The organism is Tenacibaculum sp. 190524A05c (genome assembly GCF_964036595.1).
GTDB classification, from domain to species: domain Bacteria; phylum Bacteroidota; class Bacteroidia; order Flavobacteriales; family Flavobacteriaceae; genus Polaribacter; species Polaribacter platacis.
Map to the genome: position 1 here is coordinate 1,075,244 of NZ_OZ038523.1, position 57,671 is coordinate 1,132,914.

35 protein-coding genes (2 of these 35 running past the window's edge) are annotated in these 57,671 nt (G+C 31.7%); 7 read left to right on the forward strand and 28 right to left on the reverse strand.

The window, feature by feature from the left end:
- A protein-coding gene (locus tag ABNT61_RS04710) for a response regulator (protein WP_348745043.1) crosses the window boundary here: on the reverse strand, window positions 1-384 show its 5' portion. Its footprint begins 816 nt before the window's first position; 384 of the gene's 1,200 nt are visible here — the first part of the coding sequence; its start codon is at window positions 382-384; its stop codon lies off the left edge, out of view.
- 186 nt (window positions 385-570) lie between these two features.
- On the opposite strand from ABNT61_RS04710, the gene ABNT61_RS04715 reads away from it, so the two are divergent.
- The 3 genes from ABNT61_RS04715 to ABNT61_RS04725 are packed head-to-tail and all read left to right on the forward strand — an operon-like array spanning window position 571 to window position 6,388.
- Window positions 571-3,660: a hypothetical protein gene (locus ABNT61_RS04715; RefSeq protein ID WP_348745044.1), complete on the forward strand. Its 3,090-nt coding sequence runs from the start codon at window positions 571-573 to the stop codon at window positions 3,658-3,660.
- Window positions 3,660-4,859 (forward strand): hypothetical protein, encoded by a 1,200-nt coding sequence (locus tag ABNT61_RS04720; protein ID WP_348745045.1) that lies wholly within the window; start codon window positions 3,660-3,662, stop codon window positions 4,857-4,859. Before ABNT61_RS04715 ends, ABNT61_RS04720 begins: the two co-directional genes overlap by 1 nt.
- Window positions 4,853-6,388, forward strand: a complete 1,536-nt coding sequence (locus ABNT61_RS04725) for a glycoside hydrolase family 2 TIM barrel-domain containing protein (protein ID WP_348745046.1) — start codon at window positions 4,853-4,855, stop codon at window positions 6,386-6,388. Before ABNT61_RS04720 ends, ABNT61_RS04725 begins: the two co-directional genes overlap by 7 nt.
- Here the strand turns inward: ABNT61_RS04725 and ABNT61_RS04730 are convergent.
- The 3 genes from ABNT61_RS04730 to ABNT61_RS04740 form a co-directional block, all read right to left on the reverse strand.
- Window positions 6,381-7,598 carry a glycosyltransferase gene (locus ABNT61_RS04730; protein ID WP_348745047.1) on the reverse strand — a complete coding sequence of 406 codons (1,218 nt, stop codon included), beginning with the start codon at window positions 7,596-7,598 and terminating at the stop codon, window positions 6,381-6,383. The two genes, ABNT61_RS04725 and ABNT61_RS04730, sit on opposite strands and share 8 nt — an antisense overlap.
- Window positions 7,599-7,896: 298 nt before the next feature.
- On the reverse strand, window positions 7,897-8,175 hold the full coding sequence (locus tag ABNT61_RS04735; protein WP_348725790.1) for a hypothetical protein: 279 nt from the start codon (window positions 8,173-8,175) through the stop codon (window positions 7,897-7,899).
- Window positions 8,176-8,210: 35 nt separating this feature from the next.
- Window positions 8,211-8,489, reverse strand: a complete 279-nt coding sequence (locus ABNT61_RS04740; RefSeq protein WP_348725791.1) for a hypothetical protein — start codon at window positions 8,487-8,489, stop codon at window positions 8,211-8,213.
- A gap of 140 nt (window positions 8,490-8,629) precedes the next feature.
- Between ABNT61_RS04740 and ABNT61_RS04745 the strand changes: the two genes are divergently transcribed.
- Window positions 8,630-10,705, forward strand: a complete 2,076-nt coding sequence (locus tag ABNT61_RS04745) for a tetratricopeptide repeat protein (protein ID WP_348745048.1) — start codon at window positions 8,630-8,632, stop codon at window positions 10,703-10,705.
- Between the two features lie 8 nt (window positions 10,706-10,713).
- On the opposite strand, the gene ABNT61_RS04750 is transcribed toward ABNT61_RS04745, so the two are convergent.
- From ABNT61_RS04750 to ABNT61_RS04775, 6 genes are read right to left on the reverse strand one after another with little or no spacing between them, the layout of a single operon-like run.
- On the reverse strand, window positions 10,714-11,445 hold the full coding sequence (locus ABNT61_RS04750; RefSeq protein WP_348745049.1) for a LytTR family DNA-binding domain-containing protein: 732 nt from the start codon (window positions 11,443-11,445) through the stop codon (window positions 10,714-10,716).
- 6 nt (window positions 11,446-11,451) lie between these two features.
- The gene (locus ABNT61_RS04755; protein ID WP_348713687.1) at window positions 11,452-11,769 is read right to left on the reverse strand and encodes an Hpt domain-containing protein; all 318 of its coding nucleotides are present in this window, start codon (window positions 11,767-11,769) and stop codon (window positions 11,452-11,454) included.
- 2 nt (window positions 11,770-11,771) lie between these two features.
- Window positions 11,772-12,815 carry a sensor histidine kinase gene (locus ABNT61_RS04760; protein WP_348745050.1) on the reverse strand — a complete coding sequence of 348 codons (1,044 nt, stop codon included), beginning with the start codon at window positions 12,813-12,815 and terminating at the stop codon, window positions 11,772-11,774.
- A gap of 16 nt (window positions 12,816-12,831) precedes the next feature.
- Window positions 12,832-14,043: a sensor histidine kinase gene (locus ABNT61_RS04765; RefSeq protein ID WP_348745051.1), complete on the reverse strand. Its 1,212-nt coding sequence runs from the start codon at window positions 14,041-14,043 to the stop codon at window positions 12,832-12,834.
- Window positions 14,043-14,582, reverse strand: a complete 540-nt coding sequence (locus ABNT61_RS04770; RefSeq protein WP_348713690.1) for a heme NO-binding domain-containing protein — start codon at window positions 14,580-14,582, stop codon at window positions 14,043-14,045. Before ABNT61_RS04770 ends, ABNT61_RS04765 begins: the two co-directional genes overlap by 1 nt.
- Window positions 14,583-14,585: 3 nt before the next feature.
- On the reverse strand, window positions 14,586-15,008 hold the full coding sequence (locus ABNT61_RS04775) for a response regulator (protein WP_348713691.1): 423 nt from the start codon (window positions 15,006-15,008) through the stop codon (window positions 14,586-14,588).
- Window positions 15,009-15,185: 177 nt separating this feature from the next.
- Between ABNT61_RS04775 and ABNT61_RS04780 the strand changes: the two genes are divergently transcribed.
- Complete coding sequence (locus tag ABNT61_RS04780) at window positions 15,186-17,027, forward strand: cystathionine beta-synthase (protein WP_348745674.1); 1,842 nt, start codon at window positions 15,186-15,188, stop codon at window positions 17,025-17,027.
- A gap of 54 nt (window positions 17,028-17,081) precedes the next feature.
- Here ABNT61_RS04780 and ABNT61_RS04785 read toward each other — a convergent pair whose 3' ends face one another.
- From ABNT61_RS04785 to ABNT61_RS04850, 14 genes are all read right to left on the reverse strand, one after another.
- On the reverse strand, window positions 17,082-18,125 hold the full coding sequence (locus ABNT61_RS04785; protein WP_348745052.1) for a sensor histidine kinase: 1,044 nt from the start codon (window positions 18,123-18,125) through the stop codon (window positions 17,082-17,084).
- A complete protein-coding gene (locus ABNT61_RS04790) occupies window positions 18,125-19,258 on the reverse strand; it encodes an FIST signal transduction protein (protein WP_348745053.1) in 1,134 nt (377 codons plus the stop codon). The genes ABNT61_RS04785 and ABNT61_RS04790 overlap by 1 nt, the downstream gene beginning before the upstream one ends.
- Window positions 19,259-19,645: 387 nt before the next feature.
- Entirely contained in the window at window positions 19,646-20,542 is an 897-nt protein-coding gene (locus ABNT61_RS04795) for a glycosyl hydrolase family 17 protein (protein WP_348745054.1), read from the reverse strand.
- Window positions 20,543-20,559: 17 nt separating this feature from the next.
- Entirely contained in the window at window positions 20,560-22,890 is a 2,331-nt protein-coding gene (locus ABNT61_RS04800) for an MFS transporter (protein WP_348745055.1), read from the reverse strand.
- A 12-nt stretch (window positions 22,891-22,902) separates the two neighbouring features.
- Window positions 22,903-24,390, reverse strand: coding sequence for a glycoside hydrolase family 30 protein (locus ABNT61_RS04805; RefSeq protein WP_348745056.1), 1,488 nt, complete (start codon window positions 24,388-24,390; stop codon window positions 22,903-22,905).
- A gap of 10 nt (window positions 24,391-24,400) precedes the next feature.
- Entirely contained in the window at window positions 24,401-25,684 is a 1,284-nt protein-coding gene (locus tag ABNT61_RS04810; RefSeq protein WP_348745057.1) for a glycosyl hydrolase family 17 protein, read from the reverse strand.
- Window positions 25,685-25,690: 6 nt separating this feature from the next.
- The gene (locus ABNT61_RS04815) at window positions 25,691-29,128 is read right to left on the reverse strand and encodes a hypothetical protein (protein ID WP_412766931.1); all 3,438 of its coding nucleotides are present in this window, start codon (window positions 29,126-29,128) and stop codon (window positions 25,691-25,693) included.
- Between the two features lie 111 nt (window positions 29,129-29,239).
- Entirely contained in the window at window positions 29,240-31,330 is a 2,091-nt protein-coding gene (locus ABNT61_RS04820) for an immunoglobulin-like domain-containing protein (protein WP_348745059.1), read from the reverse strand.
- Window positions 31,331-31,352: 22 nt separating this feature from the next.
- Window positions 31,353-32,189: a glycoside hydrolase family 16 protein gene (locus tag ABNT61_RS04825; RefSeq protein WP_348745060.1), complete on the reverse strand. Its 837-nt coding sequence runs from the start codon at window positions 32,187-32,189 to the stop codon at window positions 31,353-31,355.
- Window positions 32,190-32,208: 19 nt separating this feature from the next.
- Window positions 32,209-33,639 carry an Ig-like domain-containing protein gene (locus tag ABNT61_RS04830; protein WP_348745061.1) on the reverse strand — a complete coding sequence of 477 codons (1,431 nt, stop codon included), beginning with the start codon at window positions 33,637-33,639 and terminating at the stop codon, window positions 32,209-32,211.
- Window positions 33,640-33,650: 11 nt separating this feature from the next.
- Window positions 33,651-36,821 carry a glycoside hydrolase family 2 TIM barrel-domain containing protein gene (locus ABNT61_RS04835; protein WP_348745062.1) on the reverse strand — a complete coding sequence of 1,057 codons (3,171 nt, stop codon included), beginning with the start codon at window positions 36,819-36,821 and terminating at the stop codon, window positions 33,651-33,653.
- A 262-nt stretch (window positions 36,822-37,083) separates the two neighbouring features.
- Window positions 37,084-39,882 carry a LuxR family transcriptional regulator gene (locus tag ABNT61_RS04840; protein WP_348745063.1) on the reverse strand — a complete coding sequence of 933 codons (2,799 nt, stop codon included), beginning with the start codon at window positions 39,880-39,882 and terminating at the stop codon, window positions 37,084-37,086.
- The gene (locus tag ABNT61_RS04845) at window positions 39,883-41,541 is read right to left on the reverse strand and encodes a solute:sodium symporter family transporter (protein WP_348745064.1); all 1,659 of its coding nucleotides are present in this window, start codon (window positions 41,539-41,541) and stop codon (window positions 39,883-39,885) included.
- 60 nt (window positions 41,542-41,601) lie between these two features.
- Window positions 41,602-42,603 (reverse strand): AraC family transcriptional regulator, encoded by a 1,002-nt coding sequence (locus tag ABNT61_RS04850; protein ID WP_348745065.1) that lies wholly within the window; start codon window positions 42,601-42,603, stop codon window positions 41,602-41,604.
- A 101-nt stretch (window positions 42,604-42,704) separates the two neighbouring features.
- Here ABNT61_RS04850 and ABNT61_RS04855 point away from each other — a divergent pair, with 101 nt between their 5' ends.
- Entirely contained in the window at window positions 42,705-44,153 is a 1,449-nt protein-coding gene (locus ABNT61_RS04855; RefSeq protein WP_348745066.1) for an NAD(P)/FAD-dependent oxidoreductase, read from the forward strand.
- A gap of 61 nt (window positions 44,154-44,214) precedes the next feature.
- On the opposite strand, the gene ABNT61_RS04860 is transcribed toward ABNT61_RS04855, so the two are convergent.
- Entirely contained in the window at window positions 44,215-44,385 is a 171-nt protein-coding gene (locus tag ABNT61_RS04860; protein ID WP_348745067.1) for a hypothetical protein, read from the reverse strand.
- A gap of 7 nt (window positions 44,386-44,392) precedes the next feature.
- Complete coding sequence (locus ABNT61_RS04865; RefSeq protein WP_348745068.1) at window positions 44,393-50,941, reverse strand: LamG-like jellyroll fold domain-containing protein; 6,549 nt, start codon at window positions 50,939-50,941, stop codon at window positions 44,393-44,395.
- A gap of 210 nt (window positions 50,942-51,151) precedes the next feature.
- Between ABNT61_RS04865 and ABNT61_RS04870 the strand changes: the two genes are divergently transcribed.
- A complete protein-coding gene (locus ABNT61_RS04870; RefSeq protein WP_348745069.1) occupies window positions 51,152-52,813 on the forward strand; it encodes a tetratricopeptide repeat protein in 1,662 nt (553 codons plus the stop codon).
- A 45-nt stretch (window positions 52,814-52,858) separates the two neighbouring features.
- Here the strand turns inward: ABNT61_RS04870 and ABNT61_RS04875 are convergent, their stop codons facing one another.
- Both ABNT61_RS04875 and ABNT61_RS04880 read right to left on the reverse strand, forming a co-directional pair.
- On the reverse strand, window positions 52,859-53,029 hold the full coding sequence (locus tag ABNT61_RS04875; protein WP_348745070.1) for a hypothetical protein: 171 nt from the start codon (window positions 53,027-53,029) through the stop codon (window positions 52,859-52,861).
- Between the two features lie 7 nt (window positions 53,030-53,036).
- A protein-coding gene (locus ABNT61_RS04880) for a T9SS type A sorting domain-containing protein (RefSeq protein WP_348745071.1) crosses the window boundary here: on the reverse strand, window positions 53,037-57,671 show its 3' portion. The gene runs 5,391 nt beyond the window's last position; 4,635 of the gene's 10,026 nt are visible here — the last part of the coding sequence; its start codon lies off the right edge, out of view — the gene reads right to left on this strand; the stop codon is at window positions 53,037-53,039.

Genomic DNA, 57,671 nt, shown 5'->3' on the forward strand with positions numbered 1-57,671 from the left:
ATCTTTAGATTCACCTTGAACTTCTGGAACACCAATTAGTCGTTTAACCCTTGCACAAACTTCAGTTAAACTTAATGGTTTCTTCATGTAATCTTCAATACCAAGTTCAAAACCATCTATAATCATTTGCTTATCGGTATTACCTGATAAAACCATAATTGGTATATCTGATTTCTTTTCAACTTTAATGTACTTAACGACTTCTATACCTGGAAGACTTGGCATATTGATATCGACTATAACTAAATCAGGTTGGATTTTATCGAATAATTCTATTCCTTTATTTCCATCTGTTTCAGTGTATACTTCATACCCTAATTCTTTCAACCTATTCTCTAGAGGAATAAGGACGAGCTTCTGATCGTCTATGGCTAATATTTTCATGATTCGGGGTTTTTCTGATTTAACAACTCTTTAAATTTAGCTAACTATCTAGTGATAAACAAGTTTTCTGAACTAAAAGTTTCTTTCTAATGCTGAAAAGTCATTTCCTAAAGTCGAATAGCTATTTATCGTTGATTAAATAATTTATATTTACATTAGAGAAAAAATTGACCCTCCGTAAACCGAATGAAACAAGTTTCTAACAAATATTTAATAGTAGCTGTATTCCTCTGTGTAGTATTTCATGGAAGCACTATTTTTTTTACTTTAGAAACTACCTATGATGCTTTAATTCATTTGTTTTTTGCAGGACATTATGCAGAAGGATGGTTTGAGCATTGGAGTTATAAATGGTACACAGGGTTCTCCGTAATGGGATATCCACCTTTAGTTCATCAATCCATCGGAGCGTTATCGCTAATCGGAGGATTAAAATTTGGGCTTTTTACAGTAGCCATAATTGCCTCGATTTTATTCGTTACAGGTGTTTACAGATACTCATTATTAATAACTGCGAGCAGAAAAGCCGCTGGTTATGCTTCGGTACTTGCAGTATTCTCCTCATCCTTTGTAGAAACCTTGCATATTTTTGGTCAATTACCAAGTATCATGGGAATTTCAATATTGATGCACGCATTGCCCGAGATTTATTCTTGGTTAAAAACAGGAAATTATAAATACTTTTTCACCTCATTATCCTTAATCTCTGTTACCGTTACTTCTCATCACGTTACACCTATTTTTGGAATGGTATTTTTCATACTTCCATTAGTTGGAATGGTAATTATGGATATTGCAAGAGAACAAGTTGATTCATATAAGGATATTCGATTAAAGCTATTCCTAAAAGTGTTTGGAAAAACATTTAAACGTAATGTAACCTTCGTATTTTTAGTTCTAATTCTTATCGTTAGTTGTATTCTACCTTACTGGATTAACTCAAAAAGAAACCCAATTACCCAAGTACCAATTCCACATGGTTCAAGAGATAACTTTCTTGAAGTATTATCATCGGGATTAGTATTTTTCTTAATTCCTTGGGGAATTTTGCTATTTCTTATTCCTTATTTTACCTATCGATATTTCAGCAAACGCTATCTATTTTTTGGATTGTGTTTTTCTATGCTCGTAATTTTAGGTACCGGAGGAACTACTCCTATTCCGAAAACATTACTTGGAGATAATGCTTTCAATATTCTGACATTAGACCGATTTACACTTTGGGCTTCTATTATGTCCTTGCCGTTGTTTGGAGAATTCGCCTATCGCTTTGTTGAAGGCGACTTAAAGGTGTTAATACAAAGGAAGTTTGGTACCGTATATCATAGATTAATCGCAGGTTTTTTAGCTGCGTTTTTCCTAACGTTTACTATTTTCACTTTAAGTCTCGGTTATTTTAGGCCATCTCAACCACAAAAAATAAACATGCTTCCTATTGTGAATTTCTTAAGTCAAGATCAACACGATCAATGGAGATATTTAACTTTAGGTTTCGGAGATCAAATGGCTTGGTTATCTGCACAAACTAATGCTACAACTGTTGATGGGAATTATCATTCTGCCAGAAGGTTACCTGAGTTAACAACGAGACCAATTGAACGATTGGAAAATTCAAAATTTAAAGGAGTAGCTGGAATTGGTTCTTTACAACAATTTTTAACTGTTCCAGAAAAATACAATCTTAAATATATTTTCTCAAATGATAAATTCTATGATCCTATTTTATATTTCTGTGGATGGCAAAGACTTCCTCAATTAGAAAATGGAATCATGGTTTGGGAACGATTAAACATCCCTCCTCTTTCATCTATATTACCTAGAGATGAAGTCAATAAATGGGAAAATATTTTATGGGGAATCATTCCATTTTTAACAGTTATTGTTGCATTTATTTTCAACATAATTCCGATTTTCAGGAATGGATTACGAATGAAATCTAAAGTTCAGCCTGAATACTTAAAATTTAAAAACGATTACACGAAATTCTCTAACCCAATATTAAGAATAAGTCATATTTGGTCGGCTATTGTAATCATTGTAATGATTTACGGTGTTTATCTTTTTTATATTAAAAACGATTCTCAAAGATCACCTAAAAACGTTATCAATGCTTATTATAATGCATTAGATTTTAAAGAGTTTAAAGCTGCTCATAGTTTATTAGATCCGAGAAGTGAAATGTCTATTGATCAATACATGTTAGAAATTTCTGTGACTGATGGCTTACTAAGCTCATATGCTAAATTAGACGCTTTAGAATCTAAAATTTTAAAGAGGACTGATAGTTTAGCTACTATGGAAGTAAAAACTAATTGGATTACTCCATTAGAAAAGATTAATAAGGTTGAATATAAGACTTTAGTCAAATTAAAAGGAAAATGGTTTTTAGTTCCTGAAGATAAGGAAGCCGATTTACCTCCTGATCAACTGTATTCTAAAAACAAAACTGGTTATTTCAATCAAGGTAGAAAGCGAATTACCACAGAACAAACTCATCATGAAGATGTGTTAAAACAACCTGTAGTTGAAATTGTAACTGCTAAATTGGTTAAGTATAACGAGAGCTATGCGATTATTGGTGAAATCCAAAATATAGATAATACTCCAGCAGATATTATTTTAAAAGGAACTTTATATAATGATGATAACAAACAGTTGGCGACATATAATGCTAAACATCTTGTTAAACATAAATTAATGCCTAAGGAAGTAAGTTCTTTCAGAATAAATTTTGAAGGAATTGCATGGTCAAAAACAAAAGATTCCATTCCTAAAAAGTTCGATCCAGATGCATTTACTCCAATTGAACTTGAAGAACAACCCACAAAATTCAATTTGCAATTAGCTGCAAATGTTTCAAATTCTGATTTATTTAAGGATCATGTGCTTAGTAATCTTAATTTAGAAGAAAATGGATTGAATGGAACTATTTTTAATAGTGGATTACAGGAAATAACTGTACCTCAAATCTTTTTCTCTTACTATGCCAAAAATAAAGAATTGGCTTGGGTAGACCATTTGTACTTAAATCAAGGAATTAGGCAACATCGAAAATTGTACTTTGAATATAAATTCATTGATGATTCTAAAGTTGAAATTATAAATACTGATATGAGTAATTGTTTTGTGAATGGTTTACCGAATAAAGATGTATCTGACAAGATTGTCCCAAATAGAATATTTGGCCACACTAATGAAGTACTCCAAAATATAAGTCATCCACAATATGATTTTGTTAAAATAGAAATGAATAGTTTTATTGGAAATCCGAAATAATGAAAAGAAAGCAACTCCTTTTTTCTATCCTTTCGCTACTGATTTTTACAAAAACGTCAGCTCAGGATTCGTTGTCTCTTCTCACTAAAAAAACTGAATTTACAGCTGGAGAAATTGTGAACTTAGTTTTTAAAGGATCTAAAAACAATGCTCTTAAACTGTTTTGCTCAAATAGTTATGGAAGTACTGTATTATCTCCACAAGAGGAAAATGAACAATTTGTTTTTAAAATTCCTGAATTCATGAGTAATAAAATTGGAATTTTAAATTGGAAAATTTTAGGCGCCAAAACACATATTTCAGGGAAACTATCAATATTAGCTACTCAAAAGCCAGTTTCTTTAGAAACTTACATAGGTCCGCCTACGATTGAAGCCGGTGATATCGATTATGCCATGATTGTAGTTATACCAGCAGACTCTTTGGATAATCCTTTGAAAACAGGATCTGAAGTTGATATTAAAGAACAGTTTTTACAATCAGAAAGAACAAATACAATTCGCACCAAAGATTTAATCTCGTATCGTCTTATTTATGCTCCTAGAAAATCTGGCAGAATGCTTATTTCCTCTGAATCTTACGAATTGAACTCGAAGGAATTTACGTTAGATATTTTACCTGCAATAGGTAGCAATTTTAAAGTTTATCACGATAGAAATCATGGTTACGCCGATGGTAATCAAATCACAACCCTTTATACTTCTATCATAAGAGATAAGAATAATAATATTGTTGCTGATGGGACATTTGTAGAGTTTTTCATAACCAACCAAGATGGTAATATTCTAAAAACTTCTGGTACGACGATTAAGGGAGTAGCAACGGCTTCCATTATTCATCCAGATTGCGAATCCACTTGGAAAATTAAAGCCTTTATTGATGGAATTGCTAATAGTGATGTTTTACAAATAAAGTACTCCCAAGTTATTGATAACATACCTGTGAAATTTACAGATGATAATAGAACCATAACTATTGGACCACTAATAAGTTTTATGGAACAAATGATTCCAGATGGTTTACACGTTGAATTATCTATTTACAAAAAGGGGGAATTTCTAAACAAAATTGTAGAACAATCTAAAGATGGATTTACTACTTTTAAATTGAATCCAAATATCTACAAAGCTGGTGACTACGAAATAGAAATTAAAGCCGCTTGCAATACTCAAAACTATAAATCCATCAAACTATGGTAAGCAGTAGAAAAATTAGAATAAATACGAATAAAAAAATACTAAGAGTAGTATTGATGCTTTCTTATGTACTTATAAGTTCTGTTGTAATTTTTCTACTAAGTTCACTTTATAGTTTTTTTAATGTTGGAGCTAAAAGAGCGGATATATTGCATTTAGAAGTTCGAAAAATTGATCAATACTTACCAAAAATTACGTGGAAAGAAGATGGTAATGAAGGGCGTGAAATGTATGAACAAACTTTAAATAATATAGAAAATGATTATTTAGACGCTTGGTACATTAAACAAATGGCCTACAGAAATAATTCTACCGAAGGAGTTGATGATTATTTTACTGAAAATGCCAGAAAGAATCTATTCAATTTTATTGAATATAATAAGAAAGAAAACATACGGATTGAAAGCACAACACTAGAGCATAATCCAGATATACTCTTTTTTAGTGAAGACGGACAACTAATTGTTTTAGAAGATAAAAATGTTATTCAGTATAAAAAAGTCCTGAAAGACAATAAAACTTTGATGGAGTTGACCGAAAAATCAGACTATAAAATGGTACTGCTAGCTGAAGATGGTTTTTGGAGAGTGCGTCATCTGGTTAAAGAAAATACTGTTGAATTTGATAAAACCATAAACACTCCCTCTTTTGATGTATCAACTATAAAAGGAATTAATTATTATCCACAAGCAACGCCTTGGAAAATGTTTGGTGAAAGCTTCAATATTGAGATTATTGATAACGATTTTAAAATTATTAAAGAAGCTAATTTAAACACCATTAGAATATTCGTGCCTTACGAAGAATTTGGTAAGGCAAAAGTTATAGAAGAAAAACTAGTTAAACTGAAATCAGTTTTAGATACGGCAGAACAGAATGGATTAAAAGTTATAGTTACACTATTCGATTTTTATGGAAACTATGATACTGTTGATTGGACTTTAAATCACAGACACGCGGAAATTATAGTAAACCGCTTTAAAAATCATAAAGCTTTATTCGCTTGGGATATTAAAAATGAACCAAATTTAGATTTTAAATCTAGAGGTAAAGAAAGAGTTACTGCTTGGTTAGAACATCTTCTTATTGCTGTTAAAAAAATGGATCCAAACCACGCTGTTACAATTGGTTGGTCTAACACAGAAAGTGCTGCCATATTAAAGGATAAGGTGGACTTTATCTCGTTTCATTATTATGGCGACTATAAAAACTTTGAAAGTGCTTACGATAAATTAAAAGAAGAAGCTCCAAATATAGGGATCGTATTAGGGGAATTTGGAACCTCTTCTTATTCTGGCCTATGGAAGCCCATACGTAATTCAAAAAAGAAACAAGCTACGTATCACAAGGAAATGCAAAAAATACTTACTTTAAAAAACATTCCCTTTTTATCTTGGACCCTTTACGATTTCGATAAAATTCCTCGTGAAGTGGTTGGTAGACTCCCTTGGAGAACTCAACCACAAAAGAAATTTGGTTTTATCGATAAGAAAGGAAACAAAAAACCTTCTTTTGAACACATATCTAAATAATTGAAGTTGTTGAAACTTCTGCTTTAGACATCATTTTATTATGAATCAGTTTTTCAAACTCATTAATATAAATATCTGTTATTCTTGACATAGGAAATGCAGTAGCAGCCTTATAATTAGCTTTGCCTAGTTCCACTCGATGTGCGTCATTTGAAACTATTCTCTCAATAGCATTTGCTAAGCTATCAACGTTTTTAGGATCAAAGAACTCTCCTTTATACCCCTCTTCGTCAATCAGTGTTGCTAAATCTCCCAAGTTAGGCATAACTACAGCCTTACCATAACTACCTGCCTGATGTAAAACACCTGAACTCCCCGTTGTAGATGTGTAAGGAAAAACTACTACTGCACTCTCTGTAAATAATTGTTCTATTTTATGTTCTTCTACATATCCAGTAAATGTTAGTTCCGGGACATGTTTATACTGTTCCTTTACTTTTGCTAAATATCCAGGAACGTTTGGATTATCCGTTCCCGCAATAACTATTTCTAAATCTAGTTCTGAATTTCTGCGAATTTTCTCCACAGCTTCTATCATCATTTCTACCTTTTTATAGGTCCCGAACTTTCCGAAGGCCATAACCTTTTTAGTACCCGTATGAATATTATACGTTGGTGTTTGATGAACTTCGAAAGTTCCATGTGGGACCACTCTTACCTTACTTCCCTTGTATTTTTGATTTAAAATATCAGCATATTTCTTCATGGTTACAGCAACCAAATCAGCTTTTAAAATGAATTTAGTTAAAACTGTGCCTATGAAATTATATACTTTCTGTATAATTATATTTGAAGCAAAACCTGCTTTACTCAAATTAACTTCTTCTAAAATGTTATGTAATAAAACTATAGTTGGAATGCCTTTAAATTTGCAAAACATCGGCAATAATAAACCCAGAGCTGCTGGGATATTCTTGTCCCCAAACTTCATGAATTGAAGATTGAAAAAAACAACATCTGGATTTATTTGATCTATTGCCTTAACCACAGTCTTAATATTTTTATAGCTATTAAATTCCCAACACTCTTTTATTGTTATTTTACATCCTGGAGTAGAAAACCTAATATCTTTAGCTTCTTTTGTTTTATCCGTTAATAGAACGATCTCTTTAACTTTATCATTTACCCTGAAATTTTTCACTAAATGATATGCATATTCGTTTAATGTGACTTTGCTTGGTGGATATGCTGTTACTATAGCTAATTTCATATTGGGTGTTATTTTTTCTCTTACTTAAATTTCCGATTTATCTAGGGTTTAAATTGACTTCTGTTGCCTAATGACCGTTTTCTGTTGATAAACGGATAAAAGCGTATGACTTAGATTTTTTTATGATTTTAAAATATTTCAGCGTTACTTAAATAGTGTATTTTAGGACTTAGATTTCGTTTCATTAACAAATAGAGTATTCATAAAAAAATTAAAGCGCTGAGCTTTATAACATGCTCAACGCTTATAGGTTGTGTGTACTACTAAGATTTTTATTCATATAAAATCAATATTTAATTTATGCTTTAATGTTTAGACCAAACTGACTGAAAATCTTTGTGTTATTCAAACCAGTTATCTTCAATTTCTTGTTATTTCTTAATGCAATTGACCATACTGTCTTAAAAGCTTCAATTCCATCTCTATCAATCTCGTTTACCTTATTTACATTAATGGTTAAATTTTTCAATTGTTCTACGAAATGCTCTGCTCTAATAATAAATAGTCTTGCAGTTGCTGAATTTATTCTTCCTTCTAAATAAACTGTTCCGTTGGTATGTGTTACTTGTAATGCCATGATTTTGTTATTTTGATGATTATAATGTTTTATGATTATGCAATGAATTGGTTTTCAAAATGATCGTAAATTTCTTTACAACCTAAACCTGTAACTGCAAACTTTTTATTTCTTTTAAGTGCGATTGACCATACAGTTTTAATTGCCTCTATTCCATCTGTATCAATTTCTTTTACTTTATCAATATTGATTTTGATATTCTTTAGCTTATCCACAAAGTGTTCTACATGAATAATAAATAATCTTGCTGTTGTAGAATTAATTCTTCCTTCTAAATAAACAGTTCCTTTGTTTTGTGTTACTTGTAATGCCATGATTTTTTTAATTTAACTTGTTTCTTGATCTTAATTTCTAAATAAGACTAGAAAAAAAAGTAGAACTATTGCCGAAAAACCATTTTCTGAGGTTTAATGATTAAATACTATTGCTTAAATTGTAGTCAAGAAAAAACAATATGAAAACCCAACCAATTAACCTACTATTTTTCCTATTTGTCTTTAATTTTCTTTACGCTCAGGATATGAAACCTGGCTTTTCTTATCTGGAAAAAGGAAATTATGAGCAAGCAGAACATTTTTTTGAAAACGTCTTAAAAACGCATCCAACCAACAAAACTGCCAGATTATGTTATGGTAGAGCTGTTGGGCTTAATGGAAATTCAGAGAAAGCGATTACCTTATTTAAAAGTTTATTAAATGATTATCCCACAGATTATGAAGTAAAGCTAAACTATGCTGAATCTTTACTTTGGAATCGAAACTTTACTTCTGCTGAAGATTACTACATAAAACTTGTAAATGAAAATAGTAAAAGCTTCCCTGCATTATTAGGGTATGCCAATACTCTTTCAAACTTGAAAAACTTCGATAAAGCAATGACTTATGTAGATAAAGCTTTAACAGTTTCTCCTGGAAATCCGAATGCACTGCTTTCTAAGAAGTATATTCGTTTAGGGTTAGCAAACAAAAAAATACAAACTCAAGAATATGAGGAAAGTGAAAGCATATTAAAAGAAAATCTCATTGATTTTAAAAACGATTCGGAAACACTTCAAAACTTAGCCAACTTATACTTGATTTCAGAACAAAATGATAAAGCCGAAAAAGCTTTTGAACAAATCGGAGAAAATCCAAATAATCAGCTCATTTCTCTAAATGGAATTTCTCTTACAAATCATTTAAATGAAAAAGATAAAGAAGCATTACTTATTAGTGAGAAAGCTTTTGGACTTATCAATGATAAAACAGTTAATTCGGTTAAAGAAAGAACTATTGAAAGATACATTCAAGCTTTAATTTGGAATAAAAAATTCTCTAAAGCTCAAAAAGAAATAGATAATCTAATTACACCGAATAAGACTCCTGAAAATTGGATTCTAGCTTTAAGAGCTACTTTAAACATTTATAAAAATGATTTTAAGAAGAGTGTAAATGATTATGATTTAATTTTGAAAAAAGATAGCGCTTCATTTGATGGTAATTTAGGAAAAGCCAACGCGCTAAAAGCAATTGGTGACGCCAAACAGGCCTACACTTATGCTGATAATACATTAATGTTTTATGAAAATCAAAAAGACGCCATTAATTTTATAAAAACTCTAGATAGGACCTTTACTCCATTCGTAAGTTCCAAAGCTTCTTATTCCTTTGATAATGGTAACAATGAAGCATATTCGTTAGTAGTTCGTTCTGAGTTTCCTCTTTCTACAAAGTTTAAATTGTTTGGAAGTTATAATTATAGAACAAATTCAAATTCTGTGAGTAATATTAATGCTAATTCAAATAATTTGGCATTTGGATTCTCTTATCAACTACTAAATAACCTTACTTTTACTGGCGATGCTGGAATATTTGTATCAGAATCTAATGTTAATGATTATAGTCAACTATTAACGAATATGAGTTTTAACTTCAAACCTTTTAAACTCCAAACTTTGGATTTTGGTTACAAGAGAGAAATGCAAAATTTTAATACTGAATTGCAGGATAGAGAAATTGTTATGGATAATTTTTTCGTGAATTATAGTTTAAACACCAATTTTAATCTTGGTTTGTATTCTCAGTATTTTTACACAACCCAAAACGATGGAAACTCTAGAAACTTATTCTTTGCCTCTTTATACTATTCCTTATTAGAAAAACCATCTTTAAAAGCTGGAATTAACTATCAAAATATATCTTTTAAAAATCAAGTACCAACTATTTATTTTAGTCCAGAAAGTTTTAATGCAGTAGAGGCTTTTGTAAATATTATTAAACCAGATTTAACTGTTAAAGGAAAAGGATGGTTTTATGAATTAACCGCTGCAACTGGTTTTCAATATATAGAAAATGATGATAAGCAAAATACCTACAGATTTCAAGGTAAGCTAGGTTATAAGATTTCAGAAAGAAGTTTATTGAAATTATTTGGAACACATAGTAATATAGCATCAACTATTGCTACCGGATTTACGTTTACCGAAATAGGAATTCATTTTAAATACTACTTCCTTAAAAAGCCTGTATTTGAAACGTCGAAGTTATTTTAAAAAGAAATTTACAGCAGATCTAACCTTTTCATTAAATCTGGTCTATTAGATCTACTTACAGGTATTACATCTCTATTAATAAGTACACTGTTATCTTCAATATCAATAATCTTCTTTACGTTTATGATATAAGATCTATGAACTTTTAAAAACAGTGATGGTGGTAACTTTTGCTCAATTTTTTTCAATGATGCATGAACTTCATATTCATTATCATCTGTTTTCACGAAAATATAATCTCCTTTAGCTTGAACAAAACAGATCGTTGGTAAATCTATTTTCACCAATCTTCTATCAATATTTACATAAAAATCGTTCTTCTGCTCCTCTTCTATTTGCGCAGCATTGTTACTTGAAGGAGCTTTTGTAGTTTCTAAATTTTCTAAATAAATTAATTTTCTTGCTTTATCAATCGCTTTTTCAAATCGTTCTCCTGTAACTGGTTTTAATAAATAGTCTACAATAAAACTAAACTCGAAGGCTTCGATAGCAAATTTTGAATCTGTTGTTGTGAAAATTACTTTCGGTGGATCTTTAAGTGTTTTGATAAAATCTAAACCTGTAAAGCCAGGCATATGAATATCCAAAATAATAAGATCTACTTTATTCGTGTGTAAAAACTTAAAAGCCTCCATCGAATTTTCGAACTCTTTTATAACATTAAGATCCTTAATATCCTCGCAAAGAGTTTTAATAATAACTCTTGCCATTTTTTCATCATCAATAACAATACAATCCATAAAAAATTAAATAGTTTTCAGGTAATTTGTGATTGTAACTAAGATTTCCTCAAACTCATTAACCTTATCACTTTTAGCATCTCTTAATTCGTTTTCAAAATCATTAGCCAGTGTATACGCACTCTCAAGACCTAAAATACTAATTTTATGCTTAATTCTATGAACATTCTCAGCGATTAATTTATAATTTTTGGTTTCTAAACTGTTGTAGTAGTCTTCCTTTTCTTCAGGAAATTCTATTTTTAGAACTTCAATTAATTGATCAATTAAGTCTTGATCTCCTCTAGCGAGTTCTTCTAAATAGGATAAATTTGGTTGTTCCATAATTATTTTTTCATTGTGAAATAAAAAGTTGATCCTTTATTTAATTCAGATTCCACCCATATTTTCCCCTCGTATAAATCAATAATTTTTTTAACAATTGCTAATCCCATCCCAGCAGATTTGTATTCGTTTTCTAATTTTGAAAACGCAATAAATATTTTTTCAAAATAAGATTCGTCAATTCCTTTCCCATTATCTTTCACATAAAATTGCCAATGTAGTCCTTTGTCTTCATAACCAATTTCTACTTGTTTATTCTCATTTAGATTGAATTTTAATGCATTATCAATTAAATTTTTAAACAATTCTTTCAAACTAAAAACATCTCCCACAACCACAGGTAATTTCTCCGAAATTAATATCGAAACATCATCTGGAATTCGGGATTCTTTTAAAATTGTATTGATTAAATTATTCAAATCGACCTTATACAACTCTTTTTGAGATCGGTTTATTCTTGAATATTTTCTAATTGAAGCAACTAATGTGTCAATTTTCTCTACATGTTCACTAATTAATTGAATATGGCTTTGTCCTTCTTCATTTAAATCATCTTTATGATCATCTATTAACCATTGTGTTAATGTTTCGATACCTTGAAGTGGAGATACCAAATCATGCGAAATCATGTGCGTATAATCATTCAACTCTTGATTTTGCTGCTCTAAACTAGTCAATAGTTTATCTTTTTGCTCATTAACTTTGATTATTTCTTTCGTTTGTTGATCAATAAAATCAACCAATTTTATGGTACTCGAATGCTCTAAAGAACCAGTATCATCAAGATCAGAGATATTTAATGTTTCTAGTACCTTCTTAAGCTTTTCTATAATTCTTCTTTGCTCGTCAGTTTCCTTTTTAAGTTTGTCACTTGCCTCGGATAATTCCTCAGAACTTATGGCCATAGCTCTTTGCAACATGGAGAACTGATTATCCGAATTCACATATGATTTATTTACGGCATCAAGAAACTCCTTCAGCTGTCCGCTTTCCTGAAGTTCTTTCGATAAATACTTCCTTATTTGTCTTTTTAAAAGAGAATTCATTATCTGTTTATGCCTATTATTTTTTAATTGTAAAATAAAAAGTAGTTCCTAATTGAGGTGTACTTTCTAACCATATTGTTCCTTTATACAAATCAACAATTTTCTTAACTATTGACAAACCAATACCTGTAGAATCTTCTCGCTTAGTAAGAGATTGAAATACTTTAAAAATTTTATCGTGAAATTCTTTTTCAATTCCTATTCCGTTATCTTTTACAGTAAACTGATAAAAAGTGGTTTCCTCTGTAAATTCAATTTCAATTAAACCATTTTCTTTATCATTAAACTTTATAGCATTACTTATTAGGTTTTGAAATAACTGTTGAAATTTTGTTCCATCTCCGTTTACCGTTGGTAAATCAGGCGCAATTTTAAGTTTAATATTCTCAGGAATGAATAAGGTTTTACTAATGTTGTCCAACACTTTATTTAAATCAACTTCTACTTCTTCCGTTGCAGAATCCGCACTTGAATAATTTAAAATGTTGGATATTAATTTATCCATATTTTCAAGAGTTGTTTCTATCAAATCTATATTCTGCAAGGTATCTTCATCAAACTTATCCATATTATCAGATCTAATCCATGAGATTAAAGCATCGATAGTTCTTAATGGTGATTTTAAATCATGAGAAACTACATGGGCATATTCATAAAGTTCCGCATTACTCTTTTCTAATTTCTTTAAAATTTGCTCTTTCTGCTCTTCTAGAAGTTTTACTTGAGTTACATCTCTTACAATACCTTGAGCCGCTACTGGCATATTTTTCCCATCATAAATCAAAGTAGCATTAATTTGCACCCACTTTACTTCTCTGGTTTTGGTGAATACTCTTGCGCTGTAATTCTTAAAATATCCATCTCTCTGTAAATTTCCGAATGAAGCCATTGCATACTCAATATCATCATAGAAAATAAGATCAACAACATTTAGTTTTTCCTTTTCTACATCATATCCAAACATTTTGGTTGCTGCATCATTAAACTTCAGAACATTTCCGAACAAATCAATTACAACATAAGCATCTAAAATACTCTCAAAAACTCCTTTTAATTCGGATGATTTTTCAGATAATAGATTTTCTAATTTGGCATTTGAATCTTTCAATTCATCAGATAAGAAGTATAATTCCCTTGATTTATCTTCAAGAATTTTCTCAGCTGCTTTTCTTGCTGCTTTCTCTCTTTTTAAACTTCTAGTTAATATGTCAATTTTTTCTTTGCTCATTAATTTTTCTTAATCACAAATTTTACTTCAGTACCATCATCTTTAATATTTTCAGTAACAATAGAAGCGGTACTATTAAAGTGTGCGAATGTTTTATTCATTAATCCTAAACCGAAATGATGCATTGCTCTACTTGATTTGTAAACCATAGTCAGAGAATCCTCAGTTTTTTCTTCTATTATAAATTCTGGAAGTTCAGCATCTGGATAGATTTTTCGAACTTCAACATGAATATGATTTTCAACAGAAGAAAGCATTTCAATAGGATCTTTATAACGATCTAATAGTCCTTTATAACTTGTTTCAATAACGTTGAAAAAATGTTCTCCATACGTTAATAACAAATCACTAATTGGTATTCCTGAATTTGCATTTAAGCTTTGTAGAAGTTGTAACATTTCAGAAAATTGATATGTTCCGATTGAAGTGTAAATTCCATCTGAATCTAAATCGGATTCAGAGATAATCTTATCTACCATTTCAATTCCGAACTTTTCTTCAACTAAATCTAAAAACTCTGTAAATACAATACCTTTCATATGCTAATATTTTATTAATTCATTTAAACTCCAATAGGTTAAAACAGCCTCAATTTTCGTTTCATAATCTCTATACTTTAATGGCTTTAATATATATCCAGAAACCCCGATTTTAAAACATTCTTCTAAATCTTTTTGGTTATCTGACGTTGTTAATATTACAGTAGGAATATGCCTTAACTGTGGATCTTTTTTCAATATTGCTAAAAACTCTACTCCGCTCATTTTAGGCATATTTAAATCCAATAAAATTAAGTCTGGTAAATTGTTTTTATCTTCTAAAATTTTAAACGCTTCATCTGCATCTCTTGCTTCGGTAATTGTATGTTTTAATTCTGAATAAGAAACTGTCTTTTTAAATTTTACAACTTCTATCAAATGATCTTCAATCAATAAAATGTTTAAACTTCTTTTTAAAATATTCATAATTATCACTTGTTTTAAAAAATAATTCTAACCTAGAAAATACCATTCCTATTTCAATAATTATCTCTTATTTAGATGAAACACTTTTATGTTTAGATAAAATGTTAAACACATACTTAATTCTATTTTTAACTAATCAAATTGGCGTATCTTGCGGTTGATTTTAAGGTTATGACTATGCAAGACAATACTGTTTTAAATTATATAAAAAACGTAATCAATAATTTACCTAACGATTGGTTAAAATTAACCACACATCGATTAGATATATACAATGAACAACTGGCAAAAACAGAGTTTTTAGATCAGTTTGATCATCTTTTTAAAAATAACAATTATCAAGCTCCCGCATTAAACGAATTACCAACAGCATTTGATTATATTCGACTTGGACATCCTTTATCATGTGTTCTAGAGTGGACTATTGCCAACTTAAATCAAATAAAATCGGATCAGGTAATTAGCTTTTCATCTGAAAGTATTCCAATCTTAGCAATTCTTCGAAAGAATTTATTTGCTAATAAAAATACATTAATTTTATTAAAAAACGAATTTCCTGAGAGTTTTGACATCGAAACAGTAAAAAAAGTTTACGGATATGAGTTCGAAACACAGAAAATAGATAGTAATTCTGAAATTCCTGATTTTGATGGAACAACTATTTTATTTGAGAGTAAACAAGATATTTGTCAATTCGAATACCCATCAAAAGTTGATTTTGTTATTAATACTCGAAAAGATTTAGGAAGTATATTACTAGTAAACGGGAAAGAAAACGAAGAATATATTTCGGAAATTCAACATGTGCGTAGAAGAGAAACTATTGCAATGACTCCTGCAAACACATTACTTGCTCTTCAAAAATTATCAGGAGTTCCTTCAGATGTTCCTCAATTTAATTATGCAGAGGATCAAAAAACAGTTTTAAATGCGATAAAAGATATTACTGGAGTTGGAACAAAAGCTGTAGTTGGATCAAGTGGTCTTTCAATACAATATGCAATTGTTATGGGATTAATTGATCACGCAATTGAAAATCATACAGACCGACCTATAAAAATCGTTGTTCCTCCAAATTGTTATGGTGGAACCAATGATCAAGCTCGAAGAGTTGCAGCTTGTTTAGATAATGTTGAAGTAATGGATTTACCAGTTGATGGTGGAAACGATATGGTAAATAGTGTAAATATTGTTTTAGACAAGATTGCCGAAGAAAATGCTGTGCCTTATATCATTGCTGAAATTCCTACAAATCCGAGAGTGGAAGTTCCAGATTTAGTTAAACTTAAAGAAGTTTTAAGTAAGGAGCGTAAAACAACTTCTGGAGAAAGTGCAATTGCACCAGTATTTATTTTGGATCAAACATTTTGTCCGAACGTGTACTTCTTAGGTGACAATGAAATTTTATCATCTGTACAAACTATTGCTTATGTAAGTGGTTCTAAATTTCCTAGTGGAGGAAGATGTACAGCTGGATATTGTACCGCAAATACGAAAGCCGCGAAGTTAATGGACAAGATTGAATATCATATTCAACTTTGTGATAACGAAGCTACCGCTTTACAAATGGAAATTTTAGCTGAACAAATGCCATCAATGAATCAAAGAATTCAGGATGCTTATGTGAATACTAGAGAATTTGTAAGTTTTATTGAAAAAGAATTACCTAACGCGAAAATAAACTTTGTTTCTGAAGAATTAGCTGAGCAAGGATTTACGCCATCTGTTTTCTCTTTAGATCTTCCTACAAAAGGTAATACGGAAGAGGAAAGAGAAATCTATAAAAGAGCTCTCAACCTTAAGTTGATTAACTTAATGATTTCAGAAATACCAAATGAAAGTAAATATTGTGTGAGTTATGGACAGTTAAAGGGTTGTTATTGGACAATTCCTGCTACTTCAACTCAGGGAACAACCAAAGAAGGTGATAAAGATTATATTGCTCGTGTTGCTCTTTCTGCAAATATGGATTTAGATTTACACAAAAAAGTGTTTTTAGATTTTGTGAAAGAAATTTAAGACTAAGATATTCTATAACAAAAGAGACAAATTCAATTTGAAATTTGTCTCTTTTTATTTTCTTATGGTAAAGTGAAAAGTAGCACCTTCATTTACTTCTGATTCTGCCCAGACTTCCCCTTGATACAAATCAATTACTTTTTTTACTATTGATAATCCCATACCGGCGGAAGTAGGATCATTTTGAAGTTTGAAAAACGCAATAAATACTTTTTTTAAATACGGTTCATCAATCCCTTGTCCATTATCTCTTATATGGAATTTCCAAAATTCATCATGTTCATTACATCCGATTTCTATCTTCTTATTGTCTTTATCATTGAATTTAATTGCATTCTGAATTAAATTTACGAACAGGTGCTTAAAACTGTGTTTCTCTCCTTTTAAACTTGGCAATCTATCCGTAATATTAACCTGGATACTTTTACACAAATTCATTTCATTAATTGTATCATCAACAAGTTGATGTAAATCTAAATCAGAGTTTTCTTTGCTTACTTTTTTTATAGAAGAATAATCGCGAATTGCTCCAACTAACGTAGCAATTCTATGAACATTATCACTAATTAAATTTAGTTTTTTAAGTCCTTTTAAATCAATTAGATCTCCATAATCATCTTCTAATAAATGTGTTAATGTTTCGATATTCGAAAGAGGTGAAACCAAATCATGAGAAACCATATGGGCATAATCATTTAACTCTTGATTTTGTCTTTCCAGGCTTTCCACTAGAATATCTTTTTGCTCATTTATTCGGATGATTTCTTGAGTCTGTGCGTCAATGAAATCAATAAGTCGAAGTGAGTTAGAATTTTCAAGGGTTCTATCTTCTTCTAGTTCATGAACATTTAACGTATGTATTACGCTTTTAAGTTTTTTAATTAAATTTCTTAAAGATTCTGCCTCTTCTTGCAACTTTTGATTTGCTTCAGAAAGTTCATTTGAGCTTAACTCTGTTGCTCTTTTTTGCATGAAAACTTGATCCTCCAAATTTACGTATGAACGATCTACAGCATTCAAGAATTCTTGAAGCTCTTCACTATCTTTAAGATGTTCTGGTAAGTATTTTCTTATTTGTCTTTTTAATAAAGAATTCATCATTCACTTATTAAAGTAACTGTCATTGTTTGATTATGTAATTGACATTTTGTTTCTCCATCAAATGGTGCTATTTCTCCGTAAGAATACATTCCACATACGGTAACATCATCTCCTATTGCTTCAATCACTTCTTCTACCTCTTCCTCTACTCTTTGATCTAACACTAATTTTCTTCCAACACAACTTACTAATAAAGCTAACTCTGCTTTATTTTCTCTTATTTTGGAAGCATTTCTTCCAGCTAATTCTGAAGCATCAACAATATTATCTACATGAGTCATCATTAATTGAACCTTTTCACCTTCTTTTACATTTCCTGCTAAAATCATTGATTGATCACCTTCATCAATATTTAATATCGTTCTCACTATTGAATGGTTCTCGTTACTTGATTTTACTTTTAATGGATATAGCAAGGCTGCACCCGGAAGCTCTTTAGACTTATCACCAAGATATGTCTTATATAAATCTAAAGCTGGTTTATGATCTAATTCGTAAAGAATATTCGCTTCTGATTTTGTAACTATTCGTTCTGGTCCAAACGGCGTCCATCCTCCATTAATAGAAAATGAAACCTCAAGAGAATCTCCATATAATCCAATTGCTATAACTTCTCCCGCTTTTGGCTTATCATTATAAGAAGCAACTGTTTTTTCAAATCTTGCATCGTCACCGCATAATCCACCTGTAATTAGCAAATTATTATCATGGGCAGAATTCATTCCTTGAGTTAGATCACTTCCGTTTACAAAACTTCCTTCTGATACTACAAAAACATGTTTTAATCCATCTTTTGAAAATTGATTAATTAATTGCTTCCCTGTATCAAAACTATTGGTATTCGTTTCTAAAATATTTACACGCTTGATAATGAATTTGCTTTTTTCAAATTCAATTGCAGTAATCGTAACACTTTCTTCTTCTACATTATCGGAAGTTATATCTCCGGATGTAGATCCAAAAACAATATGTCCGTCTTTAAAAATAGATCTTACTTCATCATAAATATTGTCATCATCTAAAAGATATCTATTTCCAAATACTAACACTAAAGGCTCATTAAGCTTGATATTCTCGCTTAAATAATTCCATTCGGAATCTTTTCTTTTTTGTAATTGTACCGTTTTCATTGCTAGATTTAATTATAAATCAATTTTTAGTTTTAATTGACTTTTTTTGGTTGACGCTTATAAAAATAGTCGAATTTTAACATATGTTTATAATTACTATTTAACAAAGTAAGCGTTTACCGACCAAATGCATAAAAGTATAGACGAAGTGTAAAAATAAAGCACAAGTTGAGTCAAATTCTCAACTTGTGCTTGGTAGTACGTATTTATATTCGTTCAAGAACAATCCCCTAAAAAATTCTTGTACAAATAATTAGTGCAATAAAATGCTGGTGTTTTAAATTAATCTCCCTTTTATTATACCAAAAAATGCACCCCCGTACTTACATAATTGTACTATAATTTACAAAAAATATTTTTAACACACTTAACTCAATTGATTACAAATCAAAACTTTAACTCTTCATCTTTATCCCAAATTCCCCAATAGGCTCCAACATCACCTTCTGCTCCAACCTTCCAAGACTCATCAAAAGATGAAAAATAAAACATTGGTATGTTATCTTCTATTGACCATTTTTGAGCATTTATAAAATATTTTAATGCATTTTCATGCGATGGAATTGCACCGTCCAAACCTTCTCCTTTACTTGGCCAACCCGTTTCCGTTATGATAACTGGCTTACCTCCTCCTGCATCTCTTGCTTGATAATACATTTGCTTCATGTACATTAGAGAATAATCAATATTACAACCTTCCCAATATGGATAGCAATTGGTTAATATTACATCACAAGCTTCCGTAATTTTAGGTCGATGAGAAAACTCATAATATGCATCAACATATCCCATTGGAATACTCCCTGGTAATTCTTTCTTTACACGATACATAAATTCTAGAAGTTCCTCTTCTGTTAAGTCTTTCCTATACATTACTTCATTACCCACTGCAGCAATATCTACATAACCTTCTTCTGCTAATTTTAGTAATCCTAAAACTTCATTTTCATTTACTTCTGAATCATCACCTAACCAAGCTCCCACTAAAGTTTTTATTCCCATTTCTTTAGCTATAACAGGAATCAATTCATTACCTTCTGTACAAGAAAAAGTTCGAATCCACTCAATGTGTGGTTTCATTATGGTTAACCTTCTTCTGATTTGTTTTTCTGTAAGTTGATCTCCTGGTTTTTGTCCTTCTTCGTAAAAACTAGAGCATAATCCATGCAGACCAGCGTCTAAAAGGTCTTTAAAAATGTCTTTTAAATCTTCATCAGATTTTCCCTCTACAGAAAATCCAGAATTATGTATTAATGATTTTATTTTGCCTGCTCTATACGACATGATTTAATTCAAATTATTTAATATTTTAATTTTTCATTTTTATCCCAAATTCCCCAACGTGCTCCAACATCTCCTTCTTGGTGTACTTTCCATGATTCATCAAAAGATGAGAAGTAAAAGATTGGTATATTTCTTCTTTGTGACCAATTCATTGCGCTGATAAAATATTTCATCGCATTCATTTCAGATGGATTTGCACTATCGGTATTATCTCCTTTATTTGGCCATCCTGTTTCAGATATAATGACTGGTTTCCCTTCAGCAACTGCCTGAGTAACCGCATACATTTTCTTTAAATAATCTGAAGACTCATCAATGTGACTACCTTCCCAGAATGGATAACAGTTTGCTAAAATTAAATCGTTAACCTCTACTAATTTTGGTCTTTCTACGAATTGGTAATAGGCATCAACGTATCCTACAGGAATATTTGGTAAAGCTTCTTTTACTCTATTGATATAATTAATAAGTTCTTCCTCAGTTAAATCATTTCTAAGTAAAACTTCATTTCCTACCACAGCAATATCTACTAAACCATCATTCGCAAGTGCTATTAAATTCTTTATTTCCTCTTCGTTTTGAACTCTATCATCACTAATCCAAGCACCAACCATTGTTTTTAATCGTCTGCTCTTTGCAACTTTCGGTATAAGTTCATTTCCTTCAGTACAAGAGAAAGATCGAATCCATTCAGTATATGGTGCAACAATATCCATACGTTGTTGAATTTGTTGTTCTGACAATTGATCACCAATATTTTGACCTTCTAAATATGGACTAAAACATATTCCGTGTAGTTGTTTATTTAATACTTCATTAAACAACACTTTTACATCTTCTTTAGATTTGTTTGAGAAATCGATATTTGTTGAACTATCAATATCTAAATCACTTTGCCATAAAGAAGCCAACTTATCAGCTTGGTAATACGAAGATCCAAGAGGTTTCTTACGTCTGTCTAGTTCAGCTCTAATTTCATTTGCTCGTTCTTCAGAGATACTATAATCTCTCATTACATACATTGCAGCAAGCGTTCCTAAAATTGGGAAGAAACAGAAAAATGCATGTAATCCATCAACCGGTCCTTGTTGCGCTGTTGTTGGTACTTCAGATTCAAAACCTACAATCCAGATGATGACTCCACTAAGAGCACCAGCAATAGCAAAACCTACTTTAACCATCCACCAGTATATCGCTCCGAATATACCCTCTCTGCGTTTCCCTGTATTTAGTTCATCAATATCAATCACATCAGCTGTCATAGACATCATAATGGTAAATAAACTTCCTATTCCGAAAGAGAAAAATGGTAATGCAATGATATACATCCAAGGTTTTCCTGGCACAAATAAAAAGTATAACATGATGTATCCGAAAATGGAAATCGTTTGGCTTAACATGAAGGCTTTTTTCTTACCCATTTTCTTCGAAAGCCATGCTACAATTGGAATCACAATAAACGTAGTTCCTAAAGCTCCTAAACATCCGAATAAAGAAACCCAAATACCAGCATCTCCAGCATCTCCATTAAACAACTTGTATACAATAACGAAAAATGTTAGTGAAGAAACTGCCATGAAAGCGTTGTAAATAAAGAATGTAGATAAACACAACTTTCTAAATTCTTTAATCTTAAAAGCCTCAACAAAACTCCTTAAAATAGATTGTAAACTTCCTCCTATATTTGATATGCTTAATGGCTCATAGTCTTTATCTAATGTAGATTCACTTTTTATAAAAAGCGCAGGAACTATGGCACAAATTGCACACGGAATTGCCACCCAAATAGCGAGTTCTCTTGCTGCAACATCAGCAGAAGGAAACCATTCAGGATCATACATGATAATCCAAAATAAGGGAGCAATTACCCAAGCCCATTGTCCTATCCATTGAGCAATGGCCATAATATTAGTTCTTTCATGAAAATCGTCGCTCATTTCATAACCCATTGCTACATATGGAACACTAAAAAGTGTTAATCCAAAGTAAAATATTACAGACCAAAAGAAGAAATACATAAAATTATATTCCACTGTATTTTCCTTGAACAATTGCCACATGAAAACATAGGCGAATCCCATTAAGAGACCTCCCATTAAAACATACTGTCTTCTTCTTCCCCATTTTGATTTTGTATTATCAGAGATAAAACCCATTAATGGATCAGTAATGGCATCAAATAGTCTTGGAAATAAATAAATCATTCCCCACATCAATCCAGTAAATTTTAGATCTTCAACCAAGACGACCATAAAAATTCCAAGTATGGCAGGAAACATTTGATTTGCGAACATACCAATACCAAAAGCTATTTTTTGGCCTAAAGGGACTTTTGCTGAATGTGACATAGTGTGTTTGTTTTAATTAGCTAATACTATAGTTTGTATTGCTTGTGGGTTAATAGTAATGTCTTTAGTAACTCCATTGAGTTCTAAAGAGAATTCTTTCTTATATTCTGTTTGATTAAATATTACAACTGAGATCGTTTTATCTGGGTTAATAGCTGCAGTAACCAATAATTCCTTGTCAGATGTTTGCACATCAATAACTTCTGCATTCGGACGAATATATTTACTGAAATGCGCCATGATATAATACAACGGCGTGTAGTAAACTTCATCAGCTTCTTCGTCCACGATTACTGGAGCCACACACCAATTCTTAAACCAATTAGGCCCTCCTTGTCGATTTAAAACCATGTTCCAATCGACCCAACCATCTACCCAATTATTCAAACAACCAATAATATCTCTTGCATATCTATTTGCAGGGGCATACTTTGGATGCAAATATTTTTGATTTTCTGGTGCCCAGTCCCATCCCCAATCTGTTGCTTCTTTTTTCCAATACCAAGCATCATCCTTCCATTTTGGAACTTCTGCATCAATACATCCTTCTGTTTCGATTAAATATTTATTTGGTGCCTTATTATGTGCATATTGTAATTCTTCTGGAAATACTTCATATGTGCTTTCATACCAATGAATTGCAGTTCCATCGTAGTACTTAGATGAAGCTTCATCTTTATACATAACATCTACCCATTCTTTTAATCCCGCACGATTTTGATCGTAGCCTAAAATGATTTTATCTCCATAACCATCACTTTCTAATTTTGGGCCTAAATGGTGCTGTACAAAATCCGTCATTTCTTGAGGAGTAAAATGCATGCTCTCCCAGTTATTTCCATTTCCGTGAGGTTCATTTTCTACAGTAAATCCCCATATTTCAATTCCTTCGGATTTGTAAGCTTCCAAATACTTTGAAAAGAACAGTGCCCAAGAATCATAATATTCTGGTAATAATTTTCCTCCAACCCAATGGTTATTATCTTTCATCCATGGTGGAGCTGTCCATGGTGAAGCAAAAATTTTGAATCCGTCTTTAGAAGTAGCTAAAGCTGCCTTAATCATTGGAATTAAATCTTCTTTATCTTCTTTTACAGAAAAATCCTTAAGCTCTTTATCTGGTGTTGGTGTGTAAGAATAGTTCGTAAGGGAAAAATCGCACGAATTCATATGTGTTCGAGTTAAAGAATAATTTGCTCCTTCTCTACTGAAATATGCATCGATAATTTCCTTACGATTTTTCTCACTTAACTTGTTTAATAAATATGCTGATGATTCAGTAAAAGCACCTCCAAATCCAGTAATTTTTTGAAATCTCTTACTTGTATCTAAAACAATTTTAGATGAAGTCTCTGTTCTGGAAAACTCACTTATCTTCGATAATTTATTTCCTGAAGCAGAAGTTTCAAAAACCTCAACATTTAATTCTTGTTTTGTAGTACAATTCATCAGTAACGATAGACTTATAATTGTGTAAATAGATTTGGTTATGACTTTCATGATTGATTGTTTATGGTGTTATCACCAATTCTTTTTTAGTTGGTGGCATTGAAACCTCTATTAACAATGCTTCTTTATTTCCGTCATATGTTTTTTTAATTGTATTTCCCCCTCTTGTTAATCCTTTAAAAACACCTTGATCAACTAAATTCCATAATGCATATTTTGCTTTACCATCAATGGTAAATAGTCCAAAATGATTTTCTGATCCTCCAGGATTATTTGCGTCTTTCCATATTTCATCAAAAGCCTCGAAATAAAAACAAGACATTCCTTCTTTGGCCGTCCAATCTCGCATATGTTTATAGAACAACGCCTCTTTATATTCGTCAGTAGCTTTTGAACCAGGATTTCCATAATGTTCGTTAGAATAACTAGCCCAGCCTGTTTCTCCGATATGAATTGGTTTGTCAACACCAATACTCTTCATATATCTTTCTACACCATGATATTGAGACTCTGCATATCTTCTTGATCGCAGCATTGCTTCTTCAATTTTTTCAATGTTTGTTAAACTGTCTTCACTCTGAGCAACTCCCCAAAATCTAGGATTGTAATGTGTATCATGCATTGGATAAGTATGCATAGAAATAAAATCAACAGCAGCGATAAGTTTATTCAAATCTTCAACATGGTATTCATTACTTCCACCTCCCCAAGAGGCAAAATTATCTGAGCTTGTTATCCATAAATCTTTATCAAGTTTACCTTCTTTCTTAAGGTTTTGTAAATGATTTACCCATTTTAAGATTACCCAAGGTTGAACGAAGTAACTTGTCGCCCATTTAACCATGGCTTCATTACCAACTGCTATAATCTTCACAATTTCAGGATACTGGTTTGCTAGAGCAACGGCTCTACCAATTTCTCCTTCATTTTGTTCGCTTTCCACATTATGATCAACTGGATTTCCTGTCCAAGCATTTTTACAATCTATCCAAGCTCCCAACATTACATACATTTCAAATTCTGGATTGTCTTTTCTCAATTCCTGAATTGCTTTTAGTATGTTACTCGCATGTGCTAATTGAACATTATAAGTTCTTAATAATCGAATTCCCATTGCATGTAGAATTTTCATATCTTCTTTTAGCTCTTCTACAGTTGGCTGAATATCTCTAGTTGCTTTTCTATATCCTCCATAGGAAATAGCTAAATAATCTGGATTTCCTAGTATATCTTTCGCTGTCACTCTCTTCTTTTTTGGTAATTGCTTTTCCGTACTATTCTGTTTTTGAGCACACGAAAGCATAAAAATTGATACTAATAAAATTAGGTGCACTCTTATTTTCATGGTTGATTATTTTAAATGATTTTCACGAACATTTACAACAACTACATCTATTTTACCTGTTCGTTTAAAAATGTTTACACTTGAATCCTCATCTAACATCAATCCATTAATTACTATTTCATCTTCTCCCTTTTTTATTTGGATTTGGTTTTGATCTGAGATTTTATAGATAATTGGAATTTGACAATAGGTAAAAGCCAACATATTTTCTTGTAGAGGAATTACTTTTTCATTCCCATTAATATCTCGATAGTTGAAATTTTTAGATGTTGTTAGAAATTCATTTTTACGCAACAAACAAGGATCAAAATATAATTTACCTTCAGTTACAAAAACTCCCAACTCTCCAAAGCGACTAATAATATCCTCTTTTACTTGACCAGTCATTCCTGGTTGTTGAGCTCCTTTTCCTGCTGGTGTATGTGAATAAGGATCTGTTGGAAATGCTCCGTATAAACTTGGAGATTTGTGAACTCCTATTCCTTCATTAATTTCATAATAATGCTCCAATAATCGTCCTACAACTTCAGGTGATTCTTGATCTTTAATTGCTTTTAAACAGCATTCTTGAACAGCCAACTGAAGTTTAGAAACCATATGCCAATAAATTGAACCTAATCCTTCATAACCATAAAATGTTCCTGAACGACCTGTAAAAGCTTTATGGTTGAATATGATTTCAAAAACTTGTAAAGCTTTTTTCTTATCATCTTCTGATACTTCATCTTCCAGTTGATCTATTGCCGCTGATAAGTCATTTGCATTTTTGAAATTTCCGTTGAAATGATATTCTCCTTTTACATCTTTCTCAATTAAAGAAGTAACATTCTGAGAAATATGTTGAGTTAATAAACTCGAGCTTTCAACCAATTCTTTAGGAATATTGTTTCTCTTTAGAAATCCTGCTAAGTTCTTATTTGGATATAATAAGTAACTATATTGATCTTCTCTAAACAATTTACTTTTCTTCATGGCATCGAGTGCCATTAAAGCCTCTTTAGAGCCTAAGTAACCAGAGCTTAATGCAGCAACTTGACCTTCTAACATTTCGTCTAAGTAAGAAATAGAAACCTCTTTCTCCTCGTTCAAGGTCATTAAATTATAGGCGTGATATAAACCATCTGATCTTTTATTTGCACGAATAGAATGGTCTAAATATTTTAAACTTACATCCACAAAATCTTGTAATGCTTGTAAGCTCAATTTCTCTTTTTTACCTGAAAATGAGTTATTATAAACTTGAAGTCTAAATTCACTAGCGGGTTTTCCTAAACCGTCTAGAATAGTTTTTCTATCAGAGTTATTTATACTTACCGTTAGTAGTTCTTGGTGCTTGGTTAACGTTTCTGAAACCTTATTAAAAAAGTGTACCAACTCTTCTGAAACATCAACTGATTCAAGTTCTGTTGTACTAAAAACTGATTTGAAAAAGTTTAAAAATCTTCTTAAATAATACAAAGTAACCATAGACACTCCATTACCAACTAATGCATTATTAGCATCGTTCCACTCTGGACGTTGTGTGTTCATCCAAATTCCAGCTTCTGGAATAAAGTTGGATACTTTAGCTAACGTAGTTGCTAAGATTTTTTCTATGAAGTTCACCTTAATGATGAATCTGTTTTCATCTCTTAATAAAGCTCCATCTGCTCCTAACTCATTACGGCTTTTTCTAATTTCTTTATCAGAGTCTTCATCAAACTCTATAGTATCTTTCGGGTTCTTTAGAATATCTTCATAAGATTTAATTCTATATGGAACATTCGCATATACAAATAAGTCTTTATCAAAGAAACTCTCTAACTTTTTAGGTTGATGATTTTCTATAAATTCTAAGAACTTTTGAAGGTATATTATTTGATGATCTCCCCAATATCCAATGTAACTCCAAGGGTCATCAGGTTCAATAGTTTCCCAATCAAATCCTCCTTTTGTAACTCTATAAGGATTATAACCATCGAAAGTGGTTGCATTAAGAAACTTATGGATCATACTCTCAATAAAATCTGGATATGAATGGGCAAGGGCTTCCCAATTTTGGAAAATATCTCTCCAGTTTCCTTCGTAATCTAAAATTTTAGATCCGTCTTCATTTCTTGTGTTTATCGAAAATTTATTCCAAGGTCTACTTGGATCTCCGTGACGTCTACTAAATTTTAACGGCATGTATTCTAAACATAATCTTCTAAAATTCTTATCTGACACTTGAGAAGAAATCTTTTTAAGTGTAGATAATGAGAATTTCTCCGGAAGATTATCTATTATTTCTGCATTTTTAACTGCTACTTTTCTATTTGCTTTTCCAATGTAATCTTTAAAATCCCATTTTTCAATAGTGTAATTATGATCGAAAATTCCACCACGCATTATGTTGAATAATGTATTTGAAAAATGACGTGTATCTCTTAGTTCATCAGCAGTAAGTTGAAGTGCATCTGAAGACGCATTTAAATCAATAAGATCTTTTGTTCCTTGTTGAATATCTTTATTTACCTTTTCTATTAAATCACCATCATTCAGAATATTTTCTGACAACAGAACAACATCTGAATGGTTTTGATTTACATTGGTAATAAACATCCAGTCTTTCTCAGTATTTGCCTCAAGATCTATGGTTTTGTTTACGAAATAAGCTCCTTTTTCAGCCTTAACATCAACTTCTTGTTGAACTTTATTTTTATTTCTAAACGACTTTAGCTGAGATGATGACAGTAAATACTTAGTATTTTCGAGTCCTAAAGACCAAACTACATTTGCTTTTAATGCTTCACTAGGTTCTGCTTTATCCACAATAATTGCGCTTAGTGCAAAAATTCCTAATCCAGATTCTTCAACTAATTCACTTCTTTTATAAGCATCAACTAAATTACTACTCGCATTCTGTAAATCGCTACCTACACCATATGGTAATATATTTTGAATTCCATCTAAGATCTCAACTTTTACACCAGCCTCATTTTGATTGATTAAATGACTCTTACGAATAAAGCCATAATTATCACTAGAATTCCACTGATACCTAAAGATTAAATTTAGATCATGGTTTACTTCTTCAAATAAGACTTTGTTTCCGTAAGTATTTTTATATAGGTTTCTTGTAATTGTATATTTTCCTTCAAAACGATTTGAAAAAGGCTCCCAAATTTCAACAGTTCCATTAACATGAACTTTAAAAATTGATTTGCTTCCTGTAATATCAGAGCTTTCTGTAATCTTATCATCTGTATAATAAGGGAATAACGAATACTCTGCATTTTGTCTTCCTGCAGATAATCCTCCGTTACTCGAAATAAACATCCAATGATTAGATGCACTTACTATACTCATAAAGAAAGGACGCATTTCGTTAACATTACTTATTTTGAAAAACTCCTCATTTTGAATCGTAACTTTCTCTAAAATTACTCCCTTATCCACCTCTTTTTCTAAAGTTGAATTCATCATTACTTTCTTACTATACCTTAGTTGTTGTTATACCGTTTGATTAAAAAGGTCGAGAAAGTACCCGACCTTTTCATAATTCAAACAAGACTATTTACTATTATTGATTATTTTCTATTCTTGAGTAATATCATCGATGTAATAGATGGCATTACTTCCCACTGGAGCTGTATTGCTTTCATCGTAATCTGGGAAAATTACAATCTTATCATATCCATCAGCAAGATTAATTGCAGTTGAAGAAAAGTCAAAAGTTAACTCTACCCAAGTATTTGCCTGGCTAACTGTTTGATCAATATTATATGTTGGGATTGGTCCTTGATTCCCTTCTTTTTCTAATTGAAAACGAACGTTAATATTTGCTGTTGGAGACCAAATCTTCACCTTAAATGTAGTTCCTTTCGTTGCATCAATATCAGAACCGAAAATATGGAACATACCAGAATACCAAGCTGAACCAGCTACTTTATTAAATTGATACACATTAGCTGATGTATTAATTCCTGATTGATCAGGATTCGTAGCGATTGCTCCGTTTGCTCCTCCATCGAATGCTCCTGTAAAGGCAACACTATCTTCAAAGTTTAATAATGTAGAAGCTGTGGTTCCACCACCTCCTCCACCTCCACTACTTGGAGATTTATAGAAATAAATATTATCTAAGAAAATATCGAATGGAGTTGTTGTATTCGCACTTCCATCTCCGTTAAACTGACCGTCAAACTTCATTTGAATTACTGAATCCCATGTCATTCCTGTAAATGCCGACTTTGGTAAGTCTACACTATTCCAAGAACCTGGTGTTACTGGAACTTCTACTAAAATTTCAACAGTACCTGTAGCTGATCCTCCTGCATTAATTGGACTAACTTTTACCATTCTATCTGTTACTGTAGACGGCACCCAAATATCTACATGTAAATATTCCATTGCAGATGCATCTACTGGACCCGCAGCTCCAAAATCAGTACCTTGATAATTAAAGTTTGGATATGCTAAAACTAAATTTCCGTCTCCTGGATCAAAAGAAGTATTTACTTGTGTATGACCAGACTGTCCCCAGTTTGGATCGTAGTTACCAACAGCAATGTTCGCATATGATTCACCAAATATTGAAATCACATCTCCAGCATCTCTTGCTGGTGGCACAGGTGCAGACATTGTTGGTGTTGTTGGAGGTGCAATAACTTCTAGAGTTCTTGTTACTTCAGCAGCAGCATTTCCTGCAGCGTCACTTACGTTATACGTAATAGTATATGTTCCAATAGTATTTACATCTACTGTATCTCCACCAACAACAATATTTGCAGTAATATCTCCATCTAAATCATCTGTAGCACTTGCTCCTGCATCATTATATGCTGTTCCTTGAGAAATTGTAACCATTGCATCACCATTTAAGGTAATTGTTGGTGCAGTTATATCTACAGTTGGTACTTGCTGAATATCATCAAAATAGAATGTACCAGCAGTATTTCCAGGACCATCAACAAAGAATGTTACTCTATTATACGTAGCACTAGAAATATTGAAAGTAAAAATCATTTCTTCCCAACCTGTTCCTCCGTGTGATCTTACGATTTCAATTGGAGCTGCAGAACCTTCCTCTAATTTTAATAACACATCAACTGGAGTATTTGACCAGAAGTTCATTTTTACGGTTTTATCCGTTGTTAAATCTAAAGGTGCATCAATATCATAGAAGAAACCTTCCCATTGTGCTCCACTGTTTGTTAATGCTCCAACTTTAGATGCTGTTGCATTAGAACCTGAAGGATCTGGATTATCTACAACTTCAAATGCAGTACCATTAAACGTACTTACATCTTGATAACGTACATTTTCACCATCGAATGTGATTGGTAATCGCACTGGAATTGGAATATTAATGTAAACTTTGTCTTCGAACGAAGCTGTTGCTCCTGAAACATTTGTAGCTTTTAATGTTACTGTATATTCACCTGTTGGATAAATTTTGGTTGGATTAATTTCTTTTGAAGTTGTTCCATCACCAAAAGTCCATTCGTAATTATCGGCGTTTTCCGAGATATTGATAAAGGTAACTTTACCTAAATCTTGATTTACTGTATATGTATAACCTGCAGTTACTTCAGGTAAAACAGCATCTTCCTCCTCACAACCTAGAAAAGATATAATCAAAATAAAAATTGATAATAACTTGAAATTTTTAATTAACTGTTTCATCTTTTAATGTCTTTTGAATTAATTATTTTTTATACACTCTTACGTAATCTACAAGCATATTTTGTGGAAAAACTGTTTCACTATTAGGAGATCCCACAAAACTTCCTCCTACAGCTAAATTTATGATGATGTAAAATGGATGATCTAAAACCCATTCTCCTGTAACATCTGCTTTTGTAATTTGATTATATAAAACATCATCTACATAGAAGTTTACATAATCTGGAGCCCACTCAATTCCATACACATGAAAACCAGTATCGAATCTGTCATTTTCTAAAGTGTAACTCTTTGTAATTGCATTACCAGCTGAATACCCTGGACCATGAACACTTCCATGGATTACAGTTGGCTCTTGACCTCTGAATTCCATAATATCTATTTCACCACATTGCGGCCAAGTAAAACCAGGATCATTGCAATTATTTCCTAGTAACCAGAAAGCTGGCCACATTCCTTGTCCGTATGGAACTCTAATTCGTGCTTCAAACCTTCCGTAAGCTTGTTCGAAAAGACCTTCTGTTTTTATTCGTGCAGAAGTATATCCAGAACCATTAAATTGTTCTTGTCTTGCTGTAATAATTAGCACACCATTTTGAACAGTAACATTCTCTGGGCGATCTGTATAATACTGCAATTCATTATTTCCCCAGCCATTTTGACCAGTTCCTATATCGTATGTCCAAACAGAGCTATCTATAACTCCATCAGTATCAAATTCATCTTCTAAAACTAGATTCGAAAACGTAGCTACAGTTTGATCTTCACTATTTTCACATCCTACATAAATTAGAATTAGAAATGTTGACAAACCGATTAGAAATACTTTTTTAATCATTGATTTATTTATATGATTCATATAATTCATTTTTTCTTAATTATTTGTAGAAATAAATATTATCAACAGTGATATTCGAAATTGTACTTGATACAAATGTCACTTGTGCAAGATTTGCAGTATTAGCCAATCCTGAAAAACCAGCTCCTGTACCTCCTGTAAAACTGTTAATTGGAATATCTATACTTAACCATTGATTCTGTACAAAACCTGTTATTGGTGTCGCTGATCCAGCTGAATCATCAGAACCTACTCCACCGAAAACTCCATCTGATCCAAAGTCTCCTAATTCAATAGTAATGGCATCTCCATTAGCAACTGATTCATCCACTTTTATATCAATATGTAATGTTGTCATTTGAGAAACATCCACCGTTGGATTACTAAATTGAACTGTTACAAAATTTAATCCTGTGTATTGAATTACGTTCTCTGCACCTAAATCAACAGCTCCACCTAAAGTTGTTTGTCCTCCAAAGAATCCGTTGTAGAAATCTATATTTATGTTAGCATAAGCATTACTAAATACAGAAACTACATCTTCTGGGTTTCTTGCAGGTGGTGTTGGCGCTGGAGTGAAATCACCTGATGAGTTCAATGTTAAAGAACCTTCCGCTGCTACACCTCCTAAACTTGCAGTTATTACTGTAGATCCTTGAGATAAAACAGTTACTCTTCCTGATTCGTCAACAAATGCCACATCAGGATTTGAAGAAGTAAATTCAAAATAAGCTGGCGCCACATTTGATGTAATATTTTCACCTGTTCCAATATTGAACGTTTGTGTACCATTTATTTGAATAACTGAACCATTGAACGTTTCTTGTGTCATATCCTGACCTCCCATAATTCTTGGTCGTGGTTGAGCTACTGTTCCTAGTTTTTCAAATTGTAATTCATCAATCCAAAATGTATATCCTCCTTCATCAAATTCATTTTCTGCTCCTTCAGCATACCAAAACATTCCTCTTTCTTGATTTAGTTTAGAAGCATCTGGAATTGGAATTACGTATTTTTTCCACGCTGTAGATAATTGTAAATTTTGAAGTGTAACTTGAAACTTATTTCCAGTATCACCATCAATACCAAAACCAATTTCATTAATATCAGCTCCTTGTGATGCCTTTGCCCAAAAGGTAAGCGCATCAAAACCAGATAAGTCTCTAGGTCCTAAACTTTGGAATGTTGCTCCACCAAATCCAACTCCGAAACTTGGAATATCGAAACGCATTGAAGCGGTTCCCATATACGTTTCTGTTTGATCAACTGAAAAGGCCTCTGCAAAAGATCCTCCAAAAGGGAAGTAATCCAATCCGCCTACAAAACCGTCTATAAAGATTCCTCCTTCTGTTGGATATGTTGCAAACTCTGCTTCTTCTGAAAGACCTCTCTCGCAACCAATAGTAGTACATAAAATCAACCCTAAAAAGAATGTGGTGATTTTTGAATAAATATATTTATTAGTCTTCATTTTTAGTTCTTTTATTTTCCGATGTTAATATGTATGTATGTTCTAATTTCCCATTCTGAACCATTATCAAAACCTACTGGACTAATAATTGGTGCAGTTGCAAATGGTAATGCTTGGTTCGGAGAATATCTAGGTGAAAACTCGTTTAAAGAACGCCAAGTTCCTCTCAATCCAATTTTAGTATTCGGCAATAAGAACCAATCTTGTTTTCCTATTGAAGTAGAAACATCTAACATTAATTGCATTGGAAATGTTAAGTTGAAATCTCTATGATAATCAAATGGACCCCAGTCGTTTACTTTAACTGCTCCCATAATTTTCATTTTCTTATATAGTACTCTTACATCTGTTCCAAAACGATCGATTGTACGCTGGCTATCACCATTTGCCTGACCGTTACCCGCGTAGATGTTAGCGATAATTCCTAAATCAGGATTTACCTTAGAAACAATTCTTGAGTGTACTTCCCATAAATCTTCTGCTGGAGTAGAATTTGGGAACGCAAAGAATGTACGATCTGCTAAGAATCCAATATGAGCGTCTTGAGTAGTAGGTAAATGTCTATAAACAAAACCTAAATTCATTGCAAACTTTCCATCTTCTGCTCTATCATTATCCCATTGATACATCCATGTTCCAGGAGTTGGATCATAAGTGAATAAAATCTCACCTGCTGTAGTTTCCCTGTTTGCTCTTACCACAAATGGATCATCAATAATATTTCTTAATCTTCCAGGACCAGTTACATCATTTGGCATTGCATCCACAAGTGGTTTTTGCCATAAGAAGTTTGGTGCAACTTGGAAATCTCCCATACTGTATGTAAAACCAGATAAGAAGTTCGTTTGGTTTCCACTACCTGAGTCTTTTAATCTCCAACCTGTAAATGTTTGAGTTTGATCTGCTCCACCATTAGCTACAAGTCCCATTATAGACCCTTGCGCATACCAATTAATTGGGCCTTTTTGATAAGTGATTTTTGCTTTACCTCCCCAGTTATCATCTGAGTTGACTTTATCTGTATAAACTGTGTAGTTTCCTGAAGTACCTCTAACATCTTGGAATGAACTTCCGTTTAGAGGATTACCAGCCCAAATACCTCCTAATTGAATTCCTACATTTCCAATTTTCTTTTCTACAACTAAAGTTGCTCTTTCTGTGGGCCATGGTGGAATAACACCACTTCGTACTTGGTTTTCGTCTAAAATTCTTCGTCCCGTTTGATCGAACTCTAAATCTGTATTTACATCTCTGTGATAGATTCCTGTTACATCAATTCCAGCAATATTTCTACTATACTTTAAAAGCATTGTAGGATTTGCTCCCCACCATAATTGTGGACCTGCTGCAACTTTTAAACCTTTTAAAGATCTTTTCCCATCAATCTCGATTCCGAAAGTTTCACCTCCGTATATATCTAAATTAGGACCATAATTTGCCTCTGGATATAAACCGAATAAATCTCCTTCATATCCCCAGTGATAATGTCCTGTTCTGTAGAATCCTCTTAAATCAAAGTCTTTGGCACTCCATTCAAACTTGGCGTTGTACACATTAACTCTATTTACATCTCCTAAAGTAACATTACCATTAGCTGTGTTTACGTCAACAACTGGTCTTGCTCTATTTTCATAAAATATTTCATCAATAGGATTTTCTGCTACTCTTCCAATTACATTGAAATTTACGTTCGCTCTCATATTATCAGAAGGCTTCCCTTCTATTCCTACGAAATAAGAATGCATGTAATCAAAACCTGTTCTGTTAGGATAAGCGTTAGCTGTAGGATCTGCAGTTTCTGGAGTAGTTAATAAACTTCCTCCTGTAAAGAATGAAGTAAATTCAGCTCTTAATTGACTAATTTTAATTTTACCTCCTTCTTGTGCATCGAATGCTGCTTTATCGCCTCTTGCTTTTAGAACTGCATCCATAACATTGATTCCTTCAAAATAGTTATTTACGAAATCTAATGTCATATCCTTATCATAAGGATTTAGTCTGTGCGCTTGTTGTAAAGCATAGTATGCTGCACGTGGATATAGTTGATATAATCCTCTTGAATCAGTTTGTCCTTTAGCACAAATTCCAAACCATTCTTCATTCATATTATTATCTCCTGGACTAGCTTGGTCTCTGCTGTAACCACCATTTCCCCATGAAGCATTGTTATCATGAACATCTAAATTCTTTGTTTGTCCATATTTCCACCATCCATCACTAAACTGAAAAGTAAAACCTCCAATTGAGTTACCAGCTTTTCCTAATCCTGCTGCATTCGAGTATATATCCTTCCAGTTCTCAATATCATAGTACGCTTGCATTGCTTGATCTTCCTTTCCGTCACGCGCGTTATAAGCATCTGAACCAAATTCAGTAAATAAAATAGGTAAATTCAATTCTTTCTTAACACGATCGAAAGCATCTGTAAAAGATTTACCTCGATACATGTTTGTACCGTAGATATCAATATCTGTACATTCTTTCTTTACGATATCAAGAAAACCTAAATCACCATTACATATTGCAACTGGATGAGATTGATCTATCTTTTTAACTTCCTTAACCGCATCATTAAATGCTCGATATAGTGCAATAGCAGCAGACCTTGTTTCTTCGTCCTTACTTCTAGGATCTGGAATATCTTCAGTTTCTGCACCTTTCCATACTAAATGGTAATTATTTTCATTACCTAGCATGTATAACAATAAACCTCTTGTATTCTTATAGGTGTTTGCCATATCTCTGGCTTCCTTCATTAATATTGCTTTAGTATCCGCATCTGCATAATCAGTATCTGGAACCCAACCACCATTAATTGTTAAACCATAAGCACCAAACGTAACATTTAACATTGTGTAGATTCCATATTTATCATATATATATGTTATCCACTTTGGTTTTAAGTTGTACGTTCTAATTGTATTTACTCCCATATTTTTGAGTAAAGACATTTCTGCATCTAACGCAGCTTTTATGATATCATCAGACTGACTCCAAATTCCCGGATCAGTAATTGTATTTCCAATTGGCACATAATCCCAATTCATACCATTAATCATAAAATCCTCTCCGTTAACTACGAGTTTCATTCCATTATCATTTTTAACTACAGTAATCTTATTCTGTGCAAAAATTCCAAATGAGAAAAATAAAAATGTGAGTATTAGGAAGTTTTTCTTCATTGTAAGTTGTATTAGATAAGTGATGTAGAAATCAATCACTTGTTTTTGTATGTATTAAAATTACGAAAGACACATGCGAAATCCTTAAAAAAGACCTTTACAAAAAACATACAACGCAAAAAAAATGTGCTTTTTTTAAGAAAAACACATTTAAACCTCTTTGTTTATAGGGATTTATGGAATCGGATAAAAAGTACCCAAAAACGACGATTTTACACCAATGTATAGGTAATGTTGTGGTAAAAAAACTATTTGTATAGTTTTATATATCAAGCATATAGTCTATCAAGTTTGATTTTTGAGGCAAATCTAACTTTTTACGTAAACGATATCGTTTAATCTCTACACTTCTTACAGATATATTAAAGAGAGGAGCAATCTCTTTTGAAGTTAAATTCAACCTTAGATACGCACATAGTCTAAGGTCATTTGGAGTTAAGTTTTCATGCTTACTTTTAATCTTATTAATGAAATCTTTATCGGCGTTATTAAATGCTTCTTCAAACATTTGCCAATCATCTTCATTATTCAGATTATTATCAATTATTTTAATAACACTCTTGATGTTTTTAGTATCACTATCATTCTTGGCAATTTCCTTCTTTAATGAACTTAACAACTCATTTTTCTTAATCATGTTCATTGTAGAAATTGCTAGCTCTCTATTTTTACTTTCAACATCTTGCTTGAGTTGCGTATTTCTGATTTCCATTAATTCCTTTTCATTCTCTAGAGTCTTAAGTTGAAATTCTCTTTTTTGCTTTTTCAACATCTCTTCTCTTTGTCTTCTATAATTTCGTCTATATAAACGATCCATAAATAATGAAAACAAGAATACAATTGTTGCATATGCTAATATTGCCAAATTTGAAATATACCAAGCTCTTTCTATCATAAAAGAATATGTTGGTATGTTGTCTATAATTTGCTCACCAACTTTTGCTCTTACTTTAAATTCATAATTTCCAAAAGGTAAGTTCTCAAACATAGAAGTGTTTTTGTATCTCCAACTACTCCAGTTTTTTGTATATCCATCTAAAATGAACTGATATTTTACTGGAGCATCCTTAGATAAATATGGAACGCTATACTCAAACTCTAAACTATTATGCTTTGATGGTAACTCTACTTCATCTTCATTTATAAGTTTTAAATGTTGAGGATCTCCATTAACAGCATGATACTTAACACTGTTAATGGAAAGATTATAAGGTTGTTTATCTGTTTTTAAATCTGTTATGATGTATCCATTCAATGTACCTAATAAGTACTCATCTTTAGCTATTCTCTGGATGTTCTCATAACCAATTGTACCTTTTCTTAAATTACTAGTAATTCCTTTTTTCGTTACAATTTCTGTTGAACTAAATTTATCTGGTTTTAAATAGCTAATGTTTTCTCTTGAAAAACTAAAAAGTGTGTTTGAACCATAATCATAAATCAATTTACCTGACAAGAAATTGTCTTTTTCTATTAATTTATTCAGAACTGAATCTTTAACAAATGCATCTGATTCGTCTGCATAAGTATATACACCATCATCATATGCATAAACAATTTTATTCTGATATTTGATAATACTTGAATGAATTCCCTTGCTTAACGAAGAATCAATCTTACTACTTATTACCTTTTTATAATTCTTATCAATTTTTAACTTATATACTCCTTTATATTCGTGATTTATAAAAATCAAATTATCCTTATAAAGCTCGAAAAACTTACTAGAGTTTTCGAAACCATCTATTTTATGAGATAATTCCCATTGATCTTGTTTTTTTTGGAGTAGATATAATCCATCGTAATTTCCTTGTAATAATCTATTATCATCAATCTTTTTAACTCCCCAAGTTCCTTGTATATTGCTTATAAGATTAACCTTATCATCTCTTACTATAAATGTTCCTTTATTATGTCCACAAAATAAAGTTGCATCAATAACATCCAAACTCCAAACCTGTCCCTGTGTGTTTGGCATGAATGTAAAATCGTTAGAAGAAGGATATTTCTTATAAAACAATCCTTGGTTAGTTCCTAAATACAAATATCCGTTATGAAAAGAAGATGTATAGACTGTACCAAACTTACCCTCTTTATCGTTAAAGATTCTAACTGAAGATGTTATATCTATTTTATTAATTCCATTATCTAATCCTAGCCACAAATCTCCTTTTTCATCTTCAAAAGTGGTTAAAACCGTATTGTTTGTTAATCCGTTTTTTTGATTCAGTTTGTATTTAATTTCACCATCCGCAGAACAATAAATTGCTCCATTTGAAATTGTACCAATAATGAAAGAATTATCTTTTAAAACAGAGGCACTATAAACAGTTTTATTCTCTAGATAGTTAGATAATTTATCATTAAATGTGTATTTCCCATCAACATCATAAAACCCATCATTTTGTGTTAAAAAAATTAGTTTACCCTCTTTCCTAAAGGCCAATACAACTCTATTATCTTTAAAATATTCCTTGTTTGAAAATAATTTTGAAGTACCCTTTTCTATTTTGGAAATTCCTTTATCTAATTCATGAAAATATATAGTATCTTCTACCTTAAACATCTTTGTAATAGATGTTTCAGAGTTTATAATTTTGACTTCCTTCGAGGTTAGATTATAAATATAAATGCGTTCCAAAGATTGAAAAAGCATCCATCCGTCTAACTCAATTATATTCCAAAATTGTTCATCTGACAGTAACGTAATATTATTTTCCTTAACAATTGAAGTGTAGTTTAATACTCCATATTCATCTCTTTTCCAACAGCCAAAATCCATGTAAAACCCAGTAAAAATTTTATCATCTACAGTTTTAACAGATCTCATAATAGTTTCATTCGGAGTTGGATACAAATTCCAAATTGCTCCATTAAACTCTAATAATCCTTTATTATTAGCAGCATAAACAAAGCCATTTTGAGCTTGACTTATAGACCAATTCTGTGATTCTGCTTGATAATCTTCTGGTACAAACTGGTTGATTAATGGTAATTCCTGTGCACTTAATTCAAATGCAAATATGAGTACTAATACTATGTAGAAATATAAGGTTTTCAACTATGAAAAATAGATATAGGTTAGTATTACAATAATACAAATTATTAATCCAACTGGTTTAGTATACTTCCAAGGAGTATCATCTACTAAACCAGATTCTTCTTGTTTATATGGAATTGTTTTAGGCTTAAACTTTCCAATTAATAACATGATGATTGTATTTAAAACAAATAATATCGCCATCACATGAAGGAAATGTGGATAGGCATCTGCTTTTACAATACTCAGAGCATCTTCTCCTGTAACTCCAGATAGTTTAGCTTTTTCTAATGCAGAATTCACAAAGTTTGGACGCATTACAAATTCACTAATTATATATAATATTGATCCCGTTAATAAACCAATTTTTGCAGCAATTGCTGGTACTTTCTTAGTTACAAATCCAACGAAAATAATAGTTAATATAGGAATACTGTAAACACCATTAACTTGTTGTAAATAAGAGAAAATACTTTCTAGGCTTGATAAAAATGGAGCTATACACATAGCTGCAATTGCTAGTAATACTCCAAATGTTTTTCCGTATTTTACAATTACTTTTTCCTCTGCATTTGGATTTATATGCTCTTTGTAAATGTCTATTCCAAAAAGAGTTACCGAACTGTTTAAAACGCTATTAAAGGAACTTAAAATAGCTCCGAATAATACTGCTGCGAAGAATCCGATTAACTCGTCTGGAAGAATTTTTCTCACTAATTGTCCATAAGCTTCATCTGGCGTGCCAACTACTAAAGAACCTTGTGTACTCATGTAATAAGCTATAATTCCAGGCAAAACAACAATAATTGGTCCTAAAATTTTTATGAACGCTCCTAGTAATAATCCTTTCTGACCTTCCTCTAAATTCTTTGCTCCTAATGCTCTCTGGATAATTTGTTGATTCGTTCCCCAATAAAAGACCTGAACTAACATCATTCCAGTAAAAATTGTTGCAAAAGGAACAGAAGCTGATGAACTCCCAATGGAGTCAAAATGAGAAGGAATCTTTTCTTGTAAAATTGAAATTCCCTCTACAATACTATTCTGCCCGATTACCAATAGTCCAAAAACTGGAATTAAAATGCCTCCAATTAATAAACCAATTGCATTTATAGCATCTGAAACCGCAACTGCTTTCAAACCACCAAAAACTGCATAAATAGATCCGATAATTCCAATGGACCAAACACAAATCCATAAGGCCACATCCTTTGATACACCCAATAATTCAGGAACATTAAACATTCCACTAATTGCTAAGGAACCTGAATATAATATAGTTGGTAACAATACAATTGCATATCCACTTAAGAACAAAATTGAGGTTAACGTTTTTGTTGTTATATCAAATCTTTCTGATAAAAATTGAGGAATTGTAATTAATCCACTTTTCAAATATCTTGGTAAGAGAAAAACAGCCGTAACAACCATTGCTATTGCTGCTAATGTTTCCCAAGCCATTACTAAAATTCCTTCTGTAAAGGCAGATCCATTTAATCCTACAATTTGCTCAGTAGAAAGATTCGTTAATAAAAGAGAACCTGCGATTACTCCAGCAGTTAAACTTCTACCTCCTAAAAAGTATCCATCTGATGTTTTTTCGTTTGTATTTTTAGTAGCTCGCCAAGAAATAAATGCAACTAATAAGGTAAAGCCTATAAAAGAAAGAATTCCTAACATATCATTTGGTTGTTTGTTTGGACAATTTAAGGTTTATAATTCTAAACCTAGAAAAAAAGTCTATTCTATTGAAGAAGTTTGTCTTACTTCACTGGGAGTTTTTCCAAACCATTTTTTGCATGCTCTTGACATACTAGATAATTCTGAAAATCCTATAATTTCAGTTAACTTTTGCAATTCTGTATTTGTTTTTGTCAAATACCCAAAGAGAACTTTCTTTCTTACCTGTTCTTTTATTTCTTCAAATTTAGTTCCTTTTTCAGCCAATTTTCTTTGTAAAGTTCTGGGATGAATAGCAAGTGCCTCACAAATATGTTCCTTCCCTACTTGTTCGGTACCTAAAAAGCTATATAACATTTTTTCAACCTTAGTATCAATTTCCTCATTCTTTAATTGATAATTACTTTTAATATAATCCTCTGCAATCTTTAAATATGCTTCACTTCTCAATTTAATTGGTGTATCTAAAATTTCAGGTGATAAATGAATACCCGTTCGGAAATGATTGAATATTATTTTAGAACCAAATACAGTTCTATATTTATTAGAGAGCTTACCATGAGTAAATGCCACAGCAATTGGATGATAGCTTTCACCAATTATGAACTTTAGTATTTTATGTAAGTCTGCTAGACATAATTCCAAGCATTGTTTACAATCAGATTGTGATTCAGATTCTATACTTAATGATAATTCTACCGCACCAGACACATAAGAACTTTGTTCAAAAACTGTTAGAACAATACCCGGACTATGAATGTGCATATATTTTGTTGCTAGTCTTAACGCATCTCGAATGGTTTTTGCATTTTTAACAACCATTGCAATTGGTCCTAATACTTCTATGTCTTGAAACTTGGATAACTCTAAACCAAAAAAATCACAATTGGTCAATATGGCACTTTCTTCCAGAATAGCTGTAACAGATTTTAGCGGAATTAAACTATCTGAGATCAACAAATCATTTTTATTGACTCCGAACTTTTCGCTTAATGCTATTGCATCAATTGAGAAAGATTCTAGCAAGGTTATAATTCCCTGTAATCCACTTGATCTTACCATTACTTCCATATTACTAATTTATCAAAATGTCCGAATATGTCAAATGAATTTAATTTAAAAAAACAAAATTTGTAAGAAACAATAAGATATCAACTATTATCATGGTTAAGAATTTTGATGTAATTATTATCGGAGCTGGAGTTTCTGGAATTGGAATGGCTTGTCAACTTGAGCGAGAAATTAAAGATGCTAATTATGCTGTTTTAGAACGAAGAAGTGCTATTGGTGGAACATGGGATTTATTTAATTATCCTGGAATTAGATCCGATTCAGATATGCTAACTTTCGGTTTTGACTTTAGACCTTGGAATGGAGATAAAATATTAGCAGATGGACCTTCTATTAAACAATATCTTATAGATACTGCTAAAGAATATAATGTAGACGAAAAGATTATTTATGAATCAAAAGTAACCTCTGCAAAATGGAGTTCGGAAAATGCAGTATGGGAAATATCTGTAGATAATTTAAAAACAGGCGAAAAAATAGTTTATACCTGTAATTTTTTAATTGCTGCTTCTGGATATTATAATCATGATAGCGGGTATTTGCCAGAATTTAAAGGATATGATTCTTTTAAAGGAACAATAGTACATCCACAACATTGGCCTAAAGATTTAAACTATGACGGAAAGAAAGTTGTTGTTATAGGAAGTGGTGCAACAGCAATTACAATTGTACCTTCTATGGCAGGCAAAACTTCCCACATAACTATGTTACAACGATCGCCGACCTACGTTTACAGCGTTCCTTCAGTTGATAAGTTAGCCGTAAGATTACGAACATTCTTATCTGAGAAAACTGTTTACAAAATTGCTCGTTCGAGGAATGTTTTATTACAACGACTGATTTTTAAATTGAGTAAAAAGTATCCAAAACGAATTCAAAAATTCTTGATTTCAAAAATAAAAAAACAGTTAGGATCAGATTACGATATGCAACATTTCACTCCAAACTATAATCCTTGGGATCAACGTTTAGCGGCAGTTCCAGATAATGATTTATTTGAAGCTATAAAAAGTGGAAAAGCTTCTGTAGTAACAGACCATATTGATTCATTTACAGAAAAAGGAATTCTATTAAAATCGGGTAAACATTTGGATGCCGATATTATTATTACGGCTACTGGTTTGAAACTACAAGTTCTTGGTGGAATGGAATTACATGTTGATGGAAATCCGTTTCAATTGAATGAAAAAATGACCTATAAAAGTGTGTTAGCACAAGACACTCCAAATTTCGCCTACTTATTTGGTTATACCAATGCATCTTGGACCTTAAAAATTAACATTGCCGGAAATTATGTGGCGAGACTTTTAAACGAGCTCAAAGCTAGAAATGCAAGAATTGTGATTCCAAGAACGTCAAGTACCAGTAATCCAGAGGAGAGTGTTTTGGATTCTCTAAATTCAGGTTATGTTAAACGAGGTAGTAAATTATTACCAAGACAAGGAAAGCAACTTCCTTGGCGAGTTTTACACGATTATAAACAAGACAAGAAAATATTACTACAGCCAATTGAAGATCAATCTCTCGAATGGATCCCCTAAATCCAAAAAGCACAAATCTAATAGTTATGATTTGTGCTTTTTTACTTTTAAAATTTATTATCTAAAACCCATCTCCAGGAGCTTCCGGTGAAGCTGCCTGGGCTTTCTTCGGATTAAGTAATAAATAAGTTCCCAAAGCTGTTAATGCTGTATACTTACCATAATCACCTATTTGCTTTAAAGCTTCTTTTCTCGTGATATTATTATTACTTTTTGCTGTATTACTCTTCATAATCTTACTATTCAAATATTACTTTCTTATTAAGAATCTTTCCTTCTATTTCTAATCGAACGATATATACTCCAACTTCTAATGTTTCCGGTTGAATTATAAGTTTAGATGTTCCTAGCATTGATTCTGAATAAACTTCAGTTCCTAAAACAGAATATATTTGAACTGAAACCTCTTCTCTACTTTGAATTCCACTAATCGTTACTTCTTGTTTGTTTGATTTGAAAATTCTAATATCACTTAGATTAGAAACGTCATCTGTTCCCAAAGTCTTTGCTTGTGTGCGGATGTAAAAACGTCCGATTCCTTCAATATCAATATCAGTTACAAAAGAATATACTTCTCCTCTATCTAATAGAACAAAATCTCCAGTTTCTGTATCTTCTAAATACACTTTCATTCCTTCAGGAAGATTTTCTGTTTGAACAGAAATCTTTACATCTTTATTTGCGGCTGAAGTAATACCTAATGGAATTATCGTTCCTTCAACCTCATCTATTGATAAAGACTGAATTGTAAAATCATTTCCTTTTGAGTCTTCATTTAAACGGGTGTATACATCAAAAGATGAACCTCCAAAGTTTCCAATATCATAACCTGGATCTAATCCTTTAGTTGTAGTAGAGAAAAACTTAATATTGGTATCTACGACTTTTCCTTCTTGCTCTGCTTTAATTTCAATATTCGGAACAGCAGTACTTCTAGAAAATGTTTGAACTCCAGTAGCATCTGATAAACGTTGGTCCTGTTTAAAATCAATTGATGAAATTCCTGAAGCAGTTTTCACGAAAAATCCTTGCCCAACTGTTAATGACGTATCTGAATCTAATAATGTTTTTGCCACATATTTATTCTGACTATTATCCCAAACATACACACCTACATTCTCTGGATTGAATTTACTTAAGTTTTCTTGAATAAAGTTGTTGTTTGAATTATTGTTTATTGGCAAATACGCTGTATATGGACTTCCAACGGCATTCCATTGATCTTCATTAACTGAAACAGAAACGTCATTTGTTTCTAATGTCCCTGTAAATGTTACCGAACCACTGGTTGCTCTTGAAACGATATAACTTTTACCTTTTTCAAATGTAAGTGTGTTTGTTATAATATCATCGGCAGTATAATACACCCATTTTGATCCATCTGCATTACTATCATCATAATGCGCCACTGCATAACGATTTGGTGTAACTGTTGTATTTACACGAATATTATTTGCAGCATTTTCAATAAATTCTTTGATACTCTGACCTGAAACTGGTGCAGTAACAATACTCCATTTATTTGCCTCCAAACCAGAACGCTCAAAAGTTACCATACCATTTGATGTTCCTTTTACAATTAAAGTTCCACTAGTGGTTGATGATGATTTAATTAATGCTGTTTCCGTAGTATTAAAATTACCGTTTACAATTGCAACTCCATTATCTTCCACTGTAAATGAAGATAATTCTTGAATTTCTAAGTCATTCATTTCAGCAGTTACGCCAGAACTAATAACAGGCTGATTTGTTACGTACGGAATAATAACATTTTGTGTTACTAATGGAGTAAAGCTGGTAGACCAGTTTCCGCTTACAGTCCAATCTGTATCTGAATTTCCATTCCAAGTTATTTCTGCTGGATGTACTACATTAACCGTTCTGATTACTTCTACCGCATTATTTCCAGAAACACCAGTTGCATTGTAGGTAATGTTATAACTTCCAATCGCATCAACAAAAGCACTTGTGTTTATAGTAACTGTAGAACCATCATTTACCGTTGCTCCTAATTCCGAATAGCCACTTCCTAATTCAATTTCTTGTGGATTATCACCAATTAAAGTAATTACTGGCGTATCACAATTATCAATAATATCTTGAACACTATCCCAATTTGTAGGGTTTGTACCTATAAAAGTCAATGTTGAACTTCCGTTACCATTATGTACATAATTAAACAAACCGCATAATCCAGTAGTATTCGCTTGATTTTGGATAATTAAATTATTTGAGACATTTTGTAAACTAAATAAATCAATAGTTAATAATGCATTGTTATTTCTAATTGTAGAATCTGAACTTGTTAATTGTGTAACATTTTCTAATGCACTTATATCGGCAAGACTTCCATTAAAACTAATGCTTAATCTTCCTATAGAAGTTAAGGATTCTAGGAAAGAATTATCGAATGATGTGATTAATTCATTTTCAGAAATAGTTAATGAATTTATAGAAGTAATTGATAGCTTAGGAAACCCTTCTAGGTTAGTAACCAAATCACAATCATTTAAGCTGAAACTTCCTAAAGTTGTCAATTCATCAATTCCCTGAAGGTTACTCAAATTAATCATATCCCTTATTAAAAGTTCACCACCAATACTTGTTACATTTTGTAGGAAACTCAAACTGCTTATTGCTAAATCATCAATACTAAAATTACCACTAACCGTTGATAAAGAAGTTATATCTATTGTAGCTAGTTGAGTACAATTATCAATTGAAAAGTTATTACTAACGCTTGTTAATTTTGGAATACTTAACGTAGTTAAAGCATTACAACCTGCAACAGAAAGACGACCTGTAAGAGTTTGTAATTCCGGAACAGAAATAGATTGTAAACCATTCATATCAGCTATTAAAAAATTTCCAGTGCTTTCTAAGAGTGCTAAACTAAGACTAGTCATACTTCCTCCATTATTATTTAATGCAAATTCGTTATTAACTTGAGTTAACTTTGGAATTGAAAGAGAACTTAATGAGCTATTAAATGTTATAGAGATTTTTGCGCTCATTGTTTGTAATTCATCAAAAGCAATTGTTGACAACATCGAATTACCCGTAATTGTTATGTTTGGAATTGAAGAAACCTGACTTAGAATTGATATATCTGTTATTTGATCTAAATTATTTACTTCAAAATTCCCCCCTATACTTGTAACATTCGAAAAAGAAGCTATAGAACTAGTATTCGTCATGTTTTTTAACGTGAAGTTTCCTCCAACAGTTGTCAATGCACTAAATCCAGAAAGATCATCCACAATGTTTCCTTCCATATAAAAATCTCCAGAAATAATATGCACATTTGAAAAGCCTGATAAATCAGTTATTGTACCGTTAATAGTAAGATCTCCTTCTATAATTCCACAAGACCCCAAAGTATTGGTTACATAATTATCTACTTCTGTTTGGTTTGTTAACGTAACATTTCCAACAACTACACAATCACAAGAACCAGCTATTCCATTAGCTGTTGTGTCAATCCAGTTACTTGTACTTCCATCAAGTGCAAAGTTTGATAGTGCACCATTGGTATTATTTCCAGAGCTATCATTTAAAGTTGTTTCGGAGCTATTATTTTGTTCCGTAATTCCTTGATTAAAATTATAACTTAACAGTAAATCAGCCTGTGCCATATCTGCACTACAGCTATTACGAGCTCCCACTTCAAATGCCGTCAATGTTTTTGTCCAAACACGAAGTTCATCAAGCTGTCCTTGAAAATATCCCGCTGCATCTCCAGTAGGAGTATCTGAAGCAGCATATCCAATTTGTATATCTTCTGAACTTGATGCAACCGTTGCCGTACCATTCCATCCTGTTGAATGAACACTTGCTCCATCAATATAACATCTAGCATTTCCAGAATCTAATGTTACAGCCACATGATGCCAATTTCCATCGGCTACATAGGTAGCTCCATTTAACAGTCTTGTTGTATAATTTGATGCACTAGCATAATAATAAAATTCTATTCTTCCACCATCAAGATTAATTCGCCAGCCGTTGTTGCCATCTGGTGTAAACTTATTAATTATAGCACCATTGCCATCTGTTGTTTTTATCCAAAAGTCTACAGAAAAGTTTAAGTTGTTCTGTGATAAATTATGTGGAACTGTGATAAAATCATCTGTTCCGTCAAAATCAAGTCCAGTACCTTGTCCTGCTCCATAACCTTGAATAGTAAAGGTATAAACTGGTTCATCACAATCATTACTATTAACCGTAACTATTGCCGTTTTCGTTCCACCAGATGTAGGATTGAAAGAGAATCTTAAAGTTGCTCCTTGTCCAGGTAAAATAGGATTATTACTAGGGTTTTGTGTTAATGTAAAATCACTTGTATCTCCAGATAACGTTACACTATCTACAAGTAAATTTCCTGTACCATCGGTATTCACTACAAAAAAGGTCATATCTTTTGAATTTCCAACAACTACAGTCCCAGCATCTGTATTGTCACTAGTGTTAGGAGTATCGTCTCCTGAAGGTATATCGATTAATTCTCCTTGAATGCTTATTTCTGGAATTGCAACAGAACATGTTCCCGAAATACTATTTGCTGTTGTATCTACCCAGTTGGAAGAACTACCTGTTAAATCAAAATTGGTTAATGTACCATTTAAATTATTTGATGTCTCATCATTAGCGGTAGTTTCAGTTGAATTACTAGTATCAATTTTACCTTGATTTAAATTATAATACGCTACTAATCCTGATTCATTTCCTGCTAATTCACAACCACGTTGTGCGTTAATTTCATCTAAACATAGCACTCTAGACCAATAACGCACTTCATCTATTTCTCCATTAAAATAAACGGTATTAAATTCAGAGTACCCTATGGAAAGTGATTCTGTATTTGTTGGTGTTTCTGGAACATTACTAAACGTAACTTCATTGTCTAATACACCATCGATATAGAATGTTAACTTACCATTTCCAAATGCTAAAGCAACATGATGCCAGTTCCCATCATTCAATCCAGAAGCATTAGATAAACTGGTTGTTTCACTATTTGGTACCGCGTACTCAAATCGTAATACTCCTGAACTACTTAAATACATAGAAAACCCATTAATTCCTGTAGCATCATACTTAGCCAAAATTGATTGTCCTGCTGCAGTAGATGATGTTTTAAAGTATGTTTCTATTGTAAATGTATTTGTATTCAATACACTATTGTGATTAATACTAATATGATCATCCACTCCATCGAAATGAAGTCCTGTAGCTGGTGTAAATCCAGTTCCTTCTATATCAAATTCAAAAGTAGCATCATCACAATCATCATTAGTAATTCGAACTGTAGCTTCTTTAGTTGCATTTGAACTTGGCGTAAACAATATTCGTAAGTTTTCCGATGCTCCAGCTGCTACCGTTGCTGGTGATTCAATAATTGTAAAATCAGTAGAACCATCAATAACAATATTAGAAATGTTTAGTGTTCCATTACCAGTATTACTAATTGTATAATCTGCAGGTTCAGCCTGTCCAAATACTACATCTCCAAAAGAAGTATTATTTGGTGCGACTGTATCAGTACTTCCATTCGTAATTGTATTGCTATTAGAAGTAATTCCAATAAGAGGTTCTGTGTATGTAGTACAAGTTCCTTTAACACCGTTTTCTGTAGCATCTATCCAATTTGATGCTGTACCTGTTAAACCAAAATTATTTAGTCTTCCTTCTGGTGGTATACCTGAAGAAATGGTATGATTGTATCTTAAAACATCAAACATTGGGAAATTATTCCCATTTACTTCTCCATTATTAAAATTATAATAAGCAAGTAAATTATCTTCATCTCCAACTAATTCACAACTAAATTGATTTGTAATTCTACAAATAGAAATTTCTGTTTCCCATACTCTTAACTCATCTATAATTCCTTTATAATATGCTCCTCCTCCACTTGTAGCTCCAATAGTTAAGTTATTACTACTAGTATCCACAATCGTACCCGAAAGCTCTAAAGAAGTATCTAACACTCCATCAATATACATGATGTAACGAGTAGCATTATAAACAATTACCACATGGCGCCATTGATTATTTGCAATTGGAGAACTCGTTAACGTACTAATTCCACTAGCTGTAAAAAAACTGAAATTAAGTTGCATTGAAGTGTCGATACGTAAACTGTAACCTGAATTTGAGCTTTGATTATCCAATATAGTATGTTCTCCAGTTCCTGAAATATCAGGTTTTATCCAAAGTTCAATAGAGAAGTTTCCATTTAAACTATAGTTTCCATTATCAAATGTAATATTGTCATCTACTCCATCAAAATCTAATCCTGTACCACTTTCAAAAGCAGTTCCTTGTATGGCAAATGTAAACGTACCATTAGTAGCATCATCGCTTACAATAGTAACCGTTGCATTTTTCGTACCTGCCGATTGAGGATTAAATTTTATCATGATTTGTTCCATCGCTCCAGGATTTACGGTAACAGGTAACATTGCGTCTACCTGAAAATCACTAGCATCTGCACCTGTTATAGTAACACTGGAAATATTTAAATCATCAGTAAAACTTATATTTTCAATTGTAAAAGAAGTAAGTGATTCAGCTCCAGTAGCAGTATCAAAAAAGAGCGTACCATCTGGCTCAGATACGTTCGTTTGACCATTTACAAAAGGAGAACCCATCGGATCCATTCCTTTTACTTGAATCTCACCAACTAAGTTATCTTTTAAATTATTTGTTTTTTCAGCATGTAATTTTTCTGGTAGTATTGTGATGTTACACAGAAAAACCAAAAATAAGAGTAGTGTTTTTTTCATTTGAGGGAAATGTTAGTTTGTTTTATCTTTTTAACCATTAATGCGCAATGGTACAAAACAGATTACTTCAACTCTTTATTTTTATGGTTACAAAAAGTTTCATCCCTTTGTTTTAAAGGCACACAGACTCTTTCTGCATTTCAGAAATCATTGACCTTTTTGCCTTTATCTAGTTATATTTGTAATATGCTGTCTAACCTTTTTTATAAAATGAGAATCATTTTACTAACTCTATTTTGCTGTTATTTATTTCCTGTTTTTTCACAAACAAAACAAGATTCATTAGAAATTGATTTAAAAGAAAAAGTAGTAATAGCTCAAAACGACTCTTTAAAACTTCATTACATCGTTGAGCTTACTAAAAAAGTCGAAAAAAGAAATGTAGATGAAGCAAGAAGTTTAATGAAGGAGGCTTTACAAATAATAAAAGATAATTCATATAACTCAAATTATTTTTTAAAGAAGAAAGCTTTAATAATAGATGCTTTAGGTAAATATGAATCCATTCAAAAAAATTATGAAAAGTCTCTTGGCTTACAACTAGAAGCTTTAAGAATTAGAGAAACCTTAAAAGATTCCATAGAAATATCTCAGAGTTATCATAATATAGGTATGCTATTTAGGTACCAAAAAGATTATGAAAAATCTAAATCCTATTTTTTAAAAGCAATACCGATACGACAAAAATATTTAGATAGTACAAAGTTAGCTCGTACATACAATATGTTAGGAGTTAGTTATTATTATAATAAGCAGAATGATTCTGCAATGTATTATTATGAATTATCGAGAAATTATTATCCTACTCCTTTTGGAAAAGCAAGAGCTAGTGAAAATATTGCGACAATCCATTACACCACAGGAAACTATGACAATGCTATTGAAGTATATAAGAAAAATATAGCGCTTTACAAGTCTGAAAACTACACTAAATTTGTTATTAACAGTCAAATGCATCTTGCCAAAATTTATTCTGATTTGGGCAAGCATCAACAAGCCATTCATTATATAGATGAAACTTTTGCTTCTGCCAAAAAGTTTGGAAATACAGCGAAACTCCCTTTAATGTATCAGTTAAGAAGTCATATTTTCGAAAAAATGGGAAATTATAGATATGCTCTTGGCTTTTACAAAACCCATAAATACTATTATGATTCTATTTTTAATATTAGAAATGCAAAGAAAATAACTGAATTAGAGCTCAATTATAAGTTTCAAAAAGAAAAGCAAGCCGACAGTATTAAATTTGCGACTGAAAAAAGAGAATTAGAATTAAAAACTGAAGTAAAACAAGCTAGAAGTAGATTATATATATTACTATTACTTTTAGCAGCTGTTATTTTTATCACTTTACTATTAGTGGTGAACAATAGAAGAAAGTTAAATCAAGAACGCTATAAAAAAGAACAGTTTGAAAAAGAATTGTTAGATGAAAAATTAAAGCATAGTACATATCAAACCAAACAATTGATAGCGGATAATAAAATGCGTTTACAATTTAAACAAGAGTTTTTAGCAAAGCTTAAAAAGGTTAAACAATATGCTGATGCTGTAGATATTTCTGACTTTCAATCTCTAATTACGGATCTCTCTTCACAAATTCAAACAGAAAGTAAGTTAGATTCTATTGAAGATAATATTGATCAAATTGATGAAGAATTTAATGAAAAACTACGAACCTTATTTCCGACACTAACTAAATCTGAAAGAGAAATTTGCGCACTTATGCGAATGAACTTAAGTCTTAAAGAAATTATGATTATTCGTAATGTGACTATGGGATCAATAAAATCTTCTCGTCATCGAATTCGAAAAAAAATGGGACTTACCAGAGCACAAGAACTGGAACAAGCCATTATGGATTTAATATAAAAAGACAGTAATAGAATTACTGCCTTTTATAAACTAAACTATTGATTAAAACCCATCTCCAGGAGCTTCTGGAGAAGCTGCTTGAGCTTTTTTTGGATTTAGTATTAAATAGGTTCCTAAAGCTGTTAATGCTGAATACTTGCCGTAATCACCAATTTTCTGTAATGCTTCTTTTCGCGTAATCTTTTCATTGTCTTTTGTTATATTACTCTTCATAATCTTCCTATTCAAATATTACTTTCTTATTTATAATCTTACCTTCTATCTCTAATCGAACAATATATACTCCAACTTCTAATGTTTCTGATTGAATTACCAATTTAGAAGCTCCTGGCATTGATTCTGAATAAACTTCAGTTCCTAAAACAGAATAGATTTGAACTGATACCTCTTCTCTACTTTGAATTCCACTAATCGTTACTTCTTGTTTGTTTGATTTAAAAATTCGAATATCACTTAGATGAGTAACATCTTCTGTTCCCAAAGTCTTTGCTTGTGTGTGGATATAAAAACGTCCGATTCCTTCAATATCACTATCAGTTACAAAAGAATAAACTTCTCCTCCATCTAATTGAACAAAATCTCCAGTTTCTGTATCTTCTAAATACACTTTCATTCCTTCAGGAAGGTTTTCAGTGCGAACAGAAATCTTAACCTCTATATTCGCTTTTGAGGTAATACCTAATGGAATTACTGAGCTTTCTATATCTGAGTTTGATAAAGACTGAATTGTAAAATCATTTCCTCTTGAGTCTTCAATTAAATGCGTGTATACATCAAAAGATGAACCTCCAAAGTTTCCAATATCATAACCTGGATCTAATCCTTTAGTTGTAGTAGAGAAAAACTTAATATTGGTATCTACGATTTTTCCTTCTTGCTCTGCTCTAATTTCAATATTCGGAACAGCAGTACTTCTAGAAAATGTTTGCACTCCAGTAGCATCTGATAAGCGTTGATCTTCTTTAAAATTTATTGATGAAATTCCTGTAGCAGTTTTCATGAAAAATCCTTGACCAACTGTTAATGATGTATCTGAATCTAATAATGTTTTTGCCACATATTTGTTTTGAGAATTATCCCAAACATACACACCTACATTCTCTGGATTGAATTTGCTTAAGTTTTCTTGAATAAAGTTGTTGTTTGAATTATTGTTTATTGGCAAATACGCTGTATATGGACTTCCAACAGCATTCCATTGATCTTCATTAACTGAAACAGAAACGTCATTTGTTTCTAATGTTCCCGTAAATGTTACTGAACCATTAGTTGCTCTTGAAACGATATAACTTTTACCTTTCTCGAATGTAAGTGTGTTCGTTATAATATCATCGGCAGTATAATATACCCATTTTGATCCATCGGCATTACTATCATCATAATGCGCCACTGCATAACGATTTGGTGTAACTGTTGTATTTACACGAATATCATTTGTTGAATTTTCAATAAATTCTTTAATGCTCTGCCCTGATACTGGCGCAGTAACAATACTCCATTTATTTGCTTCCAAACCAGAACGCTCAAAAGTTACCATACCATTTGATGTTCCTTTTACAATTAAAGTTCCACTAGTAGTTGATGACGATTTAATTGATGCTGTTTCTGTAGTATTAAAATTACCGTTTACAATTGCAACTCCATTATCTTCTACTGTAAATGAAGATAACTCTTGAATTTCTAAGTCATTCATTTCAGCAATAACTCCTGATGCAATAACCGGAGATGTTACAAATACTGGAACTATTACGTTCTGTGATGTTGCTGCAACTGCATTTGACGACCAGTTTCCATTATCAGTCCAATCTGTACCATTAGTTCCTGACCAAACTGCAGTATTACAATCTTCTGTGAAATTAGCTGTTATATCTTTATCCCAAGTAGATAAATAAGATGCCGTTGCATCATCAATTTCAATACAAGTTAAGTAATCGTTGAACTTAGCATTAAAATCAGCCATTATACTATTGTTTCCATTTCTAACATCTAGTGAAACTAGTAATGTTTGTGTAACTCCAAGTTCTTCTAACTGAGGACACTTGGTTACATCTAAATATGTATATGGGTTTTTGCTTGCTTTAAGTATTTTAAGATTTGGATTATCAAGAATTAAATTACTTATTTTATTAGATCGCAACTGTATTTCTTCCAACGTTGGAATAACTGATAAGTCCAATTCGGTTAAATCATTTTCAGCAACATCTAAGATTCTTAAGTTTGAATTGCTTGATAGGTCTAACGAAGTTAAATCATTATAATCTAAATTCAATACTTCTAAAGCAGTGAACGCTTCAATACCGGTTAAGTCTGTAATATTCAAACTACTTAAATCTAAATCTACTACAGTTTCAATTTTCTCAGTATACACTTGATTATCATTAGCAATTCCGTTTCCTAAACTTGTAGCATCTCCAAGTGAAACAACATTTCCATCAGCATCATGAGTTTCTAAATAATTTTCAAAATTTGAATCAGCGATGTAAGTTAGATCACAGTATAATGCAAAACTTGCAGTTGCATCTTTCTCCCAAATGTCTGGATATAACTGAACTTCTTTATCTGCTTTAATACAAGTTAAACCTGGATTTCCTTGACCATCAAACCAAGTGAAATTATCATTATTCCCGTTAGCAACGTTTAATGAAGTTAATTGATTATTAGCGATACGTAATTGTACAATGTTTGGATACATTGAAATATCTAATTCCGTAAAATCATTATCGTTTAAGATTAGTTGTCTTACCAATGGATTTGCAGAGATATCTAAAGAATTGATTCCTGTATTAGATAAACTCAAATTTGTTAACGCTGTAAGATTAGAAATATCAACATCTCCCAAATTTGGATTACCATCAAGATATACTTGTTCTAACAATACATTACTTGATAAATCTAAACTCGCTAAATTGTTATTTGCTAAAGTAATTACCGTAAGTTTTGTATTCTTACTTAAATCTATACTTGTCAAGTTCGAATTACTTCTACATCCTAGGAACCACATATCTCTAAAATCTTCAATACCCGTCATATCTTCCACTAATCCATTATGCAAGTTAAATCCCTCGGAAACTTCAACTAATGCTGTATATACATAATCATCCATTACTCCATTTCCATACCCATTATTTTCTAAGAACGTTTCAAATCCATCATCTGGAACATAAGTCATTCTACAAAACTCAGCATAGTTAGCCGTTACATCTTTTAACCAAGTTCCTAATAACGCTGCAGCTGCTGGATCATCAACTTCAATACATGTTAAACTTGGATTTCCTGTAACATCAACGTTGTCAAGATCAGTATTATTACCACTTCTTAAATTCAATCCTGTAAGTAGTGAATTCTTACAAGATAAGTTATCTAAGGTGTTCTGCTTTACTAAATCTAAATATGTTAACGGTGTACTATCACACTCTAATGTGCTTAAGTTTATATTATTACTCAAATCAATTTCAGAAATACTAGTAGAACTAAATGATAAATAGCGAAGTTCAGAAAGATGAGTTACCTCTAAAGTTGTTAATGGATTCAATCCACATTCTAGATTCTCTAATAATGGATTATTTACAATATTTAATGAAGTGATATTGGTATTCTCACAGTAAAGAGATTCTAAATTAACTTGATTGCTTACATCTATTGTTCCTAATCTATTATTCGTAACTGTTAAGCTCGTTAAATCGTTATTACTAATATCTAAATTCGTTAAACTATTATCTCCAATATTTAAGAATTTTAATCCCGTATTTGTTGAAATATCTACAGATGATAAACTATTGTTTGCAGCTTCTACTCCTTCTAATACTGTTAAACCATTAATATTTAAACTTGTAATTCCAGTATTTTCAAGAGTTATACTTTCTAAAAGAGTATTATTACTTAAATCTAAATCAGTATTTGTTAATGTGTTATCATCTGCCCAAAAACGAATTAAACTTTTGAAATCCTCGATTCCTGTAAAATCCTCAATTCCCTCATTTCTTGGAGTTAGTAATTGAATTACTTCAATTTTTCCTGTTGGAACTAAACTATCATCAATAATTCCATTACCTAAACTGTTTGAACTTCCTAAAGCAACTGATCCTCCAAATTCATTATGAGTTTCTAAATATGCCTCAAAGTTCGCATCTGGTATGGTTGTAAATCTACAATACTCAGCGTAATTTGCTGTTGCATCCTTTTCCCAATTGGAAGCTGATAAGTAAGCTGCATTAGGATCATCTACTTCAATACATGTTAAATTAGGATTGTTTCTAGCATCCATATCTTCGAATGCATCATTGTTTCCATTCTTAAGATTTAAATATGTAAGATTCGTGTTTTCATAACACGATATATCATTAAGATTAGTATTCTTTGAAATATCTAATGAATTAACATTTAACTGGTAAGCAAACAACGTTTCTAAGTTGGTAAGCATACTAATATCCAATTCATCGATAGGATTTCTTCCAATACTTAATGACCTTAGTGCTAAATTATTTTCTAAATTTAAGCTGGTTATAGCATTATGAGAAGGTTTAAAAGATTCTAATACAGTAAGGTTACTTATATCGATACTTTCAATGTTATTCTCATGAAACTGTAGATCTTTTAACAATACATTATTACTAACATCTAAACTTGTTAAATTGTTTTCTGATAGTACTACATCATCTAAACCAACATTGGTAGATATATCAATTGAATTTAAATCACATCTGTATAAGTATATCTCTTTCAGTAATGTTAATCCGGTTATATCAATACTTTCTATATCTAGATCGTTACATCTAATTTCATCTAGTTTTGTATTTGCTGTAAAATCCAAATTAAGATTAGCTGTAGTATTATCCCTATGGATAAATCTTTCTAA

Coding starts and splice junctions, on each gene's coding strand:
- ABNT61_RS04870 (WP_348745069.1), top strand. CDS start 51,152: ATGAGAATCATTTTACTAACTCTATTTTGCTGTTATTTATTTCCTGTT.
- ABNT61_RS04815 (WP_412766931.1), bottom strand. CDS start 29,128: ATGATGAATTCAACTTTAGAAAAAGAGGTGGATAAGGGAGTAATTTTA.
- ABNT61_RS04715 (WP_348745044.1), top strand. CDS start 571: ATGAAACAAGTTTCTAACAAATATTTAATAGTAGCTGTATTCCTCTGT.
- ABNT61_RS04795 (WP_348745054.1), bottom strand. CDS start 20,542: ATGTCGTATAGAGCAGGCAAAATAAAATCATTAATACATAATTCTGGA.
- ABNT61_RS04765 (WP_348745051.1), bottom strand. CDS start 14,043: ATGAGCAAAGAAAAAATTGACATATTAACTAGAAGTTTAAAAAGAGAG.
- ABNT61_RS04755 (WP_348713687.1), bottom strand. CDS start 11,769: ATGGAACAACCAAATTTATCCTATTTAGAAGAACTCGCTAGAGGAGAT.
- ABNT61_RS04855 (WP_348745066.1), top strand. CDS start 42,705: ATGGTTAAGAATTTTGATGTAATTATTATCGGAGCTGGAGTTTCTGGA.
- ABNT61_RS04770 (WP_348713690.1), bottom strand. CDS start 14,582: ATGAAAGGTATTGTATTTACAGAGTTTTTAGATTTAGTTGAAGAAAAG.
- ABNT61_RS04790 (WP_348745053.1), bottom strand. CDS start 19,258: ATGAAAACGGTACAATTACAAAAAAGAAAAGATTCCGAATGGAATTAT.
- ABNT61_RS04745 (WP_348745048.1), top strand. CDS start 8,630: ATGAAAACCCAACCAATTAACCTACTATTTTTCCTATTTGTCTTTAAT.
- ABNT61_RS04850 (WP_348745065.1), bottom strand. CDS start 42,603: ATGGTAAGATCAAGTGGATTACAGGGAATTATAACCTTGCTAGAATCT.
- ABNT61_RS04830 (WP_348745061.1), bottom strand. CDS start 33,639: ATGAAGACTAATAAATATATTTATTCAAAAATCACCACATTCTTTTTA.
- ABNT61_RS04835 (WP_348745062.1), bottom strand. CDS start 36,821: ATGAAGAAAAACTTCCTAATACTCACATTTTTATTTTTCTCATTTGGA.
- ABNT61_RS04775 (WP_348713691.1), bottom strand. CDS start 15,008: ATGAATATTTTAAAAAGAAGTTTAAACATTTTATTGATTGAAGATCAT.
- ABNT61_RS04730 (WP_348745047.1), bottom strand. CDS start 7,598: ATGAAATTAGCTATAGTAACAGCATATCCACCAAGCAAAGTCACATTA.
- ABNT61_RS04785 (WP_348745052.1), bottom strand. CDS start 18,125: ATGAATTCTTTATTAAAAAGACAAATAAGAAAATACTTACCAGAACAT.
- ABNT61_RS04810 (WP_348745057.1), bottom strand. CDS start 25,684: ATGAAAATAAGAGTGCACCTAATTTTATTAGTATCAATTTTTATGCTT.
- ABNT61_RS04740 (WP_348725791.1), bottom strand. CDS start 8,489: ATGGCATTACAAGTAACACAAAACAAAGGAACTGTTTATTTAGAAGGA.
- ABNT61_RS04750 (WP_348745049.1), bottom strand. CDS start 11,445: ATGGATTGTATTGTTATTGATGATGAAAAAATGGCAAGAGTTATTATT.
- ABNT61_RS04760 (WP_348745050.1), bottom strand. CDS start 12,815: ATGAATTCTCTTTTAAAAAGACAAATAAGGAAGTATTTATCGAAAGAA.
- ABNT61_RS04780 (WP_348745674.1), top strand. CDS start 15,186: ATGCAAGACAATACTGTTTTAAATTATATAAAAAACGTAATCAATAAT.
- ABNT61_RS04825 (WP_348745060.1), bottom strand. CDS start 32,189: ATGAATCATATAAATAAATCAATGATTAAAAAAGTATTTCTAATCGGT.
- ABNT61_RS04865 (WP_348745068.1), bottom strand. CDS start 50,941: ATGAAAAAAACACTACTCTTATTTTTGGTTTTTCTGTGTAACATCACA.
- ABNT61_RS04820 (WP_348745059.1), bottom strand. CDS start 31,330: ATGAAACAGTTAATTAAAAATTTCAAGTTATTATCAATTTTTATTTTG.
- ABNT61_RS04845 (WP_348745064.1), bottom strand. CDS start 41,541: ATGTTAGGAATTCTTTCTTTTATAGGCTTTACCTTATTAGTTGCATTT.
- ABNT61_RS04805 (WP_348745056.1), bottom strand. CDS start 24,390: ATGAAAGTCATAACCAAATCTATTTACACAATTATAAGTCTATCGTTA.
- ABNT61_RS04735 (WP_348725790.1), bottom strand. CDS start 8,175: ATGGCATTACAAGTAACACATACCAACGGAACAGTTTATTTAGAAGGA.
- ABNT61_RS04725 (WP_348745046.1), top strand. CDS start 4,853: ATGGTAAGCAGTAGAAAAATTAGAATAAATACGAATAAAAAAATACTA.
- ABNT61_RS04720 (WP_348745045.1), top strand. CDS start 3,660: ATGAAAAGAAAGCAACTCCTTTTTTCTATCCTTTCGCTACTGATTTTT.
- ABNT61_RS04860 (WP_348745067.1), bottom strand. CDS start 44,385: ATGAAGAGTAATACAGCAAAAAGTAATAATAATATCACGAGAAAAGAA.
- ABNT61_RS04800 (WP_348745055.1), bottom strand. CDS start 22,890: ATGTCACATTCAGCAAAAGTCCCTTTAGGCCAAAAAATAGCTTTTGGT.
- ABNT61_RS04875 (WP_348745070.1), bottom strand. CDS start 53,029: ATGAAGAGTAATATAACAAAAGACAATGAAAAGATTACGCGAAAAGAA.